This window comes from Oceanicola sp. 22II-s10i, assembly GCF_002210105.1.
Lineage (GTDB): Bacteria > Pseudomonadota > Alphaproteobacteria > Rhodobacterales > Rhodobacteraceae > Pseudooceanicola.
The window spans coordinates 498,964-555,696 of record NZ_AQQU01000001.1 but is presented as its reverse complement, the minus strand read 5'-3'; the positions used below and the strand labels follow the sequence as shown (position 1 = coordinate 555,696).

General features: G+C 66.1%; 51 protein-coding genes, 1 tRNA gene and 1 pseudogene. 37 read left to right on the top strand and 16 right to left on the bottom strand.

The window, feature by feature from the left end; genetic code table 11:
- Positions 1-1,058: 1,058 nt before the first annotated feature.
- On the bottom strand, positions 1,059-2,432 hold the full coding sequence (locus ATO6_RS02830; RefSeq protein ID WP_088622414.1) for a site-specific integrase: 1,374 nt from the start codon (positions 2,430-2,432) through the stop codon (positions 1,059-1,061).
- 83 nt (positions 2,433-2,515) lie between these two features.
- Positions 2,516-2,601, bottom strand: a tRNA-Leu gene (locus ATO6_RS02825).
- Between the two features lie 161 nt (positions 2,602-2,762).
- On the opposite strand from ATO6_RS02825, the gene ATO6_RS02820 reads away from it, so the two are divergent.
- A complete protein-coding gene (locus ATO6_RS02820) occupies positions 2,763-3,746 on the top strand; it encodes a complex I NDUFA9 subunit family protein (RefSeq protein WP_088622413.1) in 984 nt (327 codons plus the stop codon).
- On the opposite strand, the gene ATO6_RS02815 is transcribed toward ATO6_RS02820, so the two are convergent.
- Complete coding sequence (locus ATO6_RS02815) at positions 3,747-4,547, bottom strand: undecaprenyl-diphosphate phosphatase (RefSeq protein WP_088622412.1); 801 nt, start codon at positions 4,545-4,547, stop codon at positions 3,747-3,749. It abuts the gene before it with no gap.
- Between the two features lie 228 nt (positions 4,548-4,775).
- On the opposite strand from ATO6_RS02815, the gene ATO6_RS02810 reads away from it, so the two are divergent.
- The 5 genes from ATO6_RS02810 (at position 4,776) to gltB (ending at position 12,146) form a co-directional block, all read left to right on the top strand.
- Positions 4,776-6,212 (top strand): NAD(P)-dependent oxidoreductase, encoded by a 1,437-nt coding sequence (locus ATO6_RS02810; protein WP_088623382.1) that lies wholly within the window; start codon positions 4,776-4,778, stop codon positions 6,210-6,212.
- Positions 6,213-6,335: 123 nt separating this feature from the next.
- On the top strand, positions 6,336-6,758 hold the full coding sequence (locus tag ATO6_RS02805; RefSeq protein ID WP_254919053.1) for a GFA family protein: 423 nt from the start codon (positions 6,336-6,338) through the stop codon (positions 6,756-6,758).
- On the top strand, positions 6,755-7,198 hold the full coding sequence (locus ATO6_RS02800; RefSeq protein WP_254919052.1) for a GFA family protein: 444 nt from the start codon (positions 6,755-6,757) through the stop codon (positions 7,196-7,198). Before ATO6_RS02805 ends, ATO6_RS02800 begins: the two co-directional genes overlap by 4 nt.
- Complete coding sequence (locus ATO6_RS02795) at positions 7,195-7,611, top strand: GFA family protein (RefSeq protein WP_088622409.1); 417 nt, start codon at positions 7,195-7,197, stop codon at positions 7,609-7,611. Before ATO6_RS02800 ends, ATO6_RS02795 begins: the two co-directional genes overlap by 4 nt.
- Complete coding sequence (gltB, locus tag ATO6_RS02790; protein ID WP_088622408.1) at positions 7,608-12,146, top strand: glutamate synthase large subunit; 4,539 nt, start codon at positions 7,608-7,610, stop codon at positions 12,144-12,146. The genes ATO6_RS02795 and gltB overlap by 4 nt, the downstream gene beginning before the upstream one ends.
- Positions 12,147-12,541: 395 nt before the next feature.
- Here the strand turns inward: gltB and ATO6_RS02785 are convergent, their stop codons facing one another.
- Together ATO6_RS02785 and ATO6_RS02780 are read right to left on the bottom strand one after the other, a co-directional pair.
- A complete protein-coding gene (locus ATO6_RS02785) occupies positions 12,542-12,895 on the bottom strand; it encodes a hypothetical protein (RefSeq protein ID WP_088622407.1) in 354 nt (117 codons plus the stop codon).
- A gap of 36 nt (positions 12,896-12,931) precedes the next feature.
- Complete coding sequence (locus ATO6_RS02780) at positions 12,932-13,672, bottom strand: DUF599 domain-containing protein (RefSeq protein WP_088622406.1); 741 nt, start codon at positions 13,670-13,672, stop codon at positions 12,932-12,934.
- Positions 13,673-13,760: 88 nt separating this feature from the next.
- Here ATO6_RS02780 and ATO6_RS02775 point away from each other — a divergent pair, with 88 nt between their 5' ends.
- The 9 genes from ATO6_RS02775 (at position 13,761) to queG (ending at position 22,472) form a co-directional block, all read left to right on the top strand.
- Positions 13,761-15,209, top strand: coding sequence for an FAD-linked oxidase C-terminal domain-containing protein (locus ATO6_RS02775; RefSeq protein ID WP_088622405.1), 1,449 nt, complete (start codon positions 13,761-13,763; stop codon positions 15,207-15,209).
- A gap of 64 nt (positions 15,210-15,273) precedes the next feature.
- Complete coding sequence (locus ATO6_RS02770) at positions 15,274-16,443, top strand: FAD-binding protein (protein WP_088623381.1); 1,170 nt, start codon at positions 15,274-15,276, stop codon at positions 16,441-16,443.
- Positions 16,440-16,793: a hypothetical protein gene (locus ATO6_RS02765; RefSeq protein WP_088622404.1), complete on the top strand. Its 354-nt coding sequence runs from the start codon at positions 16,440-16,442 to the stop codon at positions 16,791-16,793. Before ATO6_RS02770 ends, ATO6_RS02765 begins: the two co-directional genes overlap by 4 nt.
- A 7-nt stretch (positions 16,794-16,800) precedes the next feature.
- Positions 16,801-18,102 (top strand): glycolate oxidase subunit GlcF, encoded by a 1,302-nt coding sequence (gene glcF / locus ATO6_RS02760; protein WP_088622403.1) that lies wholly within the window; start codon positions 16,801-16,803, stop codon positions 18,100-18,102.
- Between the two features lie 75 nt (positions 18,103-18,177).
- Positions 18,178-19,020, top strand: coding sequence for a serine protease (locus tag ATO6_RS02755; RefSeq protein WP_088622402.1), 843 nt, complete (start codon positions 18,178-18,180; stop codon positions 19,018-19,020).
- Positions 19,021-19,180: 160 nt separating this feature from the next.
- The gene (locus tag ATO6_RS02750) at positions 19,181-19,645 is read left to right on the top strand and encodes an Hsp20 family protein (RefSeq protein ID WP_088622401.1); all 465 of its coding nucleotides are present in this window, start codon (positions 19,181-19,183) and stop codon (positions 19,643-19,645) included.
- 166 nt (positions 19,646-19,811) lie between these two features.
- A complete protein-coding gene (gene mtgA, locus ATO6_RS02745) occupies positions 19,812-20,555 on the top strand; it encodes a monofunctional biosynthetic peptidoglycan transglycosylase (protein ID WP_088622400.1) in 744 nt (247 codons plus the stop codon).
- Between the two features lie 119 nt (positions 20,556-20,674).
- The gene (locus ATO6_RS02740) at positions 20,675-21,340 is read left to right on the top strand and encodes a glutathione S-transferase family protein (RefSeq protein ID WP_088622399.1); all 666 of its coding nucleotides are present in this window, start codon (positions 20,675-20,677) and stop codon (positions 21,338-21,340) included.
- A gap of 79 nt (positions 21,341-21,419) precedes the next feature.
- Complete coding sequence (queG, locus tag ATO6_RS02735; protein ID WP_088622398.1) at positions 21,420-22,472, top strand: tRNA epoxyqueuosine(34) reductase QueG; 1,053 nt, start codon at positions 21,420-21,422, stop codon at positions 22,470-22,472.
- Here queG and ATO6_RS02730 read toward each other — a convergent pair.
- Entirely contained in the window at positions 22,469-23,089 is a 621-nt protein-coding gene (locus ATO6_RS02730) for a helix-turn-helix domain-containing protein (RefSeq protein WP_088622397.1), read from the bottom strand. The two genes, queG and ATO6_RS02730, sit on opposite strands and share 4 nt — an antisense overlap.
- Positions 23,090-23,204: 115 nt before the next feature.
- Between ATO6_RS02730 and ATO6_RS02725 the strand changes: the two genes are divergently transcribed.
- The 5 genes from ATO6_RS02725 (at position 23,205) to ATO6_RS02705 (ending at position 29,214) form a co-directional block, all read left to right on the top strand.
- On the top strand, positions 23,205-24,389 hold the full coding sequence (locus tag ATO6_RS02725) for an FAD-binding oxidoreductase (RefSeq protein ID WP_254919051.1): 1,185 nt from the start codon (positions 23,205-23,207) through the stop codon (positions 24,387-24,389).
- On the top strand, positions 24,386-25,324 hold the full coding sequence (locus ATO6_RS02720; RefSeq protein WP_088622395.1) for a tripartite tricarboxylate transporter substrate binding protein: 939 nt from the start codon (positions 24,386-24,388) through the stop codon (positions 25,322-25,324). Before ATO6_RS02725 ends, ATO6_RS02720 begins: the two co-directional genes overlap by 4 nt.
- A gap of 52 nt (positions 25,325-25,376) precedes the next feature.
- Entirely contained in the window at positions 25,377-25,805 is a 429-nt protein-coding gene (locus tag ATO6_RS02715) for a tripartite tricarboxylate transporter TctB family protein (protein ID WP_088622394.1), read from the top strand.
- A 6-nt stretch (positions 25,806-25,811) separates the two neighbouring features.
- Positions 25,812-27,305 carry a tripartite tricarboxylate transporter permease gene (locus ATO6_RS02710; protein WP_088622393.1) on the top strand — a complete coding sequence of 498 codons (1,494 nt, stop codon included), beginning with the start codon at positions 25,812-25,814 and terminating at the stop codon, positions 27,303-27,305.
- 268 nt (positions 27,306-27,573) lie between these two features.
- Positions 27,574-29,214, top strand: coding sequence for an alkaline phosphatase family protein (locus ATO6_RS02705; RefSeq protein WP_088622392.1), 1,641 nt, complete (start codon positions 27,574-27,576; stop codon positions 29,212-29,214).
- On the opposite strand, the gene ATO6_RS02700 is transcribed toward ATO6_RS02705, so the two are convergent.
- The gene (locus ATO6_RS02700) at positions 29,202-29,996 is read right to left on the bottom strand and encodes an SDR family oxidoreductase (protein WP_088622391.1); all 795 of its coding nucleotides are present in this window, start codon (positions 29,994-29,996) and stop codon (positions 29,202-29,204) included. The two genes, ATO6_RS02705 and ATO6_RS02700, sit on opposite strands and share 13 nt — an antisense overlap.
- A 156-nt stretch (positions 29,997-30,152) precedes the next feature.
- On the opposite strand from ATO6_RS02700, the gene ATO6_RS02695 reads away from it, so the two are divergent.
- Positions 30,153-31,016, top strand: coding sequence for an alpha/beta fold hydrolase (locus ATO6_RS02695; protein WP_088622390.1), 864 nt, complete (start codon positions 30,153-30,155; stop codon positions 31,014-31,016).
- Positions 31,017-31,025: 9 nt separating this feature from the next.
- Here the strand turns inward: ATO6_RS02695 and ATO6_RS02690 are convergent, their stop codons facing one another.
- Positions 31,026-32,876, bottom strand: coding sequence for a sigma-54-dependent Fis family transcriptional regulator (locus ATO6_RS02690; RefSeq protein WP_088622389.1), 1,851 nt, complete (start codon positions 32,874-32,876; stop codon positions 31,026-31,028).
- Between the two features lie 229 nt (positions 32,877-33,105).
- Between ATO6_RS02690 and ATO6_RS02685 the strand changes: the two genes are divergently transcribed.
- The 7 genes from ATO6_RS02685 (at position 33,106) to ATO6_RS02655 (ending at position 38,529) form a co-directional block, all read left to right on the top strand.
- Complete coding sequence (locus ATO6_RS02685; protein ID WP_088622388.1) at positions 33,106-34,473, top strand: CmpA/NrtA family ABC transporter substrate-binding protein; 1,368 nt, start codon at positions 33,106-33,108, stop codon at positions 34,471-34,473.
- 3 nt (positions 34,474-34,476) lie between these two features.
- Positions 34,477-35,307 (top strand): nitrate ABC transporter permease, encoded by an 831-nt coding sequence (gene ntrB, locus ATO6_RS02680; RefSeq protein ID WP_088622387.1) that lies wholly within the window; start codon positions 34,477-34,479, stop codon positions 35,305-35,307.
- Positions 35,308-35,317: 10 nt separating this feature from the next.
- Positions 35,318-36,229, top strand: a complete 912-nt coding sequence (locus ATO6_RS02675) for an ABC transporter ATP-binding protein (RefSeq protein WP_088622386.1) — start codon at positions 35,318-35,320, stop codon at positions 36,227-36,229.
- Positions 36,230-36,268: 39 nt separating this feature from the next.
- On the top strand, positions 36,269-36,739 hold the full coding sequence (gene cynS / locus ATO6_RS02670) for a cyanase (protein ID WP_254919050.1): 471 nt from the start codon (positions 36,269-36,271) through the stop codon (positions 36,737-36,739).
- Between the two features lie 50 nt (positions 36,740-36,789).
- Complete coding sequence (locus ATO6_RS02665) at positions 36,790-37,248, top strand: nuclear transport factor 2 family protein (RefSeq protein WP_088622385.1); 459 nt, start codon at positions 36,790-36,792, stop codon at positions 37,246-37,248.
- Positions 37,249-37,333: 85 nt separating this feature from the next.
- Positions 37,334-37,996: a TetR/AcrR family transcriptional regulator gene (locus ATO6_RS02660; protein WP_088622384.1), complete on the top strand. Its 663-nt coding sequence runs from the start codon at positions 37,334-37,336 to the stop codon at positions 37,994-37,996.
- A 62-nt stretch (positions 37,997-38,058) separates the two neighbouring features.
- Entirely contained in the window at positions 38,059-38,529 is a 471-nt protein-coding gene (locus ATO6_RS02655) for a RidA family protein (RefSeq protein ID WP_088622383.1), read from the top strand.
- Here ATO6_RS02655 and ATO6_RS02650 read toward each other — a convergent pair.
- Entirely contained in the window at positions 38,526-39,758 is a 1,233-nt protein-coding gene (locus tag ATO6_RS02650; RefSeq protein WP_088622382.1) for an amidase, read from the bottom strand. The genes ATO6_RS02655 and ATO6_RS02650 overlap by 4 nt on opposite strands.
- 264 nt (positions 39,759-40,022) lie before the next feature.
- Here ATO6_RS02650 and dctP point away from each other — a divergent pair, with 264 nt between their 5' ends.
- Genes dctP through ATO6_RS02635 form a run of 3 tightly spaced genes read left to right on the top strand, consistent with a single transcriptional unit; the run spans position 40,023 to position 42,855 of the window.
- On the top strand, positions 40,023-41,015 hold the full coding sequence (gene dctP, locus ATO6_RS02645; RefSeq protein ID WP_088622381.1) for a TRAP transporter substrate-binding protein DctP: 993 nt from the start codon (positions 40,023-40,025) through the stop codon (positions 41,013-41,015).
- Positions 41,012-41,554: a TRAP transporter small permease gene (locus tag ATO6_RS02640; RefSeq protein ID WP_088622380.1), complete on the top strand. Its 543-nt coding sequence runs from the start codon at positions 41,012-41,014 to the stop codon at positions 41,552-41,554. Before dctP ends, ATO6_RS02640 begins: the two co-directional genes overlap by 4 nt.
- A complete protein-coding gene (locus ATO6_RS02635; protein WP_217898962.1) occupies positions 41,551-42,855 on the top strand; it encodes a TRAP transporter large permease subunit in 1,305 nt (434 codons plus the stop codon). The genes ATO6_RS02640 and ATO6_RS02635 overlap by 4 nt, the downstream gene beginning before the upstream one ends.
- Positions 42,856-42,859: 4 nt before the next feature.
- On the opposite strand, the gene ATO6_RS02630 is transcribed toward ATO6_RS02635, so the two are convergent.
- A complete protein-coding gene (locus ATO6_RS02630; protein ID WP_088622379.1) occupies positions 42,860-43,636 on the bottom strand; it encodes an enoyl-CoA hydratase in 777 nt (258 codons plus the stop codon).
- Positions 43,637-43,697: 61 nt separating this feature from the next.
- Positions 43,698-44,549 carry a bifunctional DNA-formamidopyrimidine glycosylase/DNA-(apurinic or apyrimidinic site) lyase gene (mutM, locus tag ATO6_RS02625; RefSeq protein WP_088623378.1) on the bottom strand — a complete coding sequence of 284 codons (852 nt, stop codon included), beginning with the start codon at positions 44,547-44,549 and terminating at the stop codon, positions 43,698-43,700.
- A gap of 89 nt (positions 44,550-44,638) precedes the next feature.
- On the opposite strand from mutM, the gene ubiE reads away from it, so the two are divergent.
- Positions 44,639-45,382, top strand: a complete 744-nt coding sequence (gene ubiE, locus ATO6_RS02620) for a bifunctional demethylmenaquinone methyltransferase/2-methoxy-6-polyprenyl-1,4-benzoquinol methylase UbiE (protein WP_088622378.1) — start codon at positions 44,639-44,641, stop codon at positions 45,380-45,382.
- A gap of 3 nt (positions 45,383-45,385) precedes the next feature.
- A complete protein-coding gene (ubiB, locus tag ATO6_RS02615; protein ID WP_088622377.1) occupies positions 45,386-46,921 on the top strand; it encodes a 2-polyprenylphenol 6-hydroxylase in 1,536 nt (511 codons plus the stop codon).
- 216 nt (positions 46,922-47,137) lie between these two features.
- Here the strand turns inward: ubiB and ATO6_RS02610 are convergent, their stop codons facing one another.
- Together ATO6_RS02610 and ATO6_RS24965 are read right to left on the bottom strand one after the other, a co-directional pair.
- Positions 47,138-47,824 (bottom strand): flagellar hook capping FlgD N-terminal domain-containing protein, encoded by a 687-nt coding sequence (locus ATO6_RS02610; protein WP_088622376.1) that lies wholly within the window; start codon positions 47,822-47,824, stop codon positions 47,138-47,140.
- 18 nt (positions 47,825-47,842) lie between these two features.
- Entirely contained in the window at positions 47,843-48,400 is a 558-nt protein-coding gene (locus tag ATO6_RS24965) for a flagellar hook-length control protein FliK (protein ID WP_176440801.1), read from the bottom strand.
- Between the two features lie 3,467 nt (positions 48,401-51,867).
- Between ATO6_RS24965 and ATO6_RS02600 the strand changes: the two genes are divergently transcribed.
- Together ATO6_RS02600 and ATO6_RS02595 are read left to right on the top strand one after the other, a co-directional pair.
- On the top strand, positions 51,868-52,134 hold the full coding sequence (locus ATO6_RS02600) for a rod-binding protein (protein WP_088622374.1): 267 nt from the start codon (positions 51,868-51,870) through the stop codon (positions 52,132-52,134).
- Positions 52,131-52,490 carry a flagellar biosynthesis protein FlgN gene (locus ATO6_RS02595; RefSeq protein ID WP_088622373.1) on the top strand — a complete coding sequence of 120 codons (360 nt, stop codon included), beginning with the start codon at positions 52,131-52,133 and terminating at the stop codon, positions 52,488-52,490. The genes ATO6_RS02600 and ATO6_RS02595 overlap by 4 nt, the downstream gene beginning before the upstream one ends.
- A gap of 206 nt (positions 52,491-52,696) precedes the next feature.
- Here the strand turns inward: ATO6_RS02595 and ATO6_RS25390 are convergent.
- From ATO6_RS25390 to ATO6_RS02585, 3 genes and pseudogenes are all read right to left on the bottom strand, one after another.
- Positions 52,697-52,789: pseudogene (locus tag ATO6_RS25390) on the bottom strand (chemotaxis protein MotB); the annotation flags it as partial.
- A 68-nt stretch (positions 52,790-52,857) separates the two neighbouring features.
- Positions 52,858-53,877, bottom strand: coding sequence for an amidohydrolase (locus ATO6_RS02590; protein ID WP_088622372.1), 1,020 nt, complete (start codon positions 53,875-53,877; stop codon positions 52,858-52,860).
- A 66-nt stretch (positions 53,878-53,943) separates the two neighbouring features.
- The gene (locus ATO6_RS02585; RefSeq protein WP_088622371.1) at positions 53,944-55,059 is read right to left on the bottom strand and encodes a polysaccharide biosynthesis/export family protein; all 1,116 of its coding nucleotides are present in this window, start codon (positions 55,057-55,059) and stop codon (positions 53,944-53,946) included.
- A 129-nt stretch (positions 55,060-55,188) separates the two neighbouring features.
- Here ATO6_RS02585 and ATO6_RS02580 point away from each other — a divergent pair, with 129 nt between their 5' ends.
- Positions 55,189-56,019, top strand: a complete 831-nt coding sequence (locus ATO6_RS02580) for an NAD(P)-dependent oxidoreductase (RefSeq protein WP_088622370.1) — start codon at positions 55,189-55,191, stop codon at positions 56,017-56,019.
- The gene (locus tag ATO6_RS02575) at positions 56,016-56,636 is read left to right on the top strand and encodes a sugar transferase (RefSeq protein WP_088622369.1); all 621 of its coding nucleotides are present in this window, start codon (positions 56,016-56,018) and stop codon (positions 56,634-56,636) included. Before ATO6_RS02580 ends, ATO6_RS02575 begins: the two co-directional genes overlap by 4 nt.
- Positions 56,637-56,733: the final 97 nt, after the last annotated feature.

The following is a 56,733-nucleotide window of genomic DNA, read 5'->3' as shown; positions in this document are numbered from 1 at the left end:
GCTGCACCGGAGGAGTGTGCGGGTTCCCAAAGGTCAGGCGTGATCTTCTCGTGTGATGGCCACGGAGATTGCTTCGCCTGGTCGGAAGCGATCCGTGCGTTCATCAACTGCAGTCGAGCAAGCCTGCAGAAACAAGATGACGAAACAGGGTGAAGGAATGATCGTTGAGCGACGGCCTTTCGGCTGACCGCGGCCTTAAAGCGGAGCAGTTCAAATCCATGAAAGGTAAAAGCACGCCGCGCTATCGTGCAACCGATGGACGAATGGTTAACCGCCACTCACCGGATGGCTCCTTCTATTGTGTACACTTGTTGTCCGCGTGCGGACGAAGTGCATAGTCGGAGAGCGTTGGATGGTCCCTTCGTTTTCGTACCGTTGAAGTCCGCCCTGCAACGTCGGGAGCTGGTTGGTCCTTCTACATAGTACCGCTGAAGTCCTCCCGCGGTCTGTTTAAGTGCGGATGGTCCCTTCTACATCGTACCGAGATTGTCCTGCGCCGGAACTTCGCGTGTATGAGGATGATCTAACGATATGAAAGTTTAGCATAAAAGAGCTTCAGCCTGCCGGCCTTGCTTGGACAAGTCAAAAGGTCCGAACGCACTGCAGTCGCCATGTACTCCAATAACCGGCGCATCTGACGTGCGTGACGGAGGTTAGAATCCCTTTCGAAGTCGAAATCATCGATGGAGTGCAACATCTCCATAAATCCATTGTGACACCGCCACAGGACCAATTGCACTAAACAGCATATGCTGACGACGGTCTCTGTCAGCTCTTCTTGGTCCGGTAATCGGTTAACGAAGGCCGCGGCCTCATCTCGTTTGCAGAATGTCGAAGCAAGCCTTCCGCAGGCGCGCCCACGACCTCACTGAAGTGCTTAAGAGCCCTGTGGGCGTGAAGAGGGCCATCGGCGGCTTCATGGGCCCACACGCGAACTATGAGGGCCTCTGTGGAGGACTTTGCCCAGTCGGTTGTAGGCCGGCGTTCAAAGGTCGCCATCAGGGCGGCGTCGGGGATTGTCCTATAGACCTGGGCGTTGAGGCCGTAACCGTTCGTATTCACCAAGACCAGTTGTCCGGAAAGTCGAACCTTATCGTAAGGAGCGCCTCTTGAAGCTCTTCCAGGCCGACTGCGCTGCCGTACTGAGCAGAAGCCGTACGTTCATCCGAATGGCCGAGGAGCGCCAACTCAACACGCTCCCCTACCTTGGCTTTTCTCAACGCGTCTTTCATGTTGTGGCGCAGGCTGTAGATAGTATGTTTCGGGTCGTTGGTGACCTTGCGGAGCCGCCGGCGGGCAACCTGGCTGAAGTTATCGTGGCACTTGCCTGCCGCGTATCTTTGGAAGATGGGTGAGTCTGGGGCCGTTGTTTCCTTCAGTCTTCGGGCAACGATCAGAGCTGGTCCGACGAGGGGTACGGACCGAACGCGGGATCGAGTCTTTAGCGACCTGAGTGCGTTGGGGCGAACAGCGAAGTGGGGAACTGTGCCATCCAGTTCTAGATCGCTGGCCAGCAAGCCCAGCACTTCAGCGTTCTGAGCGCCGGAGTGGTGGATCAAGGTCCAGATATCTAGGAGGAGCTGTGTGCCTTCCAGCTCCCTGTACATCGCCACTATCACGTCTGGTGGTAGCGGATGGCGTTTATCTATAGCGGACACTTGCTCCTTCGCAAACTCAAGCCGCTGAAATGGGTTGCTCGTGTTGATCTCATGCTCACGAATGGCCAGAGAGAACACAGCCTTCACGTCATTAATGCAACGTCTGGCCGAAGCAGTCTGCATTCCTCGCTTTAGAAGGTTGTCTCTGAGTGTTCTAGCGTCTTCCCTCCCCACCTTCGAGATCGGGATGTCCTGACCGGTGACATTCAACAAATCATCCAGGATTCGTTTCAGACGCTGCTCCTGCTTCTTGCGTTTGTGATCATCAGGCTCTCTTCGTTCGATGCTATAGAAATCGAAAGCCTGGGTAATCGTCAGATCGGTTTTCACTTTGCCTGTACCGCCAAGGAGTGCCAGAACCATCGCATTGTCCTTTCGGCTAACATCCTCGGCATCAGGAATTCCCGTCTCCGGGTTGGCATAGTATCTACTGAGGATTCGGTCAGCTTCCTCAGCTCGTGCTAGCTTTTCGTCCTGGCTTCGGCCGGCGGAGTAGGGGTCAAGCTTCATCTCGCGGAACTGCGCCTCGATGCCCTTGCGTATCGTGGCTAGTTCACTTGCCTCGCTGAGCGGCCGTGTGGATCGCAAGAGCCGTTCGACGTGGTCGTGATAGGGCCCGTAGGCCTTGAGGGCTTCGCGCTCGTTGCGGCCCAGAACTTTGACGATTTCTGCTTTGCCCAGAACTGGCTGTAACGGCTTCGGGACGCGACGCCGGTACTTGTAGGTGCCGTTCTGCTCTAGACGAACGTGTTTAATCACGAACACCCTAGTCATAGCTTTGTGGACCTAAATGTGGACCTGTGAGGCCCGCTAGTCGCAGAAAGCCGATTAAAACCAATATGTTAGGCATAGTACGATGGTGCCCAGGAGAGGACTCGAACCTCCACGGCCTTGCGGCCACTGGCACCTGAAGCCAGCGCGTCTACCATTCCGCCACCTGGGCACAGGTGGTGTGAGGCGTGCATCTATCTGCGCCCCGGTTTGGTGTCAACGGGATTCGGACGAGTTTTTCACCCCCTGAACAGGATGGATGGCTTATCACCTTGCCGCAGGCGCACAGCGCGGCTAGGAAACAGGGGAATGTCAGCCGACGGAGGGCGAAAGATGTCCAAACTGGTCACCATTTTCGGCGGATCCGGGTTCGTCGGACGGTATATCGCGCGACGCATGGCCAAGGATGGCTGGCGCGTTCGGGTCGCCTGCCGCCACCCGAATGACGCGATGTTTGTCCGCACCTATGGCGTCGTGGGACAGGTCGAGCCGGTCTTCTGCAACATCCGTGACGACCAGTCCGTGCGTGCCGTGACTCACGGGGCGGATGCGGTGGTGAACTGCGTCGGGACCTTCGACGCGCGCGGCAAGAACAACTTCGACGCCGTTCAGGCCGAAGGCGCTTCGCGGATCGCGCGGATCGCGACCGAGCAGGGTGTGAGCAACCTCGTCCACATCTCGGCAATCGGTGCGGATGCCGATGCCGAAAGCGACTATGCCCGCACCAAGGCCGAGGGCGAGGCGGGGATTCTCAAGCATTTCCCCGGTGCCGTCATCCTGCGGCCGTCCGTGATTTTCGGGGCCGAGGACAACTTCTTCAACCGCTTCGCCGGAATGGCGCGCCGGATGCCCGTGCTGCCGCTGTTCGGCGGCGAGTCGCTTTTCCAGCCGGTCTACGTCGATGACGTCGCCGCCGCAGCCCAGCTGGGCGCCGAAGGCAAGGCCGCGGCCGGTGTCTATGAGCTGGGCGGACCCGATGCCGAATCCTTCCGGGACCTGATGAAGCAGATGCTCGAAGTGGTCCAGCGCCGCCGGCTGGTCCTGAACCAGCCGATCTGGCTGGGCGGTGTCCTTGCCACCGTGCTGGACGGGTTGTCCTACGTGTCGCTGGGGCTGTTCAGCAACTCGATCCTCACCCGCGATCAGGTCAAGCAGCTTGGCAGCGACAACGTGGTCAGCGAAGACGCAAAGGGCTTTGCCGATCTGGGGATCGAGCCGATGTCGCTCGAGGCGGTCCTGCCGGATTACCTGTGGCCCTATCGCCCGTCCGGGCAGTACGCCGCGATCAAGGATTCGGCCCGCAACCTCAAGGTCTGATCAGTAGGCCCAGATCAGCAGGCCGATCCCGAGGACGATCCGGTAGATCACGTAGGGCGTGAAGCTGACCGTCCGCAAAAGGCGCATCATCAGGCTCAGCGCGACCAGCGCCGAGCCGAAGGCCAGCACGGCGGCGATGGCGCCGTTGCGGGCGGCGGCCATGTCGGCATGGGCCGCGACCTCTCCGAACAGCAGCGTGGCGCTGGCGATGATCGTCGGGATCGACATCAGCATCGACAGTTTCGCCGCGTCCTGACGGGTGTATCCGAGGAACAGCGCACCGGTGATCGTCGCGCCCGAGCGCGACGTGCCGGGGATCAGGGCGATCGCCTGCCAGAGACCCATGATGACCGCGTCCTTCAGGGTCCAGTCGGTGTCCAGCTTGTCTTCGGGCGGGTCGCGGTCGGACCACCAGAGCACGATGCCAAAGATCAGCATGGTCCAGCCGATCACCTTGGCCGAGCGCATCGCGTCGTCGAGGCCGGTGAGTTTCAGGGCGAGGCCGAAGAGGATGACCGGAACCGTCGCGACGGCCAGCAGGAAGGCAAGGCGCGATCCGGGGGTGTCGATGCGCCCGGTCAGCATGCGGGGGATACCCGCCAGCCCCTCGGCCACATCGCGCCAGAAATATAGGATCACGGCGCCCAGGGTCCCTACATGGACGGCGACGTCGATCAACTGCCCCTGGTCCTGCATCCCGGTCAGTTTCGGCAACAGGATAAGGTGCGCCGAGGAAGAAATCGGCAGAAACTCCGTCACCCCCTGAATGACGGCGAGGAGGAACAACTCTAGGAGTGACATGCGCGATTTGCCTCTGGCAGTGTTTCGCTAACCCCTACACCCATCGGGAAAAAGGGGGAAGAATCCTGATAGGTAAACTAGGCTGTCCTAATTTTCGCTCAAAATGGGTGCGGAATGCGTCCGAAGGGCTGACTTTTCTTTATATAGGTCACAATAACTGACTTTTATTTCCGTGGACGATTGCGTAAGCAAACGCGACTGTAGCGATTCCGACGGAGTGTGACCGCCGTGGCCAAGCAACCGATGCTCAAGTTCGTAACGATACCCCGCGACATGCCGCAAAAGCGTGACGCGAGTGACCGGACGGGCGATTTCGACGAGATCTATGCCGAATACGCGGCGCAGAAGGCCGAGGAGCAGTCGGCGCGGTGCAGCCAGTGCGGCGTGCCCTATTGCCAGAGCCATTGCCCGCTGCACAACAATATCCCCGACTGGCTGCGCCTGACGGCGACGCACCGGCTGGAAGAGGCCTATGAGGTCAGCCAGTCCACCAACACCTTCCCCGAGATCTGCGGCCGCATCTGCCCTCAGGACCGTCTGTGCGAAGGCAACTGCGTGATCGAACAGTCGGGCCACGGCACCGTCACCATCGGCGCGGTCGAGAAATACATCACCGATACGGCGTGGGAAAAGGGCTGGGTCAAACCCGTCACCCCCGCGATCGAACGCGATCAGTCGGTCGGCATCATCGGGGCGGGCCCCGGCGGGCTGGCGGCGGCGGACATGCTGCGGCGCGCGGGCGTGCAGGTCACGGTCTATGACCGCTACGACCGCGCGGGCGGGCTGCTCACCTACGGCATCCCCGGCTTCAAGCTGGAAAAGGACGTCGTCATGCGGCGCATCGACCAGCTGGAGCAGTCGGGCGTCGAGTTCGTGATGAACTGCAACGTGGGCGAGGACCTGACGTTTGATGCGATCCGGGGCAAGCACGACGCGGTGCTGATCGCCACGGGCGTCTACAAGTCGCGCGATCTGGGCGGGCCGGGCTCTGGCGCACAGGGCATCGTCAAGGCGATCGACTATCTGACCGCGTCTAACCGGGCGTCGAACTTTGGCGACACGGTCGAGGAATTCGAAAGCGGTGAGCTGAACGCCAGCGGCAAGCGCGTCGTGGTCATCGGCGGCGGCGACACCGCCATGGACTGTGTGCGGACCGCGATCCGGCAGGGCGCGCTAAGCGTGAAGTGCCTCTATCGCCGCGACCGGCTGAACATGCCCGGCTCGCAGCGCGAGGTGGCGAATGCCGAGGAAGAGGGCGTCGAATTCGTGTGGCTCTCTGCCCCGATCGCCTTCTCGGGCGACAGCGTCAGCGGCGTGACGGTGCAGAAGATGCGGCTGGGCCAGCCCGACGCGACGGGCCGCCAGGCGCCCGAGGTGATCGAGGGTTCGGATTATGTCGAGGACTCGGATCTGGTGATCAAGGCGCTGGGCTTCGAGCCCGAGGACCTGCCCAAGCTGTGGGATACCGACGGGCTGGAAGTGACCCGCTGGGGCACCGTCCGGGCCGAGTTCGGGACCGGCAAGACCAGCCTCGACGGTGTCTACGCGGTAGGCGACATCGTGCGCGGCGCGAGCCTCGTTGTCTGGGCAATCCGGGACGGGCGCGACAGTGCGCAGGCCATCCTCGAGTATCTCGACGGCCCCAAGGCGATGGCCGCCGAATGAGGGAACCGACGTAGGATCTGCGTCGGTATTACATCGGTATCGCGTCGGTGCGGACCCCGCGGTGCCACAAGGCTTCGGAAAGGCGCGGGTCGGGCTGGCTGACCCATCACGGAGGACATGGCGATGAGCGAGAGAACGGGCGGGTGCATGTGCGGCGCTGTGCGGTTCACCGCATCTGACGTGCCCGCGCAGTTCGGCATCTGCCATTGCGAGATGTGCCGTCGCTGGAGTGGCAGTGCCACCCTGAGCGTTTCGCTGCCGGAAGCCTCCGTCGAGTGGACCGGCGCCGCGCATATCCGGGCGCTTCAGAGCTCCGAGGATGCCGAAAGAACCTGGTGCGACCGCTGCGGTTCGGGGCTCTATTATCGCCCGGTCGAGGGACCTGCGCGATTGGTGCTGTCGCTGGGCCTGTTCGACGATCCCTCGGGTTTCGCGCTGCGGGACGAGATCTTCATCGACTGCAAGCCGGACAGCTACGCGTTCGTGGGCGACCATCCGCGCCGGACGCGGGCGGACGTGATGGGACCCGAGGAGGTGTCGTCATGAGCGAGAGAACGGGCGGGTGCATGTGTGGCGCCGTGCGGTTCACCGCATCCGACGTGCCCGACGAATACGGCGCCTGCCATTGCGAGATGTGCCGCCGCTGGGCCGGGTCGGCGTTTCTTGGCATCACCGTGCCGGGCAAGGGCATCGTCTGGACCGGCGAGGCGCAGATCAAGACGCTGCAAAGCTCGGACTGGGCGGAGCGCGCTTGGTGCGGGCGCTGCGGCACGGGGCTCTATTACCACGTCACTGCCGATGGGCCGATGTCCGACAACTATGAACTGCCGATCGGGATCTTCGACGATGCCAGCGGCCTGACGATGCGGCGCGAGATCTTCATCGACCAGAAGCCGGACAGCTTCGCCTATGCGGGCGAGCATCAGTTGCTGACCCGCGCCGAAGTGCTGGCGAAATACGGTGTGACGCCGGAGGGCGGGCTGTGATCGAGGGCCGGTGCCTCTGCGGTGCGGTGCGCGTGCGGACGGAGCGCCTGTCGGACGAGATGTCCGCCTGCTTCTGCACGAACTGCACCCGCTGGGGCGGCGGGTTCCAGATCGGTCTGAATGCGATGGCGGATGTCGAGGTCACCGGGCCCGTCAAACGCTACCGCGCCGCGCCGTTCGCCGAACGGGCCTGGTGCGACACCTGCGGGTCGTCGCTATGGCTCAAGGACGACGACGGCCCCTATGAATTCTGCCCCGGCCTGTTCGCCAATGCCGGCGGCGCCGAGCTGAACCACATCGTCTATGCCGACCGGATGCCGGTTGGCTTCGACTTCAAGAACGTGTCCGACCGCGTCACCGCGGCGGACTATGAACGCGACAACCCCTTTGTCCCCGAAGGAGACATGCCATGACCAAGTATGATCAAGCCTGGGTGCGTGAGCAGGAAGCCAAGCGCATGTGGATGGCCGAGAACGGGATGTTCTCCTTCGAGGACGAGAAATCGTCCTGCGGGGTCGGTCTGGTCGTGTCCATCGACGGCAAGAAAAGCCGCAAGGTCGTGGAAAGCGGCATCGCCGCGCTCAAGGCGATCTGGCACCGCGGCGCGGTCGATGCGGACGGCAAGACGGGCGACGGCGCGGGCATCCATGTCGAGATCCCGGTGCCGTTCTTCTACGACCAGATCAAGCGCACGGGGCACGAGCCGCGCAAGGGCGAGCTGATGGCGGTCGGACAGGTCTTCCTGCCCCGCACGGATTTCGGCGCGCAGGAGACCTGCCGGACGATCGTGGAAACCGAAGTCCTGCGGATGGGCTATTACATCTACGGCTGGCGTCACGTGCCGGTGGATGTGTCGTGCCTTGGCGAAAAGGCCAACGCGACCCGGCCCGAGATCGAGCAGATCCTGATCTCTAACGCCAAGGGCGTGGACGAGGAGACGTTCGAGCGTGAACTCTACGTCATCCGCCGCCGGATCGAGAAGGCGGCGCAGGCGGCAGGGATCGCGCATCTCTACCTCGCCTCGCTGTCCTGCCGGTCGATCATCTACAAGGGCATGATGCTGGCCGAGCAGGTGGCGGAGTTCTATCCCGACCTGCAGGACGAGCGGTTCGAGAGCGCCTTCGCGATCTACCACCAGCGCTATTCTACCAACACCTTCCCGCAGTGGTGGCTTGCTCAGCCGTTCCGCATGCTGGCGCACAACGGCGAGATCAACACGCTCAAGGGCAACGTCAACTGGATGAAGAGCCACGAGATCCGCATGGCCTCGGGCACGTTCGGAGAGCTGGCCGAGGACATCAAGCCGATCATCCCGCAGGGCTCGTCCGACAGCGCCGCGCTGGACGCGGTGTTCGAGGTGCTGGTTCGCGCCGGCCGCTCCGCGCCGATGGCCAAGACCATGCTGGTCCCCGAAGCCTGGTCCAAGCAGGCCGAGGAACTGCCGCAGGCGTGGCGCGACATGTATTCCTACTGCAACGGCGTGATGGAGCCCTGGGACGGCCCCGCCGCGCTGGCGATGACCGACGGCCGCTGGGTCTGCGGCGGCCTGGACCGCAACGGCCTGCGCCCGATGCGCTATGTCGTGACGGGTGACGGCTTGCTGATCGCGGGCTCCGAGGCGGGCATGGTGCCGTCGAATGAAGCGACCGTGCGCGAGAAGGGTGCGCTCGGGCCGGGTCAGCTGATCGCCGTCGACATGAAGAAGGGCAAGCTCTACCACGACACCGAGATCAAGGACAAACTCGCCAAGGCGCTGCCGTTCGGCGAGTGGGTCGGCAAGATCAACGATCTGGAAGAGACGCTGGGCGGCGTGACCGAGATCCCTCTGTTCGAGGGCGGCGAACTGCGCAAGCGGCAGATCGCGGCGGGCTTTACCATGGAAGAGATCGAGCAGGTGCTCGCCCCCATGGTCGAGGACGCCAAGGAGAACGTCGCCTCGATGGGTGACGACACGCCCTCCGCGGTGCTGTCGAACAAGTATCGCCCGCTGAGCCACTTCTTCCGCCAGAACTTCAGCCAGGTGACGAACCCGCCCATCGACAGCTTGCGCGAATACCGCGTGATGAGCCTGAAGACGCGTTTCGGCAACCTGAAGAACGTGCTGGATGAATCGAGCGCCCAGACCGAGATCCTCGTGCTGGAAAGCCCCTTCGTCGCCAACGCGCAGTTCGAGGAGCTGAAGAAGAACTTCAACGCGAACCTCGTGGAAATCGACTGCACCTTCCCGGTGACGGATGACGACGACGCCCTGCGCAAGGGACTGGAGCGGATCCGCGCCGAGGCCGAAGAGGCCGTGCGTTCGGGCGGCGGGCACATCGTGCTGACCGACCAGCATCAGGGGCCCGATAAGGTGGGGATGCCGATGATCCTCGCCACCTCCGCCGTGCATTCCTGGCTGACCAAGAAGGGCCTGCGCACGTTCTGTTCGCTGGGCGTCCGCTCTGCCGAATGCATCGACCCGCATTACTTCGCGGTGCTGATCGGCTGCGGCGCGACCATCGTGAACGCCTACCTCGCCGAGGACACCATCGCCGACCGGATCAAGAAGGGCCTGATCGACGGGACCCTGACCGAAGCCGTGGCGCGCTATCGCGAGGCGGTGGATCAGGGTCTGCTCAAGATCATGTCCAAGATGGGCATCTCGGTCATCTCGTCCTATCGCGGCGGCCTGAACTTCGAAGCCGTGGGACTGTCCCGCGCGATGGTGGCCGAGTACTTCCCCGGCATGACCTCGCGCATCTCCGGGATCGGCGTCAGCGGCATCCAGTGGAAGGTCGAGGAAATCCACAAGAAGGGCTGGCTGGGCGGTCAGGACGTCCTGCCGATCGGCGGCTTCTACAAGGCGCGCAAATCGGGCGAGACCCATGCATGGGAAGCGCAGACGATGCACATGCTGCAGGCGGCTTGCAACCGTGCCTCCTATGAGCTGTGGAAGCAGTATGCCGCGCGGATGCAGGCGAACCCGCCGATCCACCTGCGCGACCTGCTGGCGATCAAGCCGCTGGCCAAGCCGGTGCCGATCGAAGAGGTCGAGTCCATCACCTCGATCCGCAAACGCTTCGTGACGCCGGGCATGTCGCTGGGCGCCCTGTCGCCCGAGGCGCACAAGACGCTGAACGTCGCGATGAACCGGATCGGGGCCAAGTCCGACTCGGGCGAGGGCGGCGAGGATCCGGCACACTTCGTGCCCGAGCCGAACGGCGACAACCCGTCGGCCAAGATCAAGCAGGTGGCGTCGGGCCGGTTCGGCGTGACGGCGGAATACCTCAACCAATGCGAAGAGCTGGAGATCAAGGTCGCGCAGGGCGCCAAGCCCGGCGAAGGCGGCCAGCTGCCCGGCATGAAGGTCACCGACCTGATTGCGCGGCTGCGGCATTCGACCAAGGGCGTGACGCTGATCTCGCCCCCGCCGCACCACGACATCTACTCGATCGAGGACCTTGCCCAGCTGATCTACGACCTCAAGCAGATCAACCCGAACTGCAAGGTGACGGTCAAGCTGGTGGCGTCCTCGGGCGTCGGCACCATCGCGGCGGGCGTGGCCAAGGCCAAGGCCGACATCATCCTGATCTCGGGTCACAACGGTGGCACCGGGGCCTCCCCGGCCACCTCCATCAAGTTCGCGGGTCTGCCGTGGGAGATGGGGCTGACCGAGGCGCATCAGGTTCTGGCGATGAACAACCTGCGCGAGCGGGTGACGCTGCGCACCGACGGCGGTCTGCGGACCGGGCGTGACATCGTCATGGCCGCGATGATGGGCGCCGAGGAGTTCGGGATCGGCACCGCCGCCCTGATCGCCATGGGCTGCATCATGGTCCGTCAGTGCCAGTCGAACACCTGTCCGGTGGGCGTCTGCACGCAGGACGAGTCGCTGCGGGCCAAGTTCACGGGCAACGCGGACAAGGTGGTCAACCTGATCACCTTCTACGCCACCGAGGTGCGCGAGATCCTCGCCTCCATCGGTGCCCGGTCGCTGGACGACGTGATCGGCCGTGCCGACCTGCTGCACCAGGTCAGCCGCGGTGCGGATCACCTCGACGATCTGGACCTGAACCCGCTGCTCATCACCGTCGATGGCGCGCATGACATCGTCTACAACCGCGACAAGGAGCGGAACGCAGTGCCCGACACGCTGGACGCGGAGATCGTGCGCGACGCCGCGCGGTTCCTGAAGGAAGGCGAGAAGATGCAGCTGTCCTACGCGGTGCAGAACACGCACCGCACGGTCGGCACGCGGACGTCGAGCCACATCGTGCGCAAGTTCGGCATGCGCAACGCGCTGCAGCCGGATCACCTGACGATCAAGCTGACCGGTTCCGCCGGGCAGTCGCTGGGTGCCTTCGCCGCGCCGGGCCTCAAGATCGAGGTTCAGGGCGAGGCGAACGACTATGTCGGCAAGGGCCTGTCGGGCGGCACCGTCGTGGTGCGTCCGTCCATGTCCTCGCCGCTGGTCGCCGCCGAGAACACGATCATCGGCAACACGGTGCTCTATGGTGCGACCGACGGCTTCCTGTTCGCCGCCGGGCGCGCGGGCGAGCGGTTCTGCGTGCGGAACTCGGGCGCCAAGGTGGTGATCGAGGGCTGCGGGTCGAACGGCTGTGAATACATGACCGGCGGGGTTGCGGTGATCCTCGGGTCCATCGGCGCCAACTTCGGCGCCGGGATGACCGGCGGCATGGCCTATCTCTACGATCCCGAGGGCAAGGCCGAGGGGCTGATCAACCACGAGACCGTCCTGACCTGCAAGGTCGAGGTGGATCACTGGAAGACCCAGCTGGAAACGCTGATCGAACGGCATCTCGAAGAGACCGGTAGCCGGAAGGCGGCCGAGATCATGCAGAACTGGGATGTGGAGAAGGACAACTTCCTCCAGATCGTGCCGCGCGAGATGCTGAACAAGCTGCCGTATCCGGTCACGCTGGAACAGGCGGCGATCCCGGCGCAGTAGCGCCTGGCCTGATGGACAGGGAGGGGGCGGTGGAAACACCGCCCCTTTCGCTTGTGCGGGTGCCGGTTCCACCGTTGCCTGGCCGGGTGCCCTGCCCGACCCGGCGCGGAATCAAGGCGAAGCCGCCGCGCCTAGCGCCTGCCCGTCCCTGCGGGTAGGCGCTTTGTCACCCGCGCATTGACCTTGGGGTGAGGCGGTATGTGGTCGGAATAAGGCGCGCCGTTCAGTCCTTGCAAGCGCCCACCCACGGGCAGGCGCGTTGTCATCCGCGTGATGACCTCGGGCCGAGGATGCGCGTGGCAGGATAAAGGACGGCGTTCATTCGTCCCGCGCGCCTACCCACGGGCAGGCTTTTCGACAGTGCGACTGCGTTCGGGGACGAGCGCGGCCAACCCTCAGGGCTTCAGCTTGACCTTGAACTTCTCGCTCTTCCCGCCGGTCGAGCAGAAGGCCTGGATGTAGATCTTGCGTGTCCCGTCAGGGACCATCACCGACGGCAGCGAGCGGGTGAAGGGCTGCTCGTTCACATGCGGATGGTGCAGCTTGCGATAGGCGATCTTCTTGCCGGTCTCGTCGAGAATCGCCCAGCCGTCGACGTAATGGCCCCAGCCTTCGTCCGCGTGCCGGACCGTCACCTCGAAACGCCAGCCCATGCCGGAACGTTCGGCGGTCGCCCCTTCGATCATCGGGGGATCGGCGCGGAGCGGGGTTGCGGCGAGAATCGTGAGTGTCAGGAGCGAGCGGAGCATGGCGCGGTTATAGGTGCCGGGGCCCTGCGGCGCATGTCACGAGGTCGTGTCACCTTCGGGAGCGTTGCGCCGCATCAACACTTTCCGCGACTGCGACGCGAATTCCCGGCGCCAGAGGACGAAGAACGTGACCACCGCAGCGGCGATCAGCGCACCCGCGCCGAGCAGCCATGCGGCGGCGCCGAGCGAGAAATAGACCGACCGGAGACCCCGGTTGAAACTGCGGGCGGCGAAGATGTTGATCTCGCCCGCCTGCGCGGCGCGGGGGCGGGCCAGCGGATCCTCGGGGTCGTTCGGGGTGGAGGCCATCAGGACCGCGCAATAGCCGAACAGGCGGTTGGACCAGACGAACTTGAGGAAGGCGTTGGTGAGGAAGAAGATCACCACGAGGATCTTCGCCTCCCACACGAAGGCCGGGGCGCTGTCGAGGGTCAGCTGGTTGGCGAGCCCGGTCAGCTGCTCGGTGTTCGCGATCGCGGCGAGCGATCCGCCGATGGCGATCATCGTGGCCGAGGCGAAGAAGGACGTGGCCTGCCGTAGCGTCGACAGGGTCTGCGCGTCGAAAATGCGCGGCTGGCGCGTGACCATCTGCTGCATCCATTCCCGCCGGTAGTCGGCCATCAGGCGGGACACGGAGGGATTGCGCCCCGGATGCTCGATCCGCCAGCCAATGAGCAGCCACAGCGCGACCAGCACGCCGAGCGCGGTGAAATCGAGCGGGGTGAAAAGCGCGAGGCGGCCGGACCTCCCATGATCCCTGTTAGCGCGGCGCTGCATCTCTGACCAGCGTCGCTTGCCAGCGGGGGCGGGTCGGGGATAGTGTCCTCCCGATTGCCCGGCCCCCTGCAAGTGACAGGAGAGTCTCATGGAAATGCCAGCCCCCGATCCTTCGGTCCTTGCCAGAAAGCCCGACCTTGTCGCGCGGCTGAGGCAGGTTCTGCCCGAGGGTGCGGTCATCGACGACCCTGCGGAAACGCGGGCCTATGAATGCGACGCGCTGACGGCCTACCGCTGCGCGCCGCTGGCAGCCGTGCTGCCTTCGACCACCGAGGAGGTCGCGGCGGTGCTGCGCATCTGTCACGAGATGGACGTACCGGTGGTGCCACGCGGCTCGGGCACCTCGCTGGCGGGCGGGGCGCTGCCGACGGCGGATTCGGTGATCCTGGGCGTCGCGCGGATGAACGCGGTGCTGGAGACGGATTATGACAACCGCTTCATCCGTGTGCAGACGGGCCGCACGAACCTTAGCGTCACCGGCGCGGTCGAGGCGGACGGCTTCTTCTACGCACCCGACCCGTCGTCGCAGCTGGCCTGCGCGATCGCGGGCAATATTGCGATGAACTCGGGCGGCGCGCATTGCCTGAAATACGGTGTCACCACGAACAACCTGCTGGGCGTCACGCTGGTGACGATGCAGGGCGAGGTGATCGAGATCGGCGGGCCATGGCTCGATGCCGGGGGTCTGGACCTGCTGGGCGTGATCTGCGGATCCGAAGGCCAGCTTGGCGTCGTGACCGAGGCGGTGCTGCGCATCCTGCCGAAACCCGAGGGCGCGCGGCCGGTGCTGATCGGCTATGACAGCAACGAGGTGGCGGGCGCCTGCGTCAGCGACATCATCGAGGCGGGCGTGCTGCCGGTGGCGATCGAGTTCATGGACCGGCCCTGCATCCGCGCCACGGACGCCTTTTCCGGCGCGGGCTACCCGGATTGCGAGGCGCTGCTGATCGTCGAGGTCGAGGGCTCCGAAGCCGAGATCGCGGAACAGCTCGAGGTCATCACCGCCATCGCGCGGCGGCACAACCCGGTCGAGCTGCGCGAGAGCCGGAGCGCCGAGGAAAGCGCGAAGATCTGGCTGGGGCGTAAATCGGCCTTTGGCGCCATGGGGCAGATCAACGACTACATGTGCCTCGACGGGACAATCCCCGTGTCGGCGTTGCCGGACGTCCTGCGGCGGATCGCGCAGATGTCGGGGCGCTATGGCCTCGACGTGGCGAACGTGTTCCATGCGGGCGACGGCAACATGCATCCGCTGATCCTGTTCGACGCGAACAAGCCGGGCGATCTGGAGCTGTGCGAGGAGTTCGGGGCGGAGATCCTGAAGCTCTGCGTCGAGGTGGGCGGCTGCCTGACGGGCGAACATGGCGTGGGGATCGAGAAGCGGGACCTGATGAGCCACCAGTATGCGCCCGAGGATCTGGAGGCGCAGATGGCGGTGAAGGACGTGTTCGATCCGAAGTGGCTGCTGAACCCCGCCAAGGTGTTTCCGCTGGGCGTGAGTTCCGCGCGGCGGCGTATGGATATGGCGGCGGAGTAGGGGGGCCAGCCCCCCATCGGCCCTTTGGGCCGACTCCCCCCGGAGTTTATTTGGCCAGATGAAGATGAGACCAGAGAGCGAGAGCGAACTTGCCGAGATGATCCGGGCGGCGGATGCGCCGCTGTCCGTCGTGGGCGGCGGCACGCGGGTCTGGTGGCGCGCGGTGGACGGGGTGGACCTGTCGACCGCCGGGCTGGCGAAGCTGGGGCTTTACGAGCCGGGCGCGCTGACGCTGGTCGCGGGGGCGGGCACGCCGGTGGAAACGGTCGAGGCGGTGCTGGCCGAGAAGGGACAGCGGCTGGCCTTCGAGCCGCCCGACCTGCGCGGGCTCTTGGGCGTGACGGGCGTGTCGACGCTGGGCGGTGTGTTCGGGGCCAATGCCAGCGGGCCGCGCCGGGTGCAGGCGGGCGCGGCGCGGGATTTCCTGCTGGGCGTGCGGTTCGTGGATGGCACCGGGTCGGTTGTGAAGAACGGCGGTCGGGTGATGAAGAACGTCACCGGCTATGACCTCGTGAAGCTGATGGCCGGGTCGCATGGCACGCTGGGCGTGATGACCGAGGTCAGCCTGAAGGTGCTGGCGGTGCCGGAGCGAGAGGCGACGCTGGTCGCCGAAGGGCTGGACACCGGGGCGGCGCTGGCGGCGCTGCGGGCGTCGCTTGGGACCCCGTTCGACGTGAGCGGGGCGGCACATGACGCGGTGACGGGGCGGACGCTGATCCGGGTGGAGGGGCTGAAGGGCTCGGTCGATTACCGTGCGGGGCGGCTGAAGGAGGCGGTTCCCGGCCCGTGGTCCGTGGTGACGGGTGAGGAAAGCGCGGCGCTGTGGCGGGACGTGCGGGACGCGACCGTCTTTGCGGGCGGCACCGCGCCCGTGTGGCGGGTGTCGGTGACGCCGGGGCGGGCGGTGGATCTGGTCTCGGCGCTGGACGAGGCCGGGCTGGCGCACCGGGCGCTTTACGACTGGGGTGGCGGGCTGATCTGGCTGGAGATCTCCGGCGCGGCGGATGGCGGCGCGGCGGATGGCGGCGCGGCGGTGCTGCGGGCTGCGGTGGACCGGATCGGCGGGCATGCGACGCTGGTGCGGGCGGATATGGGCGTCAGGGCGAAGGTGCCGATGTTCCATCCGCAGGCGGATGGCGTCGAGCGCCTGTCCTCGGCGCTCCGCGCGCGGTTCGATCCGAGGGGCATCCTGAACTCCGGTCTGATGGGCCGGTCCGCGATGCCCGCCTCATGATCGCAGGGTTCGTCATGGGGGCCTCGATCCTCGGCCTCGCCGTCTTTGCCGCGCTGGTCCGGGAGGAGCCGAGGGGCAGCTTTTTCCGCGGGCTGGGGGCCGGGCTGGTCGTTCTGGTCCTTGCCGGGCTGGCGCTACTGAGGCTGTTGCCGCCGCCGGAAACGGGCGGGCATGGGCGGGTTCTGACCGGGCTTGCGCTGCTCTGGTTCGCGTGGATATTCGCCACCGCCTTCGTGGCGCAGGCGTTCAGGCGCCGGTTTCCGCAGTCGTCGGACTGGCTGATGCTGGCGGGCGGGCTGACGACATTGGCGCCGGCGACCGGTCTGGTCGTCGCGCTCTGGATGATGTGAGGGACGGATGCAGACGCATTTCACCGAGGCGCAGCTGGCCGATCCGGGCACCAAGCGCGCGAACGAAATCCTGCGGGCCTGCGTGCACTGCGGGTTCTGCACGGCGACCTGCCCCACCTACCAGGTGCTGGGGGACGAGCTGGACAGCCCGCGGGGGCGCATCTACCTGATCAAGGACATGCTGGAGAACGAGCGGGTGCCGGACGAAAAGACGGTCAAGCATATCGACCGCTGCCTGTCCTGCCTCGCCTGCATGACGACCTGCCCGTCGGGTGTGCACTACATGCACCTCGTCGACCATGCGCGGGCGTATATCGACACGCACTACACGCGGCCCTGGCATGACCGGGCGCTCAGGTGGGTTCTGGCGCGGATCCTGCCCTATCCGGGGCGGTTCCGGCTGGCGCTGCTGGGGGCCAAGATCGGGCGGCCGTTCCGGGGGCTGATCCCGGATGCGCGGCTGCGGGCGATGCTGGAGATGGCGCCGCGGCAGATCCCGCCGGTCAGCCGCAACGACGATCCGCAGGTGTTCCCCGCCCAGGGCGAGCGGAAGATGCGGGTGGCCCTGATGACCGGCTGCGCGCAGCGGGCGCTGAACACGGACATCAACGACGCCACGATCCGGCTGCTGCGTCGGCTGGGCTGCGAGGTGGTCGTGGCGAAGGGTCAGGGCTGCTGCGGGGCGCTGACCCATCACATGGGCAAGGAGGCCGAGGCGCATGGCGCGGCGGGGGCCAATATCCGCGCGTGGATGGCCGAGGTGAACGGGCCGGGGCTGGACGCGGTGGTCATCAACACCTCGGGCTGTGGCACGACGGTGAAGGACTACGGGCACATGTTCCGCAACGATGCGCTGGCGGAGGATGCGGCGAAGGTTTCGGCGCTGGCGGTGGACGTGTCGGAACTGCTGCAGCGGATCGGGCTGCCGGAGGGCGCGCCGAAGGACCTGCGGATCGGCTATCATGCGGCCTGTTCCCTGCAGCACGGGCAGAAGGTCAAGGATGCGCCCAAGGCCCTGCTGAAGCGGGCGGGGTTCACGGTGGCGGAGCCTGCGGACAGCCACCTGTGCTGCGGGTCGGCGGGGACCTACAACCTGTTGCAGCCCGAGATCTCGGGCAAGCTGAAGGATCGCAAGGTGCGGACGCTGGAGGCGGTGAAGCCGGACGTGATCGCGGCGGGCAATATCGGGTGCATGATGCAGATCGGATCGGGCACCGGGGTGCCGGTGGTGCATACGGTCGAACTGCTGGACTGGGCGACAGGCGGGCCCGAGCCGCGGGCGCTGAAGGGTCACATCGGGGGCGCGTAACTGTCCCCTGACGGCCCAACTTTCGCCCGGATGGACGGGCTAACTGTCGGGGAAAGACGACTGAAGGGGCCACCCATGTTTCGCGCCATCGCCGCCATCTGCCTTGCCGTCCTGCCCGCCGCCGCTTCGGCGCAGGGGCTGGCCGACAACATGTCCCGTCACGGGGCGCTGACCAGCCTCGAAACCGGCGATCAGGGCCGGGGCTGGGAAGCGGTCGGGCGGCTGGACATCGGCGGCAAGGGCTTCTGCACCGGCGCGCTGGTGGCCGACAACCTCGTCCTGACCGCCGCGCACTGCCTGTTCGACAAGCGCACAGGGACGCGGGTGCGGACCGAGGGGATCGAATTCCTTGCGGGCATGCGCAACGGCCGCGCCGCAGCCTATCGCAACGTGCGGCGTGCAGTGGTCCATCCCGACTACCGCTATTCGGCGCAGGTCTCGACCGGGAACGTGCAGGTGGACATGGCTCTGCTGGAGCTCGACATGCCGATCCGCAACACGACCGTCGTGCCCTTCGACACCGAAAGCCAGCCGCAGCGCGGCGACCGGGTCGGAGTCGTGTCCTACGCCCATGACCGGATGGATGCGCCGAGCCTGCAGGAGATCTGTGGCGTGATGGGCGTGCAGGACGGTATCCTCGTGATGTCCTGCGACGTGGATTTCGGCAGCTCCGGCGCGCCGGTCTTCACCTTCGACGGCGGCGCCCCGCGCATCGTGTCGGTCGTTTCGGCCAAGGCCGAGGTCGACGGCAAGCGCGTGGCGCTCGGGATGCAGCTGACCGGCGCGCTCGACCTGCTTAAGGCCGAACTGGATCACGGCGCCGGGCCGGATGGCGGCGCCGCCTCGGCGGGGGCCCGCATCCGCGTCGGGACGGGTGGCGCCAGAACCACGGCCAAGTTCCTGCGCGCGGGCGAGTGAGCGCGAAAGCGCGGACGGATCTTCTCGGAACAGCAAGGGTCTTGAACCCCCGGACATCGGTTCCCACATCCTCAGCATCGGGACGCCACTCAGGGTCCCGGACCGAAAGCCTGTCCCCAAGGGAAGGCGACATCAAGGTATCGCTCAAAGAGGATGACCCATGCGTAACTTCGATCTTGCTCCGCTCTACCGTGCCACCGTAGGTTTCGACCAGCTTGCCGACATGATGGACCGTGTGTTCACCAACGAGGTGAACCAGCCGAGCTATCCGCCCTACAACATCGAGAAGACCGCCGAAAACAGCTATCGGATTACCGTGGCCGTTGCCGGGTTTGCCGCCGCCGACCTCGGCGTCGAGGTGAAGGACCGCGAGCTGGTCGTCTCGGCCCGCAAGGCCGATGACGAGACCCCGCGCACCTACCTGCACCGCGGCATCGCGACCCGCGCGTTCGAGCGCAAGTTCCACCTGGCCGACCACGTGAAAGTGACCGGCGCGACCCATGCCGACGGGATGCTGCACATCGACCTCGTGCGCGAAATCCCCGAAGCGCTGAAACCGCGCCGCATCGAGATCGCCAATGGCGATACGGTCGAAGCAAAGGCGATTGAAACCGCCGAGGCCTGAGAACGCCTGACGGCATCCAAGACCCTCGTTTCTCAGTCAGGGCGCGGCTTCGGTCGCGCCCCTTTTTTCGTTCCGATGGGGCCCGCGCAACATCCCCGCGATTTTTCCGGCCCCGCCGTCACGCTGCGGCTTGGTCGCGGTCCCCCTTCCGGCCTATAGCTGTGGCGTGGCAAAACAGGCGAAACCCAGGAAAGGCACTAAGAGCGCGCCCCGGAAGACCGGCGGCGGGTTTCACCCGTTCCGGTGGCTGTTCCGCTGGGCGTTCCGGGCGGTGTTCCTGGTCGTCGGGCTGGTGCTGGTCATCGTCATGGCGCACAGCCGCCTGAACCCCACCATCGGTTACTACATGTGGTCCGAGGAACAGCGCCTCGGGACCATAGACCGGCAGTGGGTGCCGATCGACAACGTCGCGCCGGTGATGGCGCGGTCGGTCGTGGCGGCTGAGGACGCGAATTTCTGCACCCACTGGGGTTTCGACATGGAGGCGATCCGCGCGGCGATGGAGGATGGCGGGCGGCGCGGGGCCTCGACCATCACCCAGCAGGTCGTCAAGAACGTCTACCTCTGGCACGGGCGCAGCTGGGTGCGGAAGGCGCTGGAGGCGATGCTGACTCCGGTGGTCGAGGCATTCTGGTCCAAGCGCCGGATTGTCGAGGTCTATCTGAACGTGGCCGAGTTCGACGAGGGCGTCTTCGGTGTCGAGGCGGCGGCGCGGCATTACTTCGGCGTGGGACCGAACAAGCTGAGCGATCTGCAGGCGGCCCGGCTGGCCGCGATCCTGCCCGCGCCGCAGAGCTGGTCGGCGTCGAAGCCGTCCGACTATGTCCGCCGGCGGACGAAATCCATCATGGACGGGGCGGCCACGATCCGGGCGGACGGGCGCGCGGCCTGTTTCGAAACCGCCGGGTGATGCTGCGCGGCCTGTTGCCGCGGCTCTGCCCGGTATGGGAAGACTTTGCCGGGCGCTGTTGAATCTGGCCGCTTTTCAAGGCAAGACTGCCCGGCGACCCCAACATCCATGCAGGTATCATGGCGCGTCTCTATCACGTCCCCCTTTCTCCGTTCTGCCGCAAGGTGCGTCTGAGCCTTGCCGAGAAGCGGATCGAGTGCGAGCTGATCGAGGAGCGCTACTGGGAGAAGGACCCCGATTTCCTGCGTCGCAACCCGGCGGCCAAGGTGCCGGTGCTGCGGATCGACAACCGCACGATGTCCGAAAGCGCCGCGATCTGCGAATGGCTGGAAGAGGTTTATCCCGAACCGCCGCTGATGCCCCGCGACCCGGACCAGCGGCTGGAGGTGCGGCGGCTGGTGGCGTGGTTCGACGACAAGTTCCATTCCGAGGTGACGTCGAAGCTGCTCTACGAGCGGGTCAACAAGAAGATCATGAAGAAGGGCTATCCCGACAGCACCAACGTCAAGGCGGGTGCTGCGGCGATCAAGTTCCACCTCGACTACATGGCGTGGCTGCTGGATCACCGGCGCTGGCTGGCGGGCGACCGGATGACACTGGCCGATTTCGCGGCCGCCGCGCATCTGTCCTGCCTCGATTACATCAGCGATGTGGACTGGGGCCGCAAGGAACAGGTCAAGGACTGGTACGCCAAGATCAAGTCGCGACCCGCGTTCCGGTCGATCCTCGCGGACCAGGTGCCGGGCTTTCCGCCGCCGGCGCATTATGCCGACCTGGATTTCTGAGCCCGGCGTCGGAGGGGGGCCAGCCCCCCGCCGGCCCTGCGGGCCGACTCCCCCCGGCATATTTCTGGCAAGATGAAGCATGGAGCATGCGCTGAAAGACAGGCTGCGCGCGCAGGCCGAGGCCGAGGGCTTTTCGGATATGGGCGTGTGCCGTCCGGATGCGGTGCCCCAGGTGCAGGCTCGGCTGGCGCGGTTCCTGGCCGAGGGGCGACACGGGCAGATGGGCTGGATGGAGCGGCGGGCCGAGTGGCGGGGTGACCCGGCGGCGCTGTGGCCCAAGGCGCGGTCGGTGATCATGCTGGCCGAGAGCTATACGCCGGAGGAAGACCCGCTGGCGGGGCTTCAGGCGCGGGACCGGGGGGTGATCTCGGTCTATGCGCGGGGGGCGGATTACCATGACCTCGTCAAGAAGCGGCTGAAGCGGCTGGCGCGATGGCTGATCGCCGAGGCGGGCGCGCAAGGGCCCGACGAGGCGCCGGTGGAGGTGAAGGTGTTCGTGGACACCGCGCCGGTGCCGGAGAAGGCGCTGGCCGAGGCCGCGGGGCTGGGATGGCAGGGCAAGCACACCAACCTGCTGGGGCGCGGGTTCGGGAACTGGGTGTTCCTTGGTGCGATCTTTACCACGCTGGATCTGCCGGTCGACGAGGCCGGGCGCGAGCGCTGCGGATCCTGCCGGCGCTGTCTGGACGCCTGTCCTACCGACGCCTTTCCCGCGCCGTTCCAGCTGGATGCGCGGCGCTGCATTTCTTACCTGACGATCGAGCATCATGGCCCGGTGGACGAGGCGCTGCGGCCCGGCATAGGCAATCGCATCTACGGCTGTGACGACTGCCTGGCCGTCTGCCCGTGGAACAAGTTCGCCGTCGAGGCGCGCGAGATGCGCTATGCCGCGCGGCCCGGCACCGTGCTGCCGCCGCTGGCCGAGCTCGCGGTTCTGGACGACGCCGGGTTCCGGGCCCGGTTCGCCGGATCGCCGATCAAGCGGATCGGGCGGGACCGTTTCGTGCGCAATGTGCTCTACGCGATCGGCAATTCCGGGGATCTTGCGCTGCGGGCCGTGGCCGAGTCCTTGACCGGGGATCCGGACCCGGCGGTGGCCGATGCGGCCCGGTGGGCGGTCGCCCGGCTCTAGCCGCGTTCCGGTTCGTCCGAGTCGAATTCCGTGCAGACCACGAGGATGCGGGCCGGCGCATCCTGCGCCGAGGCGTAGAGATGGCCGCGCGCGCTGTCGAAATAGAGCGACTCGCCCGTGTCCAGGACCACGTCTTCCATCCCGTCCAGTTCGACACGGACGCGACCGTCGAGGACCAGCAGGAACTCTTCGCCCGCGTGGCTGACCATCCGGTCGACCTGCATTCTTTCGCGCGGCTTCAGCGTGCCCATCATCGGCACCATCCGTTTGCCCCGGACGGCGGGGAAGAGCATCTCGTAGGTGTAGTTCTCGGTCTCGTGATAGCCGTATTCGCCCCGACGCGCGACCGCGACGCCGCCGGGTTCGAACCGCGTGCCGTCCTCTACGAACAGCTCGGCCAGATCGACCCCGAGCCCGCGCGCCAGCCGGGCGAAGCGGTCATAGGTCGGCGCCATCAGGTTGCGCTCGATCTTGGAGATGGTCGAGATCGCCAGCCCGCCGCGTTCGGCCACCGTCTGGATGGTCAGGCCCTTGGCCTCGCGCAGGTTGCGCAGGCGTGTCGCCATCCGTGCGCGGCTGGCCTGTTCGTCGAGGATGTCTTCGTTCCGGGGCGCCATGCCGCAGAGTAACCCAGATCCGGCAGATTGCCATAACCGCTTTTCCGGTCGGAAACTTTCCTATCGGAAATATTCATGCTACCCTGCGGCCACGGATCGGAATCGGGAACGCCCCTTGTCTGCTGCTGTTCATGACGTCGCCGTGATCGGGGCCGGTATTGCCGGCGCCTCGGTGGCGGCTGAACTGGCGCGGCACATGCGGGTGGTGCTGGTCGAGTCGGAGGCCCAGCCCGGCTATCATGCCACTGGCCGGTCCGCCGCGATCCTTGCACAGACCTATGGCAACCGGCTGATCCGCGCGCTGACCCGCGCCTCGGCCGGGTTCTTTGCGGCGCCGCCCGACGGGTTTGCTCCGCAGCCGTTGCTGTCGCCGCGCGGGCTGGTCCGGGTTGCGACGGCGGCGCAGGTGGATGACCTGCGCGCGATGTATGACGATCTGTCCGACACCCGCCATCTGGCTTGGCTCGACGCCGAAGCGATGCAGGAGCGTGTGCCGCTTTTGCGGCCCGGCTATGCCGCGGGCGGGTTCGAGAACGTGGACGCGCAGGACATCGACGTCCATGCCATGCTGACCGGCTACCTGCGGCAGTTCCGGCAGGCGGGGGGCACGGTGATGACCGGTGCGCCGGTGCTCGGCCTCACGCGCAGCGGCGGCAGGTGGGAGATCGAGACGGCCGCCGGACAGGTCGCCGCCGGTGTGGTGGTGAACGCGGCGGGCGCATGGGGCGATTGGCTGGCCGGGCTGGCCGGGGCCGCCCCGGTCGGGCTGGAGCCGCGCCGCCGCACGGCGATCACCTTTGCCGCGCCGCAGGGGTTCGATCCGGCCAGGATGCCGATGGTCGTGGATGCGGACGAGGCGTTCTACCTCAAGCCCGAGGCGGGGCGGCTGATGGCTTCGCCCGCCGACGAGACGCTGAGCGCGCCGGAGGATTCCCGGCCCGAGGAAATAGATATCGCGATCTGCGCGGACCGGATCCAGACGGCCTTCGACCTCGAGATACGGCGGATCGAGTCGTCGTGGTCGGGCCTGCGGACATTCGCCGCCGACCGCGCGCCGGTCTGCGGCTACGATCCGGAGGTCGAGGGTTTCTTCTGGCTCGTGGGGCAGGGTGGCTACGGCGTGCAGACCGCGCCCGCCCTGTCGCGCCTTGCCGCTGCGTTGGTTCGGCGGGAGGCGCCGGATCACGACATCCTGTCCAGCGGCGTGACAGTGGAAGACGTGGCGCCGGGGCGTGATGCGCTGGCGAAAGCGAAAGACGAAGAACCAGGAAAACAAACGAAACAGGGAGAAGAACGATGAAGATCAGAACAATTCTTGCAGCCGCCGCGCTGGCGGTGGCCGGTGCGGGATCGGCGATGGCCGAATGGGCGCCGTCGGGACCGATCAAGCTGTGGATCGGCTTTGGCGCGGGGGGCGAGACGGATACGCTGGGCCGCCTGATCGCGCAGAAGATGGGCGAGAGCACCGGCTGGGACTTCGTGGTCGAGAACAAGCCGGGCGGCGGCGGGATCGCCATGTTCACCCAGCTTCAGGCCGTGCCCGCCGACGGGATGACGCTGGGCATGGGCGTGACCATGCCGGTGCTGGTGAACCTGACGATCCGGCCGGATGAAATCCCGTTCAACCTCGACAGCTTCGACTACCTGCACACGGTGGCTCTGGCGCAACTCGCGATCATCGCGCCCGCCGATGCGCCGTTCGACGACCTGGCCGGGCTGGTCGAATATTCCAAGGAAAAGGGCGGCGCGCTGGTGGCCTTCGATGCCAAGCCGCAGGAGCTGCTGATGAACTTCGTCAACGGCCAGAGTGAGGCGGGGCTGAAGCCGGTGTCGACCAAGTCCTCGGCCGAGGCGCTGCAGCAGGTGCTGGGCGGCCATGTCGACGCGGCCTTCAACGCGGGCGCGCATATCCCGCAGCTGGAAGCGGGCAAGGTCAAGATGATCGCCTCGGCCAACGCCGTGCGGCATTCCTATGCGCCCGACACCGCGACGGTGCAGGAGCAGGGCTTTGACATCTACGTGGACCCGTATTTCTACATCGCCGCGCCCGCGGGTCTGCCCGCCGAGGCGAAGACGGCGCTGGCCGAGGCGATCGGTCAGGCGCTGATGGCCGAGGACACCAAGACGGCGATCATGAACGCGTTCCACACCGAACCGTCGGACAAGGGGCCGGACGAGACCAAGAAGATGCTCGAGGACGGGCTGGTCAACGTTGGCATGCTGTTCGGCAAGTGACGAACTGGCGGGGGCGGTCATCTGCCGCCCCTGCCGAAACACGGGGTGAGCGGTGAACGAACGGCTGGCGAACAGGATATCCGGTGTGGCGGTGGCGGCCTTCGGGGCCGCGCTGATCCTGTGGATCATGCCCGCGCATACGGAAACCGTGTCCTCGGGCTGGATCACGCCCCAGACCCTGCCGCGCGCCTGCGGGATCGCGCTGATCGGGCTGGGTCTTTGGCTGGCGGTCTTTCCGGGCGGAAAGGTCGAGATCGACGGGAAGGAAGCCGCGCTCTGTGCGCTGGTCGCCGCTGTGTCGGCGGCGGGTGTTTGGGGAATGGGGCGCTTTGGCTTTCTCTTCGTCGCGCCGGTGCTGGCGGCGACACTTGTGGCGATCATCGGGGAGCGGCGCTGGCCGTGGATCGTCGCCGGTATTGCCGCCGCGCCGGTGAGCATCTGGCTGCTGGTGCCGGTCCTGCTGGGGCGGCCCCTGCCGTGAGCGCCGATGCCTGAGCTGTCCGTCATCCTCGCAGGCTTCGGCGATGCCTTCACGCTGGTGAACCTGATGTTCGTCGTGCTTGGCGTGGCGGCGGGGCAGATGGTGGGCGCGATCCCCGGCATCGGACCGATCATGGCGATGGCCATTGCGATCCCGTTCACTTTCGCACTGGACCCGCTGGTGGCGATCTCGTTCCTCGTGGGCATCAACAAGGGCGGGCTGTTCGGCGGGGCCATCCCGGCGATCCTGATCAACACGCCGGGCACGCCGGACGCGGCGGCGACCGCCATCGACGGGCACCCGCTGGCGCGCAAGGGCAAGCCGGTCAAGGCGATGAAGATGGCGCTTTATGCTTCGGTCACCGGGGACACGGTGTCGGACCTGGTGCTGATCACGCTGGCTGCGCCGCTGGCCGGGCTGGCGCTGAAGATGGGGCCGGTCGAAATCCTCGCGCTGATGATATTCGCCTTCTCGATCATCTCGGGGCTGATTGGCGATTCCCTTGTGAAGGGTCTGATCGCGGCCGTGCTGGGGCTGTTGCTGGCGACGGTGGGGCTGGATCCGGAGCATGGGACGCCACGGTTCTACTTTGGCTATTTCCAGCTGTTCGACGGCGCGTCTCTGGTGTCGGTCGCGGTCGGGATGCTGGCGGTGGCCGAGATATTTCGCCGGATCGCGGGGGCCCGGCGGCACGGCCCGCAGCCGGCGGTGCCGCTGACCGGGGACGGCGCGGCGCGGCGGGTGTCGTGGGCGGAGTACTGGGGCTGCCGCGGCGTGATCGCGCGGGGGGCGGCCATCGGGACGGTCCTGGGGGCGATACCGGGGATCGGGTCGACGGCGGCGGCCTTCATGTCCTACGCCTCGGCCCGCAAGGGGCCGGACGGGGGCACGCCCTTCGGCGAGGGCAGCCTGCGCGGCATCGCCGCGACGGAAAGCGCGAATTCGGCGGTGATGGGGGCGAACCTGATCCCGCTGCTCGGCATCGGCATTCCGGGGAGTATCGGCGCTGCGCTGCTGATCTCGGCCTTCATGATCCACGGGATCCAGCCGGGGCCGCTGCTGTTCGAGACGCAGGCGCGGCTGATCTACGGGCTGTTCGGGGCGATGCTGATGGCGAACCTGATGAACCTGCTGGTGGGGCAGGTGTCACTGCGGTTCTGGTCCTTCGTCATCCGCGCGCCCGAGAGCGTGATCTTTCCGGTGGCGCTGCTGTTCTGCTTCGTCGGGGTCTACCTGTCGACGGGGGGACTGTTCGGCGTCGGGCTGATGCTGGTGGCGGCGGTGTTGTCCTACGTGATGACCGCGCTCGGGTTCCCGGTGATCGTGTTCATCATCGCCTTCTTCCTGGGCGAGGGGTTCGAGCGGAGCCTGAGCCAGTCGCTGGTGATCCTCGACGCGAACCCGGTGAACGTGGTGGGGCATCCGGTGGCGCTCAGTTTGCTGGTGCTGGCTGCGGTGTCGGCGGTCTGGCTGGGGCGGCGTGGCGGTGGAACGGAGTGACAAGGGCAAGCGCCGGCCCGTGGGGTGGCGCTGCTACGGCTGAGCGGGACGATTTATGGTGCCATGTGCCTCTGACCTCCTCGGTCTTCGCTGGCGTCGACAAAGCGCCAGCCCGTGGGGACGGGCCGGCGCTTGCCCGGCGGCTTCGCCTTGGTTCCGGGCTGGGGTGAGAGGATCGATTGATGCACCATCATGGCGCTTGTCGGGCGGGTCTGGACCCCGTCGCCTCGCCGCCTATGCTGACCGCCGGGAATAAAGGGAGAGCCAGATGAACATCCTGTTCATCATGTATGACCAGCTGAGATGGGACTACCTGTCCTGCGCCGGTCATCCGAAACTCAGGACACCGAACTTCGACCGGGTCGCCGGAATGGGCGTCCGCTTCACCCGCGCCTACGTCCAGTCGCCGGTCTGCGGGTCCAGCCGGATGTCGTTCTACACTGGCCGCTACGCCTCCTCCCACGGGGCGCAGTGGAACGGCTTTCCCCTGCGGGTCGGAGAGCAGACACTCGGCGATCACCTGCGCAAGATCGGCATGGGCTGCTACCTGATCGGCAAGACCCACATGGTGGCCGATGCCGAGGGGATGGAGCGCCTGGGCCTCGCCCCCGACACCACCATCGGCGCGCGGCAGAGCGAATGCGGCTTCGATGCCGTGGTCCGCGACGACGGGCTCTGGGGCGAGGGGCCGGACGGCTTCTACGACCGCAAGCGCAGCCCCTATAACGAGTATCTCAAGGCCAAGGGCTACGAGGCCGCGAACCCCTGGCACGACAACGCCAACGCCGGGGCCTCCGAAGGCGAGATCGCGTCGGGCTGGTTCTTTCAGAACGCCGACCTGCCCGCCAACATCCGCGAGGAGGACAGCGAGACGCCCTGGCTGACCGATCGCGCGCTGGAGTTCATGGAGACCGCCGAGGGCCCGTGGTGCGCACATGTCAGCTATATCAAGCCGCACTGGCCCTACATCGTCCCCGCGCCCTATCACGACATGTTCGGCCCGGACGACGTGCCGCCCGCCGTGCGCTCCGACCTCGAACGGCAGGATCCGCACCCGGTCTATGGCGCCTACATGGGCAACATGATCGCCAGTGCCTTTTCGCGCGACGAGGTGCGGGACAAGGTGATCCCGGCCTACATGGGGCTGATCAAGCAATGCGACGACCAGCTTGGCCGCATCCTCGACCGGCTGGAGGAGACGGGTGCGATCCGGGACACGATGATCGTGCTGACCTCGGATCACGGCGATTACCTGGGCGATCACTGGCTAGGCGAAAAGGACATGTTCCACGAGCCGTCGGTGAAGATCCCCCTGATCGTCTACGATCCGCGCGCCGAGGCCGACGCGACGCGCAGCACCACCTGCGACGCGCTGGTGGAGTCCATCGACCTGGCCGCGACCTTCATCGAGGCGGCGGGCGGCGAGGTGCCGGGGCATATCGTCGAGGGGCGGTCGCTGCAGCCGTTTCTGCAGGGGACAGAGCCTGAAAACTGGCGCGAGGTGGCGATCAGCGAATACGATTACTCGGTCACGCCGATGCGCGCAAAACTGGGGATCACGTCCGATGACGCGCGGATGTTCATGTGTTTCGACGGGCGGTGGAAGCTGATCCATTTCGAGGGCGGTTTTCGGCCCATGCTGTTCGATCTGCAGACCGACCCCGACGAATTCCACGACCGGGGTGCGGACCCCGAGTGTGCCGACGAGATCGCGCGGCTGTATCGTCATCTGCACGCTTGGTCCCTGCGCAACGCGCAGCGGGTCACGCGGTCCGAGGCCGACCTGAACAAGATGCGGGGCCGCGCGCTGCGGGTGGGGATCATGCCGTTCCTTTGGGACGGCAGCGAGGTGCCGGAGGACGCGACCTCGAAATTCCGGGGGCCGGCGGGGCGGATCTACACGGAATAGAGCCTGTTCTGGAACTTCGCCATGCCCGCGATCCAGCGGTCGTAATCGGCGGTCTTGCGCTGCATGTAGTCCGCAACCTGCGGATGCGGCAGGATCACGAAACGCCCCTCGGCCACGCCATCCAGCGCCGCCGCGGCGCAGTCGGCGGCCGAGATCAGCCCGTCGCCCGCCTGTGGCCCGTTGCGCCCGTCGCCGCCCATGCCGTCCAGCATCGGCGTGTCCACGCCCTGCGGACAGAGGATCGAAACCCGTATTCCGGCGGAATAGTGACTGATGGCGAGGTTCTCGGCGAAGCCGACGGCGGCGTGCTTGGTGGTGCCGTAGATCGCGCTGCCGATCTGGTTCAGCAGGCCCGCCGCGCTGACCGTGTGCAGGAACCGTCCGCCGCCCCGCGCGATCATCTGTGGCACGAGGTTCGCGGCAGCGTGGACATGGGCCATGACGTTGACCTCCCACGCCCGCTGCCATTCGGCGGGGTCCGCCCCGGCGGCGTTGGTGAAGGTGGTGTCCACGCCCGTCGCGATCCCGGCATTCGAACACATCAGGTCAATCGGGCCATGCGCCGCCTCGGCCGCCGCGATCAATGCGGCGATGGCATCGCGGCTTCGGACGTCCGTGGGCACCGCGATACCGCCGATTTCGTCCGCCACTTTCTTGGCGCCATCGGCATTCAGATCCGCGACGGCGACCTTGGCCCCTTCGGCGGCCAGCGCGCGTGCCAATGCCGCGCCGATGCCGGATGCCCCGCCGGTGACGATTGTGGACTGGTCCTGAAACCGCATCTTTCGTGCCTCCCTCTGTTGGCGGCAGAGATTAGAGATCGGGCAGCCGGTGGCCAGCGGAAACCGTCTGCCGACCGAAAGCGGCAAACGGCATACCATCCTGTTGCCAACCGACCGGCAGGCAAGTAATTTCGCTGCAACGCGAAAGGAACGCCGATGCTGAGCCACGATTTTGACGACGACATCGTCGACATCCCGACCCTGCCCCAGTGGATCCACGATCTGGAGGCCCGGTCCGAACAGCGCGTCACGGGCGACGCGACGCGGATGCACTGGCACATCTGGGGCGAGGGCAGGCCGCTGGCGCTGTTCCACGGCGGACACGGGTCATGGATGCACTGGGTCCGCAACGTCGATGCGCTGGTCGATGCCGGATACCGGGTGATGGCGGCGGACCTGCCGAACTTCGGCCAGTCGGATTCGCTCGAGACGGAGGATCTGGAAGATTTCGCCCGGATCGTCGCCGCCGCACTGGCCGAGCTGGCGCCGGGAGAACCGGTGCGCATGGCGGGCTTTTCCTTTGGCAGCGTGATCGGTGCAATCACCGCGAAGCATGTGGAGGCCGGTGTCGAGCGGCTGGCCATGCTGGGCTCGCCCCTGTTGGGCGACCGGCACGGGGTGAACGACAGGCTGGCCAAGTGGCGGGGGATGCCCATTCCTGAACACCGGGCGGCGGCGCATGCGCAGAACGTCGGGCTGCTGATGCTGACCGGACCGGACAGCGTGACGGACGAGGCGGTGGCGATCCAGATGGCCCATGCGGAACTGGCGCGCGGGCGGAACAAGGGCCTGTTCTCCTCGCTCGACGTGCCGGGCGATCTGCAGCGGATGGAGGCCGAGCTGACGGTGATCTACGGCAGCCGCGATGCGCTGACCTGGCGCTACCTCGACCAGCGGCGCGAGAATGTCGCCGCGTGGAAGCCGGGGGCAGAGTTCCACGTCATTCCCGAGGTCGGCCACTGGGTGCAGTATCAGGCGGCGGACGAGGTCAATGCGATCCTCACCCGCCGGATGGCCTGACGGGCGCGGTCAGTCCCGCGCCCACTGGTCGCGGGTGATGCCCAGCTTCTGTATCCGGGAATAGAGCGTCGTCTGGCGCAGCCCCAGCAGTTCCGCCGCCCCGCCGGGCCCCGCGACCCGGCCTTCGGTCTGCCGGAGGCAGGCGATCAGGTTCTCGGTCTCGACCGCGCGCATTTCCTGCTCGGTCAGGATGCGCGGGCCGGATCTGGGCGCGACCGGCAGCGACGCCTCCAGCCCCTCGATCCGCAGCTTGTCGCCGGTCGACACGATCAGCGCCCGTTCGATGACGTTCTCCAGCTCGCGCACGTTGCCCGGCCAGTGATAGCTTTCCAGCTGACGGATCGCGCCGGTCGTGATCGTCGGTTCCGCCCGCTTGGTGCGGCGGCAGGCCAGCGACAGGAAGTGCGAGGCGAGCAGGGGGATGTCCTCGGCCCGGTCGCGCAACGGGGTCAGCGCGATCGGAAAGACGTTGAGGAAGAAGTACAGGTCCTCGCGGAACCGGCCCGCCTGAACCTCGCGCGACAGGTCGCGGGTGGTGCAGGCGATGATGCGGACGCTGATCCGCCGCTCGCGGTCGTCACCGACGCGGACGACGGTCTGGTCCCTCAGCGCGTCCAGCAGACGGCCCTGAAAGTCCAGCGGCAGGTCCGAGGCCTCCTCCAGAAACAGCGTCCCGCCATGGGCCAGTTCCAGCCGCCCGGCCTTGTCTGAGCCGCGCCCGTTCCGGCGGACCTGCCCGAAGAGCTCGCTGTCGATATGGTCGGGCAGCGCGGCGCAGTTCACGCGGATCATGGAGCGCCGCCGCCGGTCCGATGCCTTGTGCACGGCTGCCGCGATCAGCGACTTGCCGGTGCCGCTTTCGCCGGTGATCAGCACGTTCGCCTCGGTCGGCGCGACGAGGTCCACCTGCTTGAGCGTGCGCTGGATCGCCGGGGCCTGCCCGACCACGTCGTAATAGGAGCGGGCCGAACTGATCTCTTCCTGCAGGTAGGCGTTTTCCTGTTCCAGCCGGTCGCGCAGCGCATCGACCTCGGCCATCGCGTCATGCAGGCGGCGTTCGTTCTCTTTCCGCTCGGTGATGTCGCGAAAGATCACCACGGCCCCGGCCAGCACCTGGCCGTCGTAGATCGGGGTCGAAACGTATTCGACCTGGATCGGGCGGCCGTCCTTGCGCCAGAAGACCTCGTCCTCGACCCGGCTGACGCGTTCGTTGCGGAAGGAGTGGTAGATCGGGCAGTCGCGGTGATCGTAGGGGTCGCCGTTCAGGTGCCGGTGGTGGATGATCGCATGGGTGTCGTGGCCCAGCAGATCCTCGGCGGACCAGCCCAGCATCTCCTGCGCGGCGCGGTTGACGAAGGTGGTCTGGCCGTCGGCATTGATCCCGTAGATACCCTCGCCCGCCGCATCGAGGATCAGCTGGTTCTGCCGTTCCAGCTCGGAAAAGAAGGTCTGGGTGCGCTTCCATTCCAGCAGGCCCGAGCGGTGCAGGTTACCCGCCTCGGTGATGTCCTGCCGCGCCTGCATCTCGTCCAGCGAGATCAGCGCGATCAGCAGGCGGGGGCCATCGGGCGCGTCGTGGAAGGTGCCCGCCAGTTCGCAGGGATCGTTCCGGCCGCCGGGCAGCCGCAGCCGGAAGGCGCGGGTCCAGTAGCGGCCGAAGTGCTGGACGCCATCGGCAAAGACCACGAGGTCGCCGGGATCGCCGTCGAGGCATGCGAGGAAGCTGTCGCCAGCAAGCGGACGGTCCATCAGGCGTTCGGCGTCAGGGTTGGCGGCGACGATCCGGTCTGTCGAGGGATCGACGGACACGGCGGGCCAGGGCCAGAGGGCGAGGATCGAATCGGTGGGCAGGTCCTTCATGACCCCAGTCTACCGCAGCGCAGCATTCATGTTACGAAAAATCGTGAAACACGAAATATCGTAATTACGGACCGCGATGCCTGTTTGCTTAGCATTTGAAAATAAATGATTTTTCCTAACCGGTGTCATCCCAGAAAACTGTGACCCTGCCGCCGCCCCTCCGCTAGCCTGATTGCATGACACACGGTCGGCCAAGACTGATCGGGCACCAACACGGGAGACGTAATCAATGAAGAGTCTGGGGAACCCCTTCGATCACAACTCGGATCTGCGTCACGGCGCAGGGTGCAGCTGCGCCAGCTGCAGCACCTCGGCGGGCACGGCCGCGTCGCCGGACACCTCGGACGGGATGCTGGAGCGCGCGGTCGAAAGCGCCGTCGTCCGGTCCATGTTCGGCGGCAACGATCTGAGCCGCCGCTCCTTCATGGGGCTGGTCGGTGGTGGCACCTTCGCCGCCGCGCTCTCTTCCGTCTTCCCGATCGAAAAGGCCAAGGCCGCGATCCTCGACGAACTGGGCACGCCCGAGAAGACCGACCTGAACATCGGCTTCGTGCCGATCACCTGCGCCACGCCGATCATCATGGCGCAGCCGATGGGGTTCTATGAAAAGCACGGGCTGAACGCGCAGGTCATCAAGACCGCAGGCTGGGCCGTGGCGCGGGACAAGTCGCTGGCCGGTGAATACGACGCCAGCCACATGCTGACCCCGATGCCGCTGGCGATGACGCTCGGCGCGGGCTCCACCGCCACGCCCTACATCATGCCGGCCGTCGAGAACATCAACGGACAGGCGATCGTTCTGCACAACGATCACAAGGACAAGCGCGACCCCAAGCAGTGGAAGGGCTTCACCTTCGGCGTGCCGTTCGAATACTCGATGCACAACTTCCTGCTGCGCTACTACGTGGCCGAGCATGGTCTGGACCCGGATGTCGACATCCAGATCCGCGTCGTGCCGCCGCCGGAGATGGTCGCCAACCTCAGCGCCGGCAACCTCGACGGCTACCTCTCGCCCGACCCGTTCAACCAGCGCGCGGTCTGGGAGGGCATCGGCTTCATCCACACGCTGACCAAGGACATCTGGGAAGGCCATCCCTGCTGCGCCTTCGCCGCGCCGCTGTCCTTCGCGACCGAACTGCCGAACACCTACGGCGCGCTGCTCAAGTCGATCATCGACGCGACGCAATACGCCCGGAACCCGGAAAACCGCAAGGAAATCTCGGCCGCGATCGCGCCCACGAACTACCTCAACCAGCCGGTCCCGGTGATCGAGCAGGTGCTGACCGGCACCTATGCCGACGGTCTGGGCGAGGTGAAGCAGGTGCCTGACCGGATCGACTTCGATCCGTTCCCCTGGCACTCGATGGGCGTGTGGATCCTGACCCAGATGAAACGCTGGGGCTATATCGAGAACGAAATCGACTACAAGGCGGTGGCCGAACAGGTCTACCTCGCCGCGGACTGCAAGAAGATCATGAACGATCTCGGCTACGACGCGCCCGAGGTCACGTACAAGTCGCACACGATCATGGGCAAGACCTTCGATCCCGCCGATCCCGTGGGATACGTGAAGAGCTTTGCCATCGGCAAAGGCTGACCCATGACGCTCAGTCTCAACCAGAAGGCGGCCATCCTTTCGATCGTGCTGCTGGCTGTCGGTCTCCTCGCGTGGGAGGCCGCCATCCCGGCACAGAAAACGCTGGAGGAGATGACCGAATACGAACGCCTGACCGGCGGCGGCGCGCAGAAGGCCGGGGTGCCGCCCCCCAGCCAGGTGCTGGGCAAGGCGTGGGAACAGTTGTCGAACCCGTTCTACGATGCCGGTCCGAACGACAAGGGGATCGGGATCCAGATCGGCTATTCGATCTACCGGGTGCTGACCGGCTACGCGCTGGCCGCGCTGGTGGCGCTGCCGCTCGGCTTCCTGATCGGGATGTCGCCGGTGGCCTACAAGGCGCTCAACCCGTTCATCCAGGTGCTGCGCCCGATCTCGCCGCTGGCGTGGATGCCGCTGGCGCTGTTCATCATCCAGGACAGCGAGGCATCGGCGATTTTCGTCATCTTCATCTGTTCGATCTGGCCCATGCTGATCAACACCGCCTTCGGCGTCGCCGGGGTGCGGTCGGACTGGGTCAATGTCGCCCGGACGCATGAACTGGGGGCGTTGAAGACCGCGTTCACCGTGATCCTGCCCGCCGCTGCGCCGACGATCATCACGGGGATGCGGATTTCCATCGGGATCGCGTGGCTGGTCATCGTCGCGGCCGAGATGCTCGTCGGTGGGACCGGCATCGGCTACTACGTTTGGAACGAGTGGAACAACCTCGACCTGACCTCCGTCATCTTCTCGATCCTCATGATCGGCGTCGTCGGCATGCTGCTGGATTCGGCCTTCGGGGCGCTCCAGCGGGCCGTGGCCTACGCGGAATAGGAGCCAAGCGATGTCCAAACCGTTTCTCAGCGTCGAAAGCCTGACCCAGAAGTTCCCGGACGGGAAGGGTGGGACTATGACGGTCTTCGAGGATGCCACGTTCGGTGTCGAGAAGGGCGAATTCGTCTGCATCCTGGGCCACTCAGGCTGTGGCAAGTCGACGATCATGAACATCCTCGCCGGTCTGGCCGAGCCCACGTCGGGGGTGGTCAAGATGGACGGGTTCGAGGTCTCGGGCCCCAGTCTGGACCGGGGCGTCGTGTTCCAGAACTATTCGCTGCTGCCGTGGCTGTCGGCCCTGCGCAACGTGATGTTCGGGGTCAAGGCGCGCAATCCCGGCTGGTCCAGGGCCAAGGTCACCGAGCATTCCGAGAAATACCTCGCGATGGTCGGGCTGGAGGGGGACGCCATCCACCGCAAGCCCGCGCAGCTGTCTGGCGGTATGCGGCAGCGTGTTTCCATCGCGCGGGCCTTTGCCAACCACCCCAAGCTGCTGCTGCTGGACGAACCCTTCGGTGCTCTGGACGCGCTGACACGGGGCACGATCCAGGATGAGCTGCTGAAGATCTGGAGCGGAACGCAGCAGACGGTGTTCATGATCACTCATGACATCGACGAAGCGATCCTGCTGGCCGACCGCATCCTGCTGATGACCAACGGCCCGCACGCCCGCGTTGCGGAAAGCGTCGAGATTACGATCCCGCGCCCGCGCAACCGGACCGAGATCGTCGAGCACCCGAACTACTACGCGATCCGCAACCATCTGGTGCAGTTCCTCGGCCGCCGGTCGAAGGAACTGTCGGGTCGCCCGTCGAACGGCGAGGCGCAGACGCCCGAGACCGTCCGGATCGACATGACGGAGTCCGCCCCCACCGGGGGCGGAGGCGAGGAGAACCCGCGGCTGCGTGCCGTGACCAACTGAAGGCCAGCGGCCCCTGCCGCGACATTCGAGGAAAGACCCATGAAAGACAGTTTCGAGGTGCCCCAGATGATGACCAAAGAGGACGTCACCATGATGATCCTGTCGGCCAAGAAGCAGGCCGGCATGAAGTGGGAGGAGATCGCGGAAAAGATCGGCATGTCGCCCGTCTGGACCCATTCGGCCTGCATGGGCATGAACGCCATGCCGCAGGACAAGGCCGAGACGCTGGTGTCGGTCATGGGCCTGCCGCAGGAGGCCGCGGGTGTGCTGGCCGAAAGCCCGACCAAGGTCTGGGAACAGACCGTGCCGACCGATCCCTGTATCTATCGCCTGTATGAAATCGTCGGCGTCTACGGCCCCACGATCAAGGCGCTGATCCACGAGAAGTTCGGCGACGGCATCATGTCGGCCATCGACTTCGACATGCAGATCACCCGCGTCCCCAACCCCAAGGGCGACCGCGTCAAGATCGAGATGTCGGGCAAGTACCTCGGCTACAACTCCTGGTAGGTCCGGGTCTGCGGGCCGCACCATAACGCGGCCCGTGTCAGGAGTGCGTCATGCGTCCCCCGCTTCCCCCCTTCACCGAAGAAACTGCGCGCCAGAAGGTCCGCATGGCAGAGGACGCGTGGAACACCCGCGATCCCGACCGCGTCGTGCTGGCCTATACCGAGGACACGCGCTGGCGGAACCGGTCGGAGTTCCTGAGCGGACGCGACGCGGTTCACGGCTTTCTGGTGCGGAAATGGATGCGGGAGCAGGACTATCGCCTGATCAAGACGCTCTGGGCATGGAGCGAGGACCGGATCGCGGTGCGGTTCGTGTATGAATGGCACGATGGCGCGGGCAACTGGACACGGTCCCATGGCAACGAGAACTGGCGGTTCACGGTCGAAGGGCTGATGGCCGAACGTCACGCCTCGATCAACGATGTGCCGATCGACGAAGGCGCGCGCCTGTTGCACTGGCCGGAGGGGCCGCGACCGGCGAACATGGCCGTGCCGGACGGGCTTTTCTGATCGCAGGCCCCGAGGTGCCTCCGCCGCCTCATGTTGACGCCGCCCGCGTCCGTCCGCATAAGTTCAAGTAAAAAGTGGACGAGACATGCCCCAGCCGAGCGGTCAGCGGAAACCCGAGACCATTCGCAGCCGCGACCCCGAACGCACGCAGGCCGAGATCCTGTCGGTCGCCGTGCGCGAATTCGCCGAGCACGGATTTCATGGTGCTCGGGTCGAACGCATCGCGAGGTCGGCCAAGTGCAACGCCCGGATGCTCTACCACTACTACGGCAGCAAGGAGCAGCTGTATCTCGCCTCTCTCGACAGCGTCTTCGCCTCGATCCGCAACCGCGAGGCAGAGCTGAACCTGACCGAAGGCGACCCGGCGGCGATGGCGCGAAAGCTGGTGGAGTTCACCTTCGACCATTTCGCGAATAACTCGAATTTCGTGAAGCTTACGCGGAACGAGAACCTTCTAGACGGCAAGTTCATCCGCCGCTCGCACATGATCCGCGACATGTCCCAGCCGTTGATCGCCTCGATCGCGCAGTTGATCGAACGGGGGCATGCGCAGGGGGTGTTTTCCCGCAAGCCTGACGCGCTGAACCTCTACCTGACCATCGTGGCCCTGTCCGGTCATCACCTCAACAATGCCGCGACGCTTGGTGCCGTCTTCGGTCAGGATCTGACCGATCCCGACTGGCTGGCGGTTCGTCGTGCGCACGCAATCGACGTCATCCTGAGCTATCTCGGGGTCCGCGACGGGTGAGCCCTTGACGGCGTGACCGTGTGACCGCATCAAGTAAACATGCTTTTACTTGAGGGGCGCGGATGTCGACTGCCGAACGAAAACTGGCCGAGATGGGCCTGTCCCTGCCACCCGACTGGACGCCTCGCGGCCAGTTCCTGCCATTCCGGCGTGACGGGCAGGTGGTCTATCTGTCCGGACAGATCTGCGAATGGGACGGCGCGGTGACTCATGCCGGTCCCGTCCTCGACACCGCAGATGACGTCGCGCGCGGGCAGGCGGCCGCCCGCATCTGCGCGCTGAACCTGGTCTATCGCCTGCGGCAGGCCTGTGACGGCGATCTCGACCGGGTCGACTGCGTGCTGCGGCTTGGCGGTTTCGTCTGCGCCGGCACCGGGTTCGCCAGCAGCCCGCAGGTCATCAATGGCGCGACCGAGGTCTTCATCGCGCTGTTCGGCGAGGCGGGCTGGCATGCGCGGACGGCGGTTGCCGTGTCGGGTCTGCCCGGCGGAGCGGCGGTCGAAGTCGATGCGATCGTCCGGCTGACGCCCTAGCCGCGGGGTCGCGGGCGGGGCAGGTCCGGCGCCAGCGCCTCGAGCGCGGCGCCGAGGGCCAGCAGCATCCGGTCACCACCGGGGCGGGCCGCCAGCATCACCGACCGCGGCCGGCCCAGGTCGTCCGCCCCCCAGGGCAGGCACAGGAGCGGGCCGCCGAACACGGTCCACGGCGTCAGCCAGTTCTGAAAACCGGTCGTCCCGTCTATAAGCGGCGCGCCGTCCGGCACCGGCAGGGACAGCAGCACGTCGGTGTCCGCATGCCGGTCCCAGAACGCTGACCTGGCCCGGTCAAGCGCGCGGCGCGACTCCGCCGCTTCGGCCGGGGTGATCCGTCGGCCGTCCAGCAGCGCCTCGCGAAACCGGGGTTTGAGCATCGGCAGGCGGTCGGGTTCGGTCAGGTGGGGATGCGCGGCATGCGCTTCGTGGTTCATGACCCTGCGATGATGGGCCACGATGTCATCCACAGGCATCGCATCGGCGGGGGACAGCATGCCGGTCAATCCGCCAAGCGTCAGCTCCGCGTCCTCAAGCGCCGCGAGTGCGCCATCCGAAGGCGCGGCGCCAAGCGGCAGGATGCGGCGGACGCGTAGAGCAGGCAGTCGCGGCTGGTCGTGGGGCTGGCCAGTAGCGGCGGCAAGGCACGCCCCGGCCAGCGCCACTGACCTCGCGATGATCCCGACCGTGTCGAAACTGGGCGCGAGGGGCGTGACGCCCTGCGTGGACACAAGGCCGAAGCTCGGCTTCAGCCCGACCGCCCCGCAGTAGGCGGCGGGGCGGCAGAGCGAGCCGGCTGTCTGGGTGCCGAGCGCCACATCCACGATGCCCGCCCCGACCGCCGCGCCGGATCCGCTGCTCGACCCGCCAGGAGACCGGGCCGTGTCATAGGGATTCCGGCAGTCAGTCGGGTCGGTAAAGGCGAACTCGGTTGTCGTTGTCTTGCCTGCGATCCACGCGCCGGCGTTCCGCAGCGCTGCGACGACGGGGGCGTCCTGCGCAGCCGGGACCGCATCGGCGCAGGCGGCGCTGCCGTTGCGCGTCGGCAGGCCGATGACGTCGATGTTGTCCTTGACCCCGACGCTGACCCCGGCCAGCGGACCGGTTGCCGGTGCCGGTTCGTCATCCGCAAGCGCGACGAATGCGTGAATGTGCCGTTCCCATACCGCCAGTGCGGCCCGGACCCGCTGCCCGTTCGTGTCGTCGGTGTGTCGCACTGGTTGGCCTGTCACCTGTCTCTCCGATTCGTTTCGTGCCCAGCATCAGGAATGCTGTCTGTCCGAATATGTAAAAATACACTTACTTATTTGCGAGGCCTTGTCCCCAGCTCTGCCGTAAATTTGTGCGAAGAACCAGCAGTTTTGCGCAATACCGACAAAGCTTGCACCCATCCTGACATTTGGGCTGGCCTCGTGGCGCGGCGGCTTGGCAGTTATGTAAGTATAAATTTACTTAAATAGCTGTAGCCGGAAACGGCGATCCAACAGGAGAGCAACATGCAAGCACTTGGAACATTTACGCGGGGCCTGGGTGCGCTGCTGATCGGCGGCTTGACCGCAACCGCATCGGTGGCAAGCGACATCCGGGTGCTGTCCAGCTTCGACACCTCGCAGCTGCCGACCTATTCCGTTCTGCAACGCTACATGGACAACGTGGCCGACATCAGCGGCGGCAAGACCACCTTCACCGTGTTCGGCCCCGAAGCGGTGTCGATCTTCGAACAGCTGGAGCCCGTGTCCAACGGTGTGTTCGACGCCCTCTATACCCATCCCGTATTCCACGCCGGCAACGGTGGGCTGGCGCTGGCCGTGGATGCGATCGACGTCGATCCGGTCGCCCGCCGCGCCTCGGGCGTCTGGGACAGCGTCGACACCTATTATCAGGAGACCCACAACCTCAAGATGGTCGCGATGATGTCCGTCTCGATGGCCGGCTATCACCTGTTCACCAAGGAACCGCTGTCCGAGGCGGGCGACCTGGCCGGCCGCAAGGTGCGCGGCACACCCACCTATTTCGGCGTGATCGAGGCGCTTGGCGCCGAACCGGTGGTGCTGCCGGGGTCCGAGATCTATTCGGCCCTGCAGACCGGTATCGTCGACGGAGCCGGGTGGCCGGCCGCCGGAATGATCTCGATGAAGCATTACGAGGTCGCGGCCTATCGCCTGCGCCCGACTTTCGGGGCGGCCACGCAGCCGGTTTTCATCAATCTGGATGTCTGGAACGGTCTGGACGCCGAGGAGCAGGGTTACCTGCTTGAGGCCGGCAAGCTGACCGAACTGGAAATGCCGTGGCTGGGCAACGCCATTCAGGCCGACGAGGATGCCAAGCTGGACGAACTGGGCGTCAAGGTCGAGATGCTGAGCCCCGAGATGGCCACCAAGGTGCAGAACGCCTTTGACGCCGGGATCTGGGCGATCGCCAAGGAAAGCTCGGGCGAGGCGGCGACCGCCCTGCACGAGCAGGCCAAGGCGGCGGGCCTGACGGAATGACGAGGCCCGGTTCCGGGATACCCTTCCCTCGGGGCCGGTTCCGTCTGATCGGTCAGGCCATCCATGGCCTGACCGAGATCGGACTCTGGATCGCGATGACGGGGCTGGCGCTGATCGTGGTGGCCTATAACTACGAGGTCGTCACCCGCTACGCCTTTGGCGCGCCGACCCGGTGGTCGGCCGAGCTGGTCTCTTACCTGCTGCTGATCGTTGCCTTCCTCGCCCTGCCGCGCCTGACGCGCGACGGCGGGCATGTGGCGGTGACGGTGCTGCTGGAACGGCTGCCGCTGCGGGGGCGCGTGCTGGCCGGTCAGGCCATCGCCGTTCTGGGCGCCGTGATCTGCCTCGTCATGGCATGGATCGCGGGCGAGGAGACGCTGCGGCAGGCCAGCCGGGGCGTGCGGATGATGGCGGCGATCCCGGTGCCCAAGGCCGTGATCTCGGTCTGGATCGTATGGGGGCTGGGGCTGTCGGCGGCGCAATTCCTGATGCTGGCCATCGCCGCTCCGGACCCGGCGGCTGAGGTCACGGCACCATGATGTCCGACCCCTCCACACTGCTTGGCGCGGCGCTGCTGGTGCTGGCGCTCTTCATGTCGGGCATGCCGATCTTTCTCGCTTTCCTGTCGATCAACCTGGCGGGCGTTGCGATCCTGCTGGGGCCGAAAGCCTTCGGGATGCTGGCCAATTCGCTGTTTTCGACCACCACCAATGCCCAGCTCACCGCGATCCCGCTGTTCGTCCTGATGGGCGAGATCATGTTCCGCTCCGGCGCCGCGCACCTGCTGTTCGAGGCGGTGGACCGCTTCGTGGGTCGTGTCCGGGGGCGGCAGTACGTGCTGGCCGGCGTGCTTTCGACGATCTTCGGCGCCCTGTCGGGATCCAACATGGCGGTGGCTGCCATGATGGCCCGGTCCATCTATCCGGGCATGGTCCAGCGGGGCTACGACCGGACGCTGTCCATCGGGATGATCCTCGGCGGCGCGAGCCTTGCCCCGATCATCCCGCCGAGCGTGCTGGTCATCATCATCGCGACACTGGCCAATGTCTCGGTGGCCGGGCTTCTGGTGGCGGGGGTGCTGCCGGGGCTGCTGCTTGCCGCGCTGTTCATCGGCTATGCCATGCTGCGGATCGCGCTGAACCCGCGGCTCGCCCCGCCCGCGCTGGCGCCGGATGTGCGCATCTCGGTGCTGAGGGCCGTCATCCATTGCGTCCCCTTCGCCGTCCTGATCGCGCTGGTCGTGGGGCTGATCCTGCTGGGTGTGGCGACGCCGTCCGAAAGCGCCGCGATCGGCGTTTCCGGCGCCGTGGTCATCGCTGCGCTGTTTCGGCAACTGAGCATCGCGCTGATCCTGTCGGCGCTCAGGTCCGCCGCACTGATGACGGCGATGATCCTGATCATCATGGCCTCGTCCACGCTGTTCAGCCAGTTGCTGGCCATCAGCGGGGCCAGCCGGCTGATCACCGCGCTGGTGTCGGGGCTGGACCTTGCGCCGTGGCTGATGATCCTCGCCATGATGGCGATGGTCTTTGCCTTCTGCCTGTTCGTGGACCAGGTGGCGGTGATGATGATCGTGATCCCGATCTACCTGCCGCTGATCAACGTGCTCGGACTGGACCCGCTGTGGTTCTGGCTGCTGATGCTGCTGAACGTGACCGTGGGCGGCATCACACCGCCCTTCGGCTATGCCATGTTCGCGTTTCGCGGTGCGGCGCCCGATGTGGCGATGAGCGACCTCTACCGGGCCTCCATCGCCTTTGTCGGCCTGTTCCTCATGGCCATGCTGATCGTCGCGGCGGTGCCGTCGCTGGCGACATGGTTGCCGGGGTTGCTGCGCTAGGCGGTCACTTGTCCCGGAACTGCGCGGCGCGCTTGGAGGCGAAGGCGTCCATGCCTTCCTTCTGGTCCTCGGTCGCGAAGAGGGAATGGAACACGCGGCGTTCGAACAGCAGGCCCTCGCGCAGCGGCACCTCGAAGGAGCGGTTGACCGCCTCCTTCACCGCCATGACCGAGATCATCGACTTGTCGGCGATCTTGGCCGCGGCGGCCATCGCTTCTTCCATCAGCTTCTTGGCGGGCACGACGCGCGACACGAGGCCAGCGCGCTCGGCCTCGTCGGCATCCATGAAGCGGCCGGTCAGGTTCATGTCCATCGCCTTGGCCTTGCCGACCGCCTGCGTCAGACGCTGCGTGCCGCCCAGACCGGCCATGACGCCGAGGTTGATTTCCGGCTGGCCGAACTTGGCCGTGTCGGCGGCGATGATAAAGTCGCACATCATCGCCAGTTCGCACCCGCCGCCGAGGGCATAGCCCGAGACGGCAGCGATGATCGGCTTGCGGATGCGCATGATGTCATCGGATTCGGCGGCAAACAGATCGCCGGTGAACACGTCGACGAAGCTCTTGGTGGACATCATCTTGATGTCGGCCCCGGCGGCGAAGGCCTTTTCCGAGCCGGTGATGACGATGCAGCGCACCTTGTCGCTGGCCTGCGCGGCCTTCAGCGCGTCGACCAGTTCGCCGAGCAGAACGTCGTTCAGCGCGTTCAGCGCGTCGGGCCGGTTGAGCCGGATCATGCAGATGCTGTCCTCGGTCTCGACGACGATGGTTTCGTAGGCCATTCAGCTCATCCCCTCGCAAGCGTTGGAGGGATTCCCTAGCACGTTGCGCGGGTCGTTCAAGTTATCTTTGGCAGGTCGGACAGTAGAACGAGGACCGGCCCGACTGCACGATCCGGCGGATCGGGGTGCCGCAGCCTTCGGTGCGACAGGGGGCTGTTTCGCGCCCGTAGACGTCGAAATTGTGCTGGAAATAGCCCAGCTCACCGTCCGCCTGCCGGAAGTCGCGCAGGCTGGATCCGCCCGCCGCGATCGCCTCGGTCAAAACGTCGCGGATGATGGGAACCAGCGCGCCGAGCCGGGCGGAGGAGATGCGGCGGCAGGCGCGGGCGGGGGCGATGCGGGCGCGGTAGAGTGCCTCGCAGACGTAGATGTTGCCGAGGCCCGCGACGATGCGCTGGTCCAGAAGCGCGGCCTTGATCGGTGTGGCGCGGTCCGCGAGCGCGGTGGCGAGGTAGCTTTCCGAGAACGCGTTGCCGAGCGGTTCCGGCCCCAGGTGCGCCAGCAGCTTGTGGGCCTCGGCCCCGGCGGTCGGCATCAGGTCCATCGCACCGAAACGGCGGGGATCATTGAAGGTGATCCGCGCGCCCCCCTCCATATCCAGCACGACATGGTCGTGTTTCTCGGGCGCGGGATGGTCATGCACGAAATGCCCAAGCGGGTCGCCCGACACCAGCATCCGCCCCGACATGCCGAGGTGGATCAGCAGCGTCTCGCCCGAGGACAGGTCGGCGAGAATGTATTTCGACCGGCGCCGCAGCCGTTCGACCCGTTTGCCGGTCAGCCGTTCGGCCATACCTTCCGGAAACGGCCAGCGCAGATCGGGCCGGTTCACGGCGGCGCGGGCGATCACGGCGCCCTCCATCACGGGGGCGAGGCCACGGCGGACCGTTTCGACTTCGGGCAGTTCGGGCATCATTCCTCCGGCATCCGGGCGGCCTGCCGCATTGCAGCGGCCCCGGAGCGCCCTATAAGAAGGGTCAGGTTGGACAAAGCGCAAGGCCGATGGACCAGAAAACCACCCATTTCGGATTTCAGGAGATTCCCGAGGACCAGAAGGCCGGGCGCGTGCGCGGGGTCTTTGGCTCGGTCGCGTCGAAATACGACGTGATGAACGACGTCATGAGCCTCGGGATCCACCGTGTCTGGAAGGACGCGATGATGGACTGGCTCGCCCCGCGCCCCGGCCAGCGGCTGCTGGACGTGGCGGGCGGCACCGGCGACATCTCGTTCCGGTTCCTGAAACGCGCGGGGTCGGGGCATGCCACCGTGCTGGACCTGACCGAACCGATGCTGGTCGAAGGCCGCAAGCGGGCCGAGGCCGAGCGGATGGCAGACAGCCTCGACTGGGTGGTCGGCGACGCAATGGCGTTGCCGTTCGAGGACAACACCTTCGACGTCTACACGATCAGCTTCGGCATCCGGAACGTCACCCGCCCGCAGGAGGCGCTGAACGAGGCGTTCCGCGTGCTCAGGCCCGGCGGACGGCTGATGGTGCTGGAGTTCAGCCAGATCCCGAACGAGGGGATGCAGTGGCTCTATGACCGCTACAGCTTCAACATGATCCCCGTGATGGGGCAGGTGATCGCGAACGATCGCGACAGCTATCAGTACCTCGTCGAATCGATCCGGCAGTTCCCGGATCAGGAGACCTTCCTTGGCATGGTGCGGGCTGCAGGGTTCGAGCAGGCCAAGTATCGCAACCTGAGCATGGGCATCGCCTGTCTGCATTCGGGCTGGAAACTGTAAGCCATGCGCGGACCGCACAATATCTGGCGGCTGGCGCAGACCGGCGCGACGCTCGAACGCACGGGCGCGATGAAGGTGATCCTCGACGCCTATGACGCGCCGCCGCTGCTGCGGATGGCCGCGCGGGTGATCGGCTGGCCGCTGCAATGGCTTGGCATGCGCGGCGATCCGGCGATGCCGCCCGCGACGCGGGCGCTGACGGCGCTCGGGCCCGCATACATCAAGTTCGGCCAGATACTGTCCACGCGACCCGACCTCGTGGGCGACGATCTGGCGGTGCAGCTGCGCGTGCTGCAGGACAAGCTGCCGCCCTTCCCGATGGCGCAGGCGCGCAAGGCGATCGAAGAAGAACTGGATCGCCCACTCGAGGCCGTCTTCTCCGAATTCTCGCCCCCCGTCGCCGCCGCTTCGATCGCTCAGGTCCACAAGGCGCGGCTGGTCGAGACGGGCGAGGAGGTCGCGGTCAAGGTTCTGCGTCCCGGAATCGAGCGCGCCTTTCGCAAGGACATCGACGCCTTCTACTTCGCCGCCTCGTTCATCGAAATGCTGTCCCCCGCCTCGCGCCGCCTCCGGCCGTCAGAGGTCGTCGCGCATTTCGACGGGGTGGTGAAGGGCGAGCTGGACCTTCGGCTGGAAGCCTCCAGCGCCAGCGAATTCGCGGCGAATACCGAAAGCGACGCGGGCTTCCGCCTGCCGCAGGTGAAATGGCACGAAAGCGGCCGCCGGGTGATGACGCTGGGCTGGGCCGAGGGCGCGCCGCTCGGCGACAACGCGGCGCTGGACGCGGCGGGGCACGACCGGGTGGTGCTGGGCGAACGGGTTCTGCAGCTGTTCCTCAGCCACGCGCTGCGCGACGGCTTCTTTCACGCGGACATGCATCAGGGCAACCTCAAGGTCGCGCCGAACGGGGACATCATCGCCTATGACTTCGGCATCATGGGCCATATCGACGTCTACACCCGCAGGGTCTACGCCGAGATCCTCTATGGCTTCATCAAGCGCGACTACAAACGCGTGGCCGAGGTGCATTTCGAGGCGGGCTATGTTCCCGCCGACCGCGATGTGGAGGAATTCGCCCGTGCCCTGCGCGCGGTCGGCGAGCCGATCTTCGGCATGGACGCCTCGCACATCTCGATGGGGCGTCTGCTGTCCTATCTCTTCGAGGTCACCGAACGCTTCGGTATGGAGACGCGGACCGAGCTGATCCTGCTGCAACGCACGATGGTGGTGGTCGAGGGCGTGGCGCGATCGCTCGATCCGCAGATCAACATCTGGCAGGTCGCCCGCCCGGTGGTCGAGGACTACATCCGCCGCAACCTCGGGCCCCGTGCGCTGGCCAAGGACCTCGCCCGGACGGCGCAGGTCATGGCCCGGTTCGGCCCCCGCCTGCCGGTCCTCGTGGAGCGCGCTCTGATCAGTCAGATCGCCGAACCCTCGATGCCTGAAAAGGGGCGCTGGAAGCTCCGGCTGCTTTGGGGCTGCATCGGGCTGGCCGCCGGGGCAGCGCTGATGGCCGTGACGGAATGGGCGCTTATGTGATCCGCCACCCCGAGCGTTCGCCGGGTTGATCTGAATGCGCGCCATCCGGTGACAAGATCGCGTCTTGTGAGGACTTAGTCATATCGGACGCGCGCGATGATCGCCGACCCCGACTGGCCCGTAGTGCAGGTGATCCTCCCAGTTCCGCCGATCCCTCCACTCTCGGGGTAAGGCGGTAGGTCCGCGGCCCCACCCATCCGGCCCCGGACGTGGCCCTCAGGGTCCGGCAGGGTCTCGCAGGCCCGTGATTGCCGAAACCGGAACGAGCCCCCCGCCGTGCAGTGTTACGAGCACCTGCCCGTCAACTGTCCGCGCCTCGGTGACACGGGCGTATGTTTCCAGCGCGTCCGTGATCAGCAACTCGCCATCGGCGTGGTTCTCAAGCTCAAAGGTATAGTGGCCGGGTGGCAGGGGATCGCCGGACTGATCCTGACCCTCCCACAGATAGGGATTGCCACTGAGCGGTATGGCGATCCGGGCCGCTTCGTCCCCCGCCTCATCCCGGATGACAAGCACGGTGCGGTCCGCCGCGGCAAGCGGGTTCGGCTCCAGCTGGATCGGTGTGGTGCCGTCATGCCAGACGGGCGCAGGCGACCGTGCCTCCAGCCCGATCCAGTCCGCGTAGCCTGCAATTCCGGCCATGGTCTGCCGCGCAATCAGCCCGTCGAGCAGTTCGTTGGTCAGGACCTGCTGTTCGACAGACGAAAATGTCGCCAGCTGCACGGCGTAGTCTGCGGAATCGACCGGGTTCAGGGGATCCTGGTTCTGCAGTTGTGTGGCGAGCATCTGCAGGAAGGTTTCGAAATCCGAACTGATCGCGGGCCGCCCGGATTGTCGGGTGGCTGCCGGACCGACGTCCGTTCGGGTCGGGGGCGCAGCAGGCGCCGTTGTTCCAGTGTCCATGTCGATCTCCGGGCTGTGTCAAAGTCTGATATCCATGCCAGCCTGCGCAGCTGGCGCGATCGCTTCGTTCGGCGAAGCCGCAGGCGGGATGGCGGTGTCCGCAGCGGCCGCGTCTTCCCGATCCTCCGTGCCGCCCGGCGTGTCGTTGACCTGATGCGTTGCAGGGTGCTGCTGGGGCCGGTTCTGGCCGAATGACAGGTCCACGTCGTCGTAGCCTGCTTCCGAAAGTGCGCGGGCGAGGTCATGGGCGTGGCGCCGCAGCAGGTCCAGTGTGTCACTCCGATCGGCGAAAACCGTCATCGAAAGGCTCTGGCCGTCGGACTTCAGGGTCATCTGTAGGCGACCGAGTTCTTCCGGCTCCAGCACGAGCTCGACCCTGCCAGAGGCGGTGGACCGGGCGGCGTCCGCGATCTGATCGGCAACGCTGCGCGGGGGGGTATCATGCCGCAAACCTGTGTAGACCGGGTGCCCGACCGTTCCAGGGGACCTGAAATCAGGCGGCGCCCCGTGTCCGATCTCCGGCATCGTCGCGGGGTCCGGTTCCGGGTGCGCACGTGGCGGGATCGCTTCAGCCATACGGGTGGCATCGGGCCGTGCCTGTATTGGATCGGAGCGCATTTCGGCGGTTCGCAAAGGCAGCGGCGTCGCTGTCGCCAGTCGGCCATGAGCAGGGGCCGGTTCGGTCGCGGATGGCTGACCAATATTCATAAGGGGCGATGATCTCCTGCCGGTCGATGCTTCGTCATGGCGCGCGATACCGGCTGCCCGTGTTGCGGCAGGACCTCCGACCACTCCGCCTGTTTTCGGCCCGGTCCATGCCGGGCCGCCTTCCGATCTGGGCCCGCTCACTTGATCTGCACCGGTCGTGTTGCCGCTGTCGTCTGGATGATGATGTCCACCGGGTTGCCCGGTCGGGCTCACGTCATATCGCTCGACCGGCGCTCTTGTTCTGACATGCGGGGCAGGCGCCGGCTCCGCGATCCGGTCGGCCAGCGTCCCCTGAACGCGCGCCTCTCTTGCGGCCGGAACAGCAGAGCCATGTGTCACGGTGTGATGACCTGACCGAAGCGCAAATGTCTCAGAATCAACGCGCTGGCGGTCCAACGCTCCCGGAGGGATGGGTGATATCGCAGCCGTATCTGGTTCAGCCCGTGAAGCCGGGGCCTGTCGGGCCGGCCCGGCTTGCTGCGACCTTTGGACAATCTCCGAAACCCGCGCGCTGTCTTCAGTCGGAGCGTTCGGGAGGGAGCCGCCTGGCATGCGCCTTGTCTCCCGCACCGGCATGCCGGACCGGCCCTGGTCCGCGGCGCCAAAATCCGCCTCATGACCGGAGCGCCCGGCACTGACCGGTGCAGCGGGAACGGGCCCGTCTGCCCGGGGAGAGCGTAGCGGCGGCGTGGCGTCCTTGGGGTCAGGGTTCGCTGGCTCGGAGAGTTGACCCGCTGCGTGGTTCACCAATCGCTTTTCTCGGGCAGAACCGACTTCCCGAGCGATATCCTTCGCGCCGGACACAGGCCGCTCGCTGATGCGCGGGGGCCACCGCAAGTCCGACGGGGCCGCTAATTTTGATCTGTCGACCTCTGCCTGCACTGGCCGGACTGCTGCCGCCGGGGGGGACACTTCCGGCGCGGGCGGGGCGACGGCACGTGTCGCAGGAGCATCGGTTGGGAACGACATGCCCGCCGTCCGGGTCTGCTCAGGCAGTCCCCGGCTGCTGTGTGGGTCACGCTGCGTCATGCCCCATGCGATATGCCGCGCCGCGCTTTCTGATGCGGGCGGTCGTTTCAGCCTCGTGATAGGCGGCAGGTCGGAGGGATCCTTGGACCGAGGTTCAGGCCGGGCGTCCACCGGCATCGGTGCGGTTGCCATCGGCGTGCCTTCGGCGCGACGGCCCTGCGGACCGTCCGGCGCCCTGCGGGGCTCCGGCTGCGACTCCGACCGATACGGGAGTGGCGATACTGTACCGGGGCGCTCCGCGGGTTCGGTGCGTGAGCGCCACGCGCGGGTCCGGTGCGGGAGTGGCGTGGATATGGGGTCTTCCGTCGCGCGTGCCGCGAGACCGGGGCCGGGACGGTCCGCCGCCGCTGGCATGTGCCGGGACGCTTGACCGTCGGCAGTATGCTTTGACAGAAGGGGGCCGGCCCGGTTGTCCGTGCCTTTTGGAGCCTCGCCCACCTGTTCACGGAGTATGGGCCCACGGTGCTGGGAACCGGCCACGGGCGAAGGCGCGGCCGGTTCCTGCGACTTGGTGACCTGTGCCGGGGCCGGACGTGTCAGAGGGGCCTCGGACGCAAGTCCCTGCCTGTCATTCCCAGTTACCGCCTGTACTTCTGTCGTCGCCGTCACAGTTGCGCCCGCGTTCGCCTCCTGCTGCTGGTTGATCGCGGACCGCGCCGCTTGCGAAGCCGGGAGCGCAGTCAGCCTGACCGCTGAATCCTGGTGACCTCTGGAAGGGCCGTGCCGAACCGCCAAGGCTTTCGCCACCGCCGTGTCCGGGGGTGCATTCCGCTCCGGCGCGATGAGACGACGCTCCGGTAGGGCGGGACCGTCAGAATCTTGCCGCCCGTCAGGCCTGATCGGCTGGTGCCGGCTGATAAAGACCCCGGGCGTGGCTGGCAGGGCGTTCCGCTGCAATGGTCGATCGGGATTGCGTGTCCCATGTGCTGCCCCCCCGCCCCGAATACCGCCATGTTCTGGCAGGGGCGGATGTTTGTCTCTAGTTGGCGTATCTGCCGATCTGACTGGATCAGCGCCGGTTGTGCGCGGTTGAGCCAAGACCGGCTTGAGGTTCGGTGTGGGTGTGTGGGAATTCGCCTTGCCTCCACCCACGGCCTGAAGGGCAGAGCCTTGGGGACGCGCGCCATCCTGACGTCCGCCTCTTGCCCGATCCGCATCCTCCGCACCCGGCACACCATAGTTCGGGGAGCGCTGGCCCGTTCGATCGAACCGGTCGGGTGCCATGTTGTTCAGGCGTGCACTCAACAGATACGGCTTGGTGTCGGCGCCAATCGCGGCAGGTGCCTGCGACCTTGCGGATTCAGAGGCGACGACCCTGGACACGCCGATCGGAGCCGCAGGCCCGGCGGGCATAGTATCAGGGTCCGCGTCGCGCTTCATGTATGGCCCGCGAGGTGGGGCAGGGGCCTGCGCCTGTCGCGTCGCCTCGGCCGGGGAGCTGGAGTCCGAATGTTCCGGGACGGAGGCCGACGCTGACAGGGGCTGCACGGGCCAGCGGGACGATTGACCCAAAGTCCGGTCGCTCAGGGACGCCGTCGCCACGGTGAGGCTGTTCGCCGAAGAGACCTCGCGCTCTTCACCGGGCAGGATTGCGGCGACGCCGGGAATAGGGTCTGCCATCGAAGCATCCGCCGCCGTCGCCGGCTCTCGGCCTGCGATACCGGACACGTCCCCTGCGTGATCCACCCGGCCCGCGGGTGTGTCGACCCCCAGGTCCGGCGGGTCGGCTGTTGGTCCGGTTTCGGGTGATGTCTGACGCGGCTCCTTGTCACCCGCCGCGTTTGCGGCCACGGCGCGCTTTTCAGTAGAGAGTGCCGAAGTCGGAACAGGGTCCGTCTCCTTGACAGTGCGCGGCAGTCGCCGCTCCGGACCCAATTCCATATCCGCCATCGGCCTGGCGGCGGAACGGTGCGTGACTGACGCATCCCCGCTCACCCCTGTCGGCGACTGGTTCGCATCTTCCAGGGGGGTGTCCGTCGATGACGTGTCCGACGGTTCGACATCCTGGGCGCCTTCCGCAAGCTCGTCCCGAAGCGAAGTTCTGGGTGCGGAGCGTGATCCCGGCGCCCGTTCGTCGGACACCGGAGCGCCGGCCACGAGATCGGCAAACCAGCTACCAGTCTGTCGATCATCCGAGGGCCGGGGCAACGCGCCTGCAGCGGCGGGCGGAGTTGTGAGGCGTAAGGCGAGATGCATGGCTGTCCCGGATTTCTTCCAGCGATGCGTCACTTTCCTCGAAATCGGTTACCCGGCCTTTACCGATCACGGGCCAGGATCGCGAAAGTAACCACAATTGGAGGTATCGAATGCTTTCCGCCACGCAGATCGGTGTGACACAGGCCACCCGCGATCCCGGCTCGCTCAAACGTGTCGCGATGGAACTTGAGGTCGTTTTTATTGACGAAATGCTGAAGTCCGCGGGGGTCGGCGCGCCGCGCGGCGCATTCGGTGGTGGCCCCGGCGAGGCGCAGTTCGCCTCCTTCCTGCGACAGGAACAGGCGCGGGCCATTGCCGCAAAAGGTATCGGCCTGGCCGAAAGGTTCGAGGCTGGCCTGCGCCGGAGGGAGACATGACTGACGCGGCGCAGAATGACATTCTTCACCGGCTCGACCGGGTCCTTGACCGCGAACGCGCCGCACTGCTCGACGGCGATTTCGGGGCGCTGCATGACGTGCTGGAGGAGAAGGAAGGGGTTTTCGCCACCGACCTGATCACGTCCGATGCCGATCGCAGCAGGCTGACAGCGCTCCTGGAAAAGTCAGCCCGCAATCAGGAACTTCTGGATACTGCGATGCGGGGTGTCCGGGCTGTCGCGAACCGGCTCGGCACGTTGGGGCGGCTGAGCCGGTCACTTGAGGTCTATGACCGCGAGGGGCGGCGGACTGTGGTGCACAACGATCCGGCGAGCCGGGTGCAGCGTCGGGCATGAGAGGTTTGGTTCAAATCCGCCGGAAAGACGGGAGGGCGTTTAGGTAATCATTAGGGTCTTGGCGCGATCCTGGCGCCGCATCCCATTGGATGGCGCGGAGTGGCGCATGGCCTCTCCCGCACTGGTCAGAATGACGTTGTATCCGCCCAATTCGGGCGGGGTGTGAAACGGGCGCAAGGCGTCCTTCGACCAAAGGAACCAAGAATCGCGACCTTCCAGGCACCACCGTGATGTCCGTCGCCGCCGACGACCTTCTTGCGCTTGATGATGACCGGCGCGGCATTCGACTGCCCGCTCATGCTCACCACCCGTTTCACTCACCCGCGGCCTCATTAGCCGAGGGGTGTTAACAGGAGCTTTAGCGCGGTCAGATTCGATAGACCCGCGCCGCCGTATCGTGAAACAGGGCGGCTTTCTCAGTCTCTCCGGCGCCCGCTGCGAGGCGTTTGAAGGCATTCCAGAGCACCGGATATGAGCAGGAGACCTTGTCGACCGGAAAGTTGCTTTCGAACATGCAGCGGTCTGCCCCGAACAGTTCTATCACCGGCTCCATCCACGGCCGGAACGCGTCCGCCAGCGCGCGGGACCCCGGCGGGGTGGCGGCAGCGGCCCATTCTGCGCCGGTGATGTCCATGACCAGCCCGCCCAGCTTGACGTTGACATTGGGGCAGGCCGCCAGGTCGCGCATGGAGGCCAGCCATTCCGCATGGGTGGCGTCCGCCCGGCCCCGATAGCGGCCGATTCCCAGCGGGCCGCCCACATGGTCAAGAACCATCACGGTGTCCGGGAAGGCGCGCGCAAGCTCCGTGAACTGGGGGATCTGCGGGTGGTAGAGCCAGCCGTCGAAACTCAGCCCCGCCGCCGACAGGCAGGCGAATCCTTCGCGAAAGGCGGGGGAGGTCATCGCGTCGGGGGCTACGGGGGCGAGGAAGGTGTCGAACGATTCCTCGTATGCGGTGATGTGACGGATGCCGCGGAACCGGCCGCCAGAGGCCGCTTTGTGCGCCTCCAGCACTTCGGCGACGGCTCCGCCGAGCGTCAGATCCGCAAAGCCGACGATCCCGGCACAGATCTCTGTCGCCGCGCCGCGCTGCGCGGTTTCCTCTGCGACGCGGACGACGGCCTCGGTCTCGCCCACGGGACGCATGGCTTCGGGTCCGTCCGTTCGGTGCGCATAGCGGCATTGGACAAACACCGTCTTGCGGATGTTGTGACCGGACGAGGTATCGGCCATGATCTCGTCCGCCAGAAAGCCGCCCAGCCGGTCCCACAGGTGGTGATGCGGGTCGATGATCGGCAGACCGGGATCCAGGATGTCTTCCTGAGTCAGGTCCAGCCAGTCCTGCCGTGGCGGCTCGATCGCGATGCTTTCGCGTTGCTTGTCCATAGGATCCTCCCCGTTCCGGTCCGTCTGACCCCGGTCGGTCCGGCACAAGGCCGGATCCGAACCCGGTCACAGATTGGCAAGCTGGGACTCGAAGAAGAACAGCCGCCCGATGATGGCGAACACGGTGTTCGCGACTGTCAGTGCGCTTTCCGTGACATAGATCGTATCGCCCGGATAAATACGGAAATTGCGGGCCGCGAACAGCCCGTCCGCCGAGGTCAGGTCGATGACAAAAACGGTGTCCGTCATCTTGGGACCCTTGCCGTCGGCTCTCAGTGTCTTGGCCGGATACTCACGCAGAACCAGCACGCCCTGAGGGTTTGCGCGGGTTTCGGACAGCCCGCCGACCATCGACATCGCCTCGAGCGCAGTCACCGTCTCGCGGTCGAAATAGATCAGCTCTTCGGTGCCGCTGGCGCCGAGCGCGGTGAAGTAGCGGTCGTCCGCTTCCACGATCACCTGATCGCCGCCGCGTACCAGAACATTGCGCGCGGGGTTCGCGAGCAGTTCCTTGGCTGGGATCCGATAACTGCGCCCATCACGCATCAGCCGCACCACGGGGTTACGGACTGATGGCGAAATGCCCCCGCCAAGCGAGATGAGGCTCAGAATTCTGGTGTCGCGATTCGGGATCGGATAGCTGCCGGGTTTCGCGATCCCGCTGACCAGATCGGCAGAGTTCTGCGCGCCCTCGGTCATGGCGATCTGGACCTGCGAGGACGGCAGAACCGTGTTCAGCTTGTCCTGGATGTCGCGCCGGGCCTGTTCGGGTGTCTGCCCGTTCACCACGATTTCGTCCACGTAGGGGACAAAGATCGTTCCACTGGGCGACACCACAAGGCCCTGCATCGCAACGGTCTTTTGTGACGGGCTGGACAGGAGCGAGTTTTCCTCGCTGTCCCAGATCACGAGGTCCAGCCTGTCGCCCGGCCGGATGACCTGCGATCTGGGCCCGCGCGTTGCATTCGGCCACGAATATCCCTCGTGGGTGCCGGTGACGGGCCATGTCTTGATGCGGGCCACCGAATCGCGTGTGACGTCCACGACATCGAAGGTGGGCTGCTTGGTGTCAGCTTCCTTGACGATCTCCGATTGGAGAGCGGCCCCGCGCGGAAGTCCGCAGGCGGCTGTCAGCAAGACGATAACGAGGCCGATTACTGCCTGCGCGCGTCTTGTCTCCATCTTGCCTGACCCCCGTCCGTCGTTCCCGGACTTTTCTAATGCGTATCGGCGGTGATAGACAGCTTGGACCCTGTCCCGCCGCAACTCCGGTTAACCACTGTGACACGAAATGCGCACGAAACGGCCGCGATGTCCAACATCTTGGTGGTTGGTGCAAGCGGAAAACTCGGCAGGATCCTGCGCAGCCTTTGGGAGGGGACCGAAGCCGGGGCGCGGGTGAGCGGCTGGATTGGCAGGGATCACCCTGGATACCGCCTTTGGACCGAAACCGGACAGGCCGGGGGCCTCGGGCAGGCTGAGACCGTTCTGGCCATGTGGGGCGTGACCGCCGGAACGCCGGAGGAACTTGCCGACAACGCGCTTCTGGCACGTCGGGCGACGGAACTGGCGCGGGCCGTTGGCGCGCGCCGCGTGATCCACATGTCCAGTGCGGCGGTCTATGGAGGCGGGGGACGTCTGTGGACCGAAACCGACACGCCCGCGCCACGCAATCCCTATGGAGCCGCCAAGGCGCTGATGGAGCGCGAAATCGCCAAACTCGGCGGGACTCCGGCCAGCTGTGCCTTGCGGCTGGCCAACGTCGCCGGGGCAGACATGCTGTTCTCTAACCTCGCGCTCGGCAACGATATCGTGCTGGACCGGTTCCCGGACGGCGGCGGGCCCCTGCGCAGCTACGTCGCACCATCCGATCTGGCGGCAGCGCTTCTGCGCCTGTCCGATCTGCCGCCCGAGGACCTGCCCCCTGTCCTGAACCTCGCCGGACCGGCGCCGGTGGCGATGGACGGGATTCTCGCGGCGGCAGGCCGGACCCCGTCATGGCGACCGGCCCCGCAGGACGCCCTGCAGTCCATGGCGATCAGCGACTCGTTCTGGCGCCGGATCGGTCCGCCGCTGGTCGCAAGCGCCGACCCCGAACGGCTTGTCGCCGAATGGCGGACGTTGATGGAGCCGGTGACATGACGCCCATGAAGCGCCTGATGGATCTCACGGCCTGCGCGATTCTCTTTGCCCTTCTGTGGCCCGCGATCCTCTGCGTTTCGCTGGTCGTCGCCATCCGGGACGGGCGCCCGGTCTTTTTCGTGTCGGAACGGATGAAGGCGCCGGGGCAGCCCTTCGGTCTGGTCAAGTTCCGCACCATGAAGGTCGATCCGGACGACGCCGGTGTTTCAGGCGGGGACAAGCTGGCCCGGATCACGCCGACCGGCCGGTTCCTGCGGCGCTACCGGCTGGACGAGATGCCCCAGCTCTGGAACATCCTGCGCGGCGACATCAGTTTCGTCGGGCCGCGCCCGCCCCTGCGCCGCTATGTCGAGATGTTCCCGGACCTCTATGCCGAGGTTCTCAAGAACCGGCCGGGTCTGACGGGTTTGGCGTCGATCATGTTCCACGCCCGCGAAACGGCGCTTCTGGTTCCTTGCAAGACGCCCGAAGAGACCGAGTCGGTCTATGTGCGCCGCTGCGTTCCGGCCAAGGCCCGGCTGGACATCATATACGGCCGCAGCCGGACCGTCTGCTGGGATATCTGGCTGATGTTCGCGACCGTTCTGCCTCGTATGTCGCCAAGGCGCCGCCGATAAGTGCGGATTTCCGCCCATCCGTTCGCGGATGCAGAAAAATTTCTTGCGAGCGACAGGGCTTTAGACCATTCAGTAAAGAATATTCGCTAGGAACCGG

Coding starts and splice junctions, on each gene's coding strand:
- ATO6_RS02830 (WP_088622414.1), bottom strand. CDS start 2,432: ATGACTAGGGTGTTCGTGATTAAACACGTTCGTCTAGAGCAGAACGGC.
- ATO6_RS02820 (WP_088622413.1), top strand. CDS start 2,763: ATGTCCAAACTGGTCACCATTTTCGGCGGATCCGGGTTCGTCGGACGG.
- ATO6_RS02815 (WP_088622412.1), bottom strand. CDS start 4,547: ATGTCACTCCTAGAGTTGTTCCTCCTCGCCGTCATTCAGGGGGTGACG.
- ATO6_RS02805 (WP_254919053.1), top strand. CDS start 6,336: ATGAGCGAGAGAACGGGCGGGTGCATGTGCGGCGCTGTGCGGTTCACC.
- ATO6_RS02800 (WP_254919052.1), top strand. CDS start 6,755: ATGAGCGAGAGAACGGGCGGGTGCATGTGTGGCGCCGTGCGGTTCACC.
- gltB (WP_088622408.1), top strand. CDS start 7,608: ATGACCAAGTATGATCAAGCCTGGGTGCGTGAGCAGGAAGCCAAGCGC.
- ATO6_RS02785 (WP_088622407.1), bottom strand. CDS start 12,895: ATGCTCCGCTCGCTCCTGACACTCACGATTCTCGCCGCAACCCCGCTC.
- ATO6_RS02780 (WP_088622406.1), bottom strand. CDS start 13,672: ATGCAGCGCCGCGCTAACAGGGATCATGGGAGGTCCGGCCGCCTCGCG.
- ATO6_RS02775 (WP_088622405.1), top strand. CDS start 13,761: ATGGAAATGCCAGCCCCCGATCCTTCGGTCCTTGCCAGAAAGCCCGAC.
- ATO6_RS02770 (WP_088623381.1), top strand. CDS start 15,274: ATGAGACCAGAGAGCGAGAGCGAACTTGCCGAGATGATCCGGGCGGCG.
- ATO6_RS02765 (WP_088622404.1), top strand. CDS start 16,440: ATGATCGCAGGGTTCGTCATGGGGGCCTCGATCCTCGGCCTCGCCGTC.
- glcF (WP_088622403.1), top strand. CDS start 16,801: ATGCAGACGCATTTCACCGAGGCGCAGCTGGCCGATCCGGGCACCAAG.
- ATO6_RS02755 (WP_088622402.1), top strand. CDS start 18,178: ATGTTTCGCGCCATCGCCGCCATCTGCCTTGCCGTCCTGCCCGCCGCC.
- ATO6_RS02750 (WP_088622401.1), top strand. CDS start 19,181: ATGCGTAACTTCGATCTTGCTCCGCTCTACCGTGCCACCGTAGGTTTC.
- ATO6_RS02740 (WP_088622399.1), top strand. CDS start 20,675: ATGGCGCGTCTCTATCACGTCCCCCTTTCTCCGTTCTGCCGCAAGGTG.
- queG (WP_088622398.1), top strand. CDS start 21,420: ATGGAGCATGCGCTGAAAGACAGGCTGCGCGCGCAGGCCGAGGCCGAG.
- ATO6_RS02730 (WP_088622397.1), bottom strand. CDS start 23,089: ATGGCGCCCCGGAACGAAGACATCCTCGACGAACAGGCCAGCCGCGCA.
- ATO6_RS02720 (WP_088622395.1), top strand. CDS start 24,386: ATGAAGATCAGAACAATTCTTGCAGCCGCCGCGCTGGCGGTGGCCGGT.
- ATO6_RS02710 (WP_088622393.1), top strand. CDS start 25,812: ATGCCTGAGCTGTCCGTCATCCTCGCAGGCTTCGGCGATGCCTTCACG.
- ATO6_RS02705 (WP_088622392.1), top strand. CDS start 27,574: ATGAACATCCTGTTCATCATGTATGACCAGCTGAGATGGGACTACCTG.
- ATO6_RS02700 (WP_088622391.1), bottom strand. CDS start 29,996: ATGCGGTTTCAGGACCAGTCCACAATCGTCACCGGCGGGGCATCCGGC.
- ATO6_RS02695 (WP_088622390.1), top strand. CDS start 30,153: ATGCTGAGCCACGATTTTGACGACGACATCGTCGACATCCCGACCCTG.
- ATO6_RS02690 (WP_088622389.1), bottom strand. CDS start 32,876: ATGAAGGACCTGCCCACCGATTCGATCCTCGCCCTCTGGCCCTGGCCC.
- ATO6_RS02685 (WP_088622388.1), top strand. CDS start 33,106: ATGAAGAGTCTGGGGAACCCCTTCGATCACAACTCGGATCTGCGTCAC.
- ntrB (WP_088622387.1), top strand. CDS start 34,477: ATGACGCTCAGTCTCAACCAGAAGGCGGCCATCCTTTCGATCGTGCTG.
- ATO6_RS02675 (WP_088622386.1), top strand. CDS start 35,318: ATGTCCAAACCGTTTCTCAGCGTCGAAAGCCTGACCCAGAAGTTCCCG.
- cynS (WP_254919050.1), top strand. CDS start 36,269: ATGAAAGACAGTTTCGAGGTGCCCCAGATGATGACCAAAGAGGACGTC.
- ATO6_RS02665 (WP_088622385.1), top strand. CDS start 36,790: ATGCGTCCCCCGCTTCCCCCCTTCACCGAAGAAACTGCGCGCCAGAAG.
- ATO6_RS02660 (WP_088622384.1), top strand. CDS start 37,334: ATGCCCCAGCCGAGCGGTCAGCGGAAACCCGAGACCATTCGCAGCCGC.
- ATO6_RS02655 (WP_088622383.1), top strand. CDS start 38,059: ATGTCGACTGCCGAACGAAAACTGGCCGAGATGGGCCTGTCCCTGCCA.
- dctP (WP_088622381.1), top strand. CDS start 40,023: ATGCAAGCACTTGGAACATTTACGCGGGGCCTGGGTGCGCTGCTGATC.
- ATO6_RS02640 (WP_088622380.1), top strand. CDS start 41,012: ATGACGAGGCCCGGTTCCGGGATACCCTTCCCTCGGGGCCGGTTCCGT.
- ATO6_RS02635 (WP_217898962.1), top strand. CDS start 41,551: ATGATGTCCGACCCCTCCACACTGCTTGGCGCGGCGCTGCTGGTGCTG.
- ATO6_RS02630 (WP_088622379.1), bottom strand. CDS start 43,636: ATGGCCTACGAAACCATCGTCGTCGAGACCGAGGACAGCATCTGCATG.
- mutM (WP_088623378.1), bottom strand. CDS start 44,549: ATGCCCGAACTGCCCGAAGTCGAAACGGTCCGCCGTGGCCTCGCCCCC.
- ubiE (WP_088622378.1), top strand. CDS start 44,639: ATGGACCAGAAAACCACCCATTTCGGATTTCAGGAGATTCCCGAGGAC.
- ubiB (WP_088622377.1), top strand. CDS start 45,386: ATGCGCGGACCGCACAATATCTGGCGGCTGGCGCAGACCGGCGCGACG.
- ATO6_RS02610 (WP_088622376.1), bottom strand. CDS start 47,824: ATGGACACTGGAACAACGGCGCCTGCTGCGCCCCCGACCCGAACGGAC.
- ATO6_RS24965 (WP_176440801.1), bottom strand. CDS start 48,400: ATGGCTGAAGCGATCCCGCCACGTGCGCACCCGGAACCGGACCCCGCG.
- ATO6_RS02600 (WP_088622374.1), top strand. CDS start 51,868: ATGCTTTCCGCCACGCAGATCGGTGTGACACAGGCCACCCGCGATCCC.
- ATO6_RS02595 (WP_088622373.1), top strand. CDS start 52,131: ATGACTGACGCGGCGCAGAATGACATTCTTCACCGGCTCGACCGGGTC.
- ATO6_RS02590 (WP_088622372.1), bottom strand. CDS start 53,877: ATGGACAAGCAACGCGAAAGCATCGCGATCGAGCCGCCACGGCAGGAC.
- ATO6_RS02585 (WP_088622371.1), bottom strand. CDS start 55,059: ATGGAGACAAGACGCGCGCAGGCAGTAATCGGCCTCGTTATCGTCTTG.
- ATO6_RS02580 (WP_088622370.1), top strand. CDS start 55,189: ATGTCCAACATCTTGGTGGTTGGTGCAAGCGGAAAACTCGGCAGGATC.
- ATO6_RS02575 (WP_088622369.1), top strand. CDS start 56,016: ATGACGCCCATGAAGCGCCTGATGGATCTCACGGCCTGCGCGATTCTC.